This is a genomic window from Oceanobacter kriegii DSM 6294, from assembly GCF_000422845.1.
Taxonomy (GTDB): domain Bacteria; phylum Pseudomonadota; class Gammaproteobacteria; order Pseudomonadales; family Oceanobacteraceae; genus Oceanobacter; species Oceanobacter kriegii.
The window spans coordinates 1-57416 of sequence record NZ_AUGV01000016.1 but is presented as its reverse complement, the minus strand read 5'-3'; the positions used below and the strand labels follow the sequence as shown (position 1 = coordinate 57416).

Here is a 57416-nt window from a genome sequence, read left to right as displayed (position 1 = left end):
TGAACCTTCAAGCGTCGAGATACCGCCTGATTGCTGGGTTTTGAAGTAATGCAGGTTAACGATGTACTCCCCCGGCGGCCGACCACGCAGGGTCAGCACTTCCTGATTCAAGGGGTTATCGATCACGGTGCCATTGACCACCTGGGTGTCGTTAATCATGCCGCGGTCATCTCGATCAAGGTGCATCAGCCCCGACTGCGGTTGCTTGTAGTTCACCTGCATGCCGTCCGGCCCGGCCATCCAGATATCTATGTCGTTGGGATTACCATCAGGCCAACTGACGGTGATCAGAAACTCCGCCTTTGGGTCAATAATGCCGGTTTGCGCTGGCGGGTTTAGCAGCACCAGCGCAATCAGAAACAGGAAGGTGAAGGTCAGCAAGGCGTTGAACAACAGGTCGGTGAATGGGTCGATGTCCGCCTGCTGGTGACGGCGAAACAACGCCATCAGCGGCCGCTCTCGCCAGAAGGGCGTTCACCCAACTGGCCCAAACACAAGGTGTCGACCACCAGCTGATCCGCCGCCCGATCCAGCAACAAACACTGGCCACCCAACAACATACTGCAAACCAATCCCACCAGCGTGGTGTTCATCGCCACACCCATGCCGGTGGTCATTTGCTGCATCAGTTCCTTGATGTCGGAGGTATCGAGGTTTTCGAGCCCCGACACCGAACCCAGCATCAGGATGAACCCGACAACCGTGCCCAATAATCCTAATTTGACCAGCACCCCGGCCAGAAACCAGGCGGTTTGATGACTGCCCTTGGCCCGCTCCGCCAGCACTTCGGCAGCGATGGCGTTTTCAGCATCGTCCGGCCCCAATACCTGCAAGTAATCACTGCCGAGCCGTCCAGGCTGCGACGCCGCAGAAGACGAGCCTCTGACACGCGGCAAGGCGTCAAACTCGCGGGACAGCCACCATGCCCGGTAGCCGCAGTAAGCGCTGCTGCCGATAAACAACAGCAAAGCCACCGAACTGATGCGGGTAACGTCCTCTGCCAGCAGCTTGCCCAGCAGACCGAGGTCCAACAACAACCAGCCCGCAAAAAGCATCACTATCAGGCTTTGCAGCCAAAGCAAAAAGGTCATCAGGGATGAGTGTTGTGCCATCGTCGCTCCACCATAGCCCAGCGCTGCTGTATCAGAAGCTCATGCTAAGCGTAGAAGGAAACCAACGTCACCGGTACGTTAGCAGCAGTTGGCAGGACAACAAGGGACGACCGCGGGGGTCAAAAGTAGCAGGTGTGACGGCTGAGCAGCCGTCACAGAGGGCGTCTTATTCAGGCAATTGCAGTGCCAGAATACGGCGTTTTTCTTCTTCGCTCAGGGTCAGTTCGCCATCGTGATAGTTGGCAAAACGACGCATCGAGAAATTGAACTTGCGAGCAAACTTGCGGCTACGCGGACACAGATAACGGGTAACCCCGGTATCAATCCAGATCACCTGATCGGCATTCGGTTGGGCGAACACGTTACGCAAGTGGCAATCGGAAAAGATCACGCCGGCGTCACGCATGGTGCGCAAGTCATCAATCACCCGGTCCAGCCACTGCATGCGTTGCGCTTCGCTTACTTCGCCAGACTGGAACCAGCTCAGCATTTCCACCGCTTGCCGGGCCGCCAGGTCTTCCATCAGGTAGTAACCCAGGTAACGATACTTGTAGCCCGGCACCAGGCCGATGCCCACTTCGTGAATACGCGCGACTTCAATGCCCAAACCGGCCAGCAGCTGATTGCCTTTTACTTCCTTGAACAAGCGGCTGCGAGCCCAGAAGGTTTTGAAGTATTCATGCCAGCTACGGGCCTTGATGAACTTCAATACACTGCGGCCATCGTCCGCCATCAGTACCGTCGAAGGCGTGTGGTCGATAATCAAGGGGCCGGTAGACCGAACATGCTGACGACCACTGGTCGGCTGTTCGGCCTGAACCGTCAGAAAGGTCTGGAATATGCCCACACCCGGGAGGGAAAACTGCGTTAAATTCATACTGGTTGCACCTGACCCATCCATGGGCATTGTCATTCGGATATTTCATCAAATTGTAATAAGGCCGAATGGGGCAACAAAATTAAAATCCGGGAACATTTATTCCCAATATAAACAACAATTACATCGCTAAAAAACGCTCAATTTCCTTGCTATTAAACTGGGCGCCTGTACATCAAGGCTGTATATCCATCAGAAAAGTCACCGGCCCGTCGTTCAGCAGCGACACCTTCATATCGGCACCAAAACGGCCATTGGCGACGGTAACCGACTTGGAAGCCTCAGCAGAAAAATACTCGTACAAACGCTCGGCATGATCCGGCTTGGCGGCGGTCGAGAACCCCGGTCGCATGCCCTTGCGAGTATCGGCAGCGAGGGTGAATTGCGAGACCACCAACAATTCACCGGCAATGTCCTTCAGACTCAGATTCATACGGCCATCGGCATCCGAAAAAATCCGGTAGCCCAACACCTTGTGCAGCATTTTATCGGCAACGGCTTCGGTGTCTTCCGGCTCAACCCCTAACAGCAACATAATGCCCTGGCCAATTTCTCCAACGGTTTCACCATCCACCACCACGTTGGCATGCGCCACCCGCTGAATCACACCTTTCATTGGTTATTCCTCACAATTTCAATCATCCAAACACCGCTCCCTTGCTATTTACCGTTAAGGGAACAAAGATGGTCTACAGCAGACACATTTACTCATCAGAGACCTTCTGCAGGAGCTAACATGACACGCTTTCTACTGCTTTTTCTAACACTGGTTAGCTTTAATGCCATCGCCACAACCCAGGTGTATGTGACCCGCGATGCCGAAGGCAATCTGATCTTCAGCGACCGCCCCAGTGCCGACGCCGAAACCCACGAAGTGGAAGCGCTGCCCACGGTGCCAGCCTTCAAGGTGAAAAAGCAACAGGGAGAAACAGAGCCCGTCGACCTGGAGCCTGAAAACTTCTACACCAATGTTCAAATCCTCAGCCCCAACAACGAAGCCAACATTCCCCACGGGCTGGCATCCGAACTCAGTGCCGTGATAGACGTGCAACCAGCCTTGCGGCCCGATGACGAAATCATCCTGACGGTCGATGGCAACACCGCTGGTCGTGGCACCAGCAACAGCTACCCACTGAAAAACCTGAGCCGCGGCAAACACATCCTGGAAGCCCGCATTGTCGATGACCGTAATCGCACCCTGTTGAAAAGCCGCACCATCAATATCTACATTCAGCAGCCATCCTTGCTAAACCGTCGCTCAGCCAATGACTAGCACCCGATAGATGAGGCAACTGCACAGAGCGGCTCAGAGTCATTCAAAGTCATCCTGAACAAGAGTGCAGTTTTGCTCTATTGAAAGGCATTCAGATCCAATACCGAACACCGGTCGCACCAAAAAAGAACACAAAAGAACTATAAAGTCTTGTTTTGGTGCAGATAAAAAAGCCCGCTTTCGGTAACTTATTCCGGTACGCCACATCCTAATGCGCGACAAGCGCTAATGTTGTGCATTCAACAACTGTGGCTCGCTTCTTGCAAAAACGTGCTGCAAAAGGGAGACAATACCGTATGCGTGCCAGTCCACTGCTCTCACAGCGACTAATGGAAAACCTGAACACAGGTGTTCTGTTGCTGGATGCCGAGCTCACCATCATCTACATGAATCCATCAGCCGAAGCGCTGCTGGAAGTCAGCGGCAAACGCGGTATCGGTGCTCCCTACTACGAAGTGGTCAAAGAAGATGACGACGACATCGAAGCCATGCGCGATGCCGTTATCACCGGTCATTCCTACACCCGTCGCGAAGCACACATCGTGCTGCACAATCAGCAAACCCTGACACTGGATTACAGCATCAGCCCGGTTTCCCACCCGGAAACCCGTATGCCGACGCTGTTGATGGAGTTGCAGGGCCGCGACCGTCTGATGCGCATCAGCCGTGAAGAACAATTAATCGCCAAGCAGGAAACCACCCGTTCCCTGGTGCGTGGCCTGGCCCATGAAATCAAGAACCCGCTGGGCGGGATTCGAGGTTCGGCACAGCTGCTGGAACGTGAGCTGCCCAGCGAAGACCTGAAGGAATACACCAACATCATCATCGAAGAAGCCGATCGCCTGCGCGATCTGGTCGATCGACTGTTAGGCCCTCGTAACCTGCCACAAACCGAAGAATTCAGTTTGCACGAAGTCACCGAACGGGTGTGCCAATTGATTGAGGTGGAAAGTAACAACGTGGTGCAAATTCACCGCGACTACGACCCATCCATTCCGGAAATCGTGGCCGACCGTAATCAGCTGATTCAGGCGTTCCTGAATATCTGCCGCAATGCCATGCAGGCAATGCTGGAAAACCCGAACCAACAACAACCGCCAAGCCTCACCATCAAGACCCGTACCGTGCGCCAGTTCACCATTGGCCAGCACCGTCACCGCTTGGTGGCCCATATTGATGTGGTCGACAACGGCCCCGGCATCCCCAAAGACCTGCGCGACGACCTGTTCTACCCCATGGTCAGTGGCCGTGCCGATGGCTCCGGGCTTGGCTTGTCTATATCCCAGTCGTTGATCAACCAGGTTAACGGCATCATCGAATTCACCAGTGTACCTGGCTGCACTGTGTTCTCTATCTACATACCTTTGGAATCGCTATGAGTACTGTCTGGATCATCGACGACGACAAATCCATCCGCTGGGTACTGGAAAAAGCACTGGCTCAGGCCAACATCCAGACGCGCGTCTACGAACAAGCTGAACCAGCCCTGAACCAGCTCAAGCGCGAGCGCCCGGACGCCATCATTTCCGACGTGCGCATGCCAGGTATGGACGGCCTCAGCTTCCTCGATCAGGTGCATGAAAGCTGGCCCAACCTGCCAGTGATTATCATGACTGCGCACTCCGACCTGGAAAGCGCCGTATCCTCCTATCGCCGCGGCGCGTTTGAATACCTGCCAAAGCCATTCGACGTTGACGAAGCCGTGTCGCTGATCCAGCGCGCCATTGCCCACTACGAAGAAATTTCTGCCGCAGCAGAACCAGTGGAAGAAGAGGAAGAGCAGCAGGAAATCATCGGTGAAGCACCGGCCATGCAGGAAGTTTTCCGCGCCATCGGCCGCCTGTCGCAATCCCACATTACCGTGCTGATCAACGGCGAGTCCGGTACCGGTAAAGAACTGGTTGCTCATGCTCTGCACAAGCACAGCCCGCGTTCAGCCGAGCCATTCATTGCCCTGAACATGGCCGCCATTCCGCGCGACCTGATTGAATCCGAACTGTTTGGCCACGAAAAAGGCTCGTTCACCGGTGCTGGCGGCATGCGTCGCGGTCGCTTCGAACAAGCCAACGGCGGCACCCTGTTCCTCGATGAAATCGGTGACATGCCTGCCGAAACCCAAACCCGTTTGCTGCGGGTACTGGCCGACGGCGAATTTTACCGTGTTGGTGGTACCACCCCTATCAACGTCAACGTGCGCATCATCGCGGCAACTCACCAGAACCTCGAAGGGCTGGTGAAAGAAGGCCGTTTCCGGGAAGACTTGTTCCACCGTCTGAACGTGATCCGCATTCACATTCCGCGTCTGTCTGATCGTCGTGAAGACATTCCCAAGCTGCTGAGCCACTTCCTCAAACGCGCCGCCGAAGAACTCGGCGTGGAAGCCAAAACCCTGCGCCCGGAAACCGAGGAATTCCTCAGCTCACTGGACTGGCCGGGTAACGTGCGTCAGCTGGAAAACACCTGCCGCTGGATCACCGTTATGGCCTCCGGCCGCGAAGTGCTGATCAACGACCTGCCGCCAGAATTGATGGAACAAGGCAGCACCGCGCAGACTTCTGGCAACTGGGAACAAAACCTGCGCTTCTGGGCCGACCAGCAACTGACCCATGGCGCGGTCAACCTGCTGGACACCGCCGTACCGATCTTCGAACGTATCATGATCGAAACCGCCCTCAAGCACACCGCTGGCCGCCGCCGTGACGCCGCCAACCTGCTGGGCTGGGGCCGCAACACCCTGACCCGCAAGATCAAGGAACTGGGCATGGAAACCGGTTCTGACGACGACGGCGAATCCGAAGAGTAAACCGGTCGAGGCATGCCTCGACCCTACAATTTATAAACGAATTAGCGTTATTTTGTAGGGATAGGGCATGCCCTATCCGTCCGGCAAAGCCGGATGTTTATGTAAGCCGTAGGTGGGATAAACGAGCGCAGCGAGTGCTATCCAACATGGCCGTGCCAGATGACTTCAAACACCACGCTCATTCGTTTTTGTAGGTTGGGCTCCGCCCAACATTCGCAGGCAAGCCTGCTCCTACGCAATGACATTGCGGACAGGCCGCTAATTCACAATCGGCAGCAAGCTGCCTCCCACAAACATGCCTCCACAAGCATGCCTCGCCCCTAGACAGCTACCGCACTGGATCACGCCAGTAGATGATGCGGTCGTGGCCGCGGTATTGGCCAAACTGGATAATTGACGTGGGTGTATCGGCGTAGTCGCCGTCGTCGTCCCATTCGCCGCGCAGCCAATCGGGGACGTTGTAGGTGAACTCCACGCTGCCGTCGTTGCCGACGCCCGGGGCAGAGTATTGCAGGATGCCGGTGCCGTTGGTGGTTTGTTGTGCCACCGATGCGGTGATGTCACCCGAGTCGAGGTTACCGCTCCAGTTGGATGCTGTAAGCGTTGCACTATCGGCCGTTAGCACGGTGCAGTTGTCGTCGGTGTTTATACGCCACAGGCCGCCGTCGCTGTCCCAGTACACCATGTTCACTTGCTGTTGCAGGGTTTCGGTTTCTGGTCCAAAGGCGCTTTCCAGTCGCATGACGCCGTAGCGCACATCGACTTCCCCTAACTGCTGTGAGGTACAGGCACCCGAGGCAATACAGTCGCCAGTGGTTGCCGGGTTCATGTCCATGCCATCCAGTATGCTCAAGCCGCCATCGTTGTCGTTGATGCCAAGTGCAATCGACAGGTTGTTGTATGGTCCATCCGGGCTGCTGGCGCGGCTGAAGGTCAATGATTCTGCCCGGTTTTGCACACCGCCACTCCAGGTTCCCGCATCGCTGCTGTTGCTGGCAATGCGGGACGACAGGTCAATGCCATCGTCCGAATCTTCCGCTTCCCAGTAGCGCGTGGCACTGGCAAACGCACCTTCGTAGTTGGTGACGATGTAACCATCACTGTTGCGCGCCACCAATCGGTACGACACATCGATGCCGTACTGATCCATATAGGTAAAACCACCCGAGCAACTTTGAGTGAGCGTGGATACCGGCATATCGAAGTAATCCGGGTAAAAACGACCGATGTTGGCCAGCGTATTGGTGCTGAGAGCCGTGCCAAAGTAGTTGGCATCGGCGGTCAGTGAATACACGCCAATGTTGTCGACCGACTGCTGGAAATCCACCGAGCCATTGCTGGAAATAGCCACGGAAGACGTACCGACAATGGCATTGTCGCCATCTGCTGGAGCCACCAGCAGGCTGTCGAGGCTGATGGTGCCAATAAAGTCGGAGGCAATGCCGCCGCCGGTACATTGGGCCTGTGCCGTCATATCAAAGCCGGAGCCGGCGCTGACAAAGGGGCTGCAACTGGCATCAGCACTACTGCAACTGGCGGCGGCAGCGGCCACGCTCAGCACTATCTGCTCCGGCCTGGCAACAATGGAAGAGGTAGCGAGCGTCAGCTCGTCGATACCCACCGCACCAGCATCCGGTGTGCCGGAGTACGGTGCGTCATCGTGTACCAGGTGGATAGCTTGCAGCTCCGCCGCATTGGCATAGGCCACGTTGATGTCGGCGACGCCATCAGTAAAGGTCAGGTTGAAATTGTTATTGTCAGGCCGCGCCTGATCGAGAATGGCCGTGCCGTTGAGCACCAGCGGTGTTGAGACCGTGGTGGTGCTGGCCGCCGCTGGAGGCTGATACAGGTTGGCGTTGAACCAGGCTTTCATGCCTTTGCTGCCGGTGAAACCGGTCAGCTGCTGGCAGGCCGCACCGGATTCATCGTCACCAATGGCCACCAGCTGCATGTTGGTGGTTGCGCCACACACAAAGTCAGTCGGGGCCGTCAGCAAAGCAAAACCCTCGGTGCGTACATCGGTGCCCGCCGCCGCTGTTGAGCCAATGCCACTGTCACGATCTGTGGCCGTGATCTGAAGGTCCGGGTTTTCGTTTTGATGAAACAGGTACACCGTGGTTTCACCGGCATCGGCTTCCGACATGGTGACGCTGGTGATCTGGCTGCCACCACTGGCGGCATCGTAAAACAGGGAGTTGGCGTTCTCGCTTGAGGTCAGGTCAAAAGTGCCGGTATAGTCGTCCTTAACCGTGCTGCCGTCAGAGCACATCGCCTGAATGGAGACTTCGCCAAGGCTGAACGAACAGGCAAGCGCATAAGCTGGCTGGGTGATACTGAAACTGCCGAAATCACAGCTACCAATACAGATGCCCGAGTAATCGGCATTTTCGGCTGCATCCGGGTCGTAACGAATGTAGTTTTGTACGTCGTTACTGCCGCCAGAAAGGGTCACATTGGCAGCGTTGACGGCACCGTTGATGGTGGAACCAAATCCAAAACTTGCGTCGTTTTCTGCATAAACCAAGCCGGAAATAGATGCAGCGCTGTCGGTAGTCACGTTGCCGTAAGAGTAAATAATCAACTGGCTTGCATCACCAAAGCTGCCCAGCCCATTGGCATTGAGATATACGTCACGTCCCATGGTTATTCCATTTCTGACGTATAACCGGGTGGTTCCTGTACCCGTAAGTTGAATTTGCGAAAAGCGCCCCATCGACAGGGACTCAAAATAGAAATCCCCGGGCGGTAAGTACAAGATACCGCCAAACTCAATCGACACATTGCGAAAGGAGTAGGCACTGAAAGTATCCCGAATACGAAGTGTGTAACGACGGCCATTCTGAGCGCTTCGGATGGTCAAATCCCGATATTCATCGGTCGTCGCGTTTAACTGGTAGTTACCCGGATCCCCCGGAAAAACATATAAATCCTGGGTGCTGGCACTGCTGACAAACACCGGTTGCTCCAATCCACCCGCAGCGGAACCAGACGCCACACAGTCCGCAGTTAAGCAGGTTGGCGTTACCGAGCTGGAATTACTCGCAACCGAGCCCGCCTCCAGAGTCGTGGTCGGGTTGTTATCCAAATAGCTGTTGTAACCAAAACTGATCTGCCCGCCGGTATGGCTGGCAGCGGCGCCAGAGAACACGGTCGAACAGGTGAAGCTGCTGTTGCTGGTGCTACAGGGGTGGGTTAGCTCCATCAATGCGCTGATTTCGCTGGCGCTGACTTCGTGGTTGTACATCGCCACTTCGTCGATATCGCCACGAAATTCACGTCCATTGATAAAGTCGAAACCAATCTGAAACACATCGGTATTGGTTTGCAGATCACCGTTGTAAGCCCTTGTTTGATCCAGCACGCCGTTCAGATAAATACGCTGACGACCGCGTGTGTAGGTAATGGTGATATGGGTCCAGGTATTCAGCGGTACCACAGAATTGGAGGTGAATGCGTCGAACATCCACCACCAGTACACCCGACCATCACGATCAAGGTGGAATTCGTAGTTGGTGTCCTTCGACAGAATAGAGGCCAGGTCGGCATTGTAGGCAGTAGGGCGTACCCACACGCCGATGGAAAACTCTTCCCTAAAGCTCATGCGCTCATCATGAGGCACTTCTATGTAGCCACCACTGCCATTGAAACTGGCATACCGACAGGTACCCGGGTCGCCCTCCAACACCCGGTCACCGTCACCGGCTGTTACGCCGTTTCTGGCAGTACCGTTCATGCCTGATTGGCTATCAATCACCTCGCCGGTGGTGGCCGTGTAGGCATCATTATCCAAATGATACAGCGCCACCAAACCCGCTGTTGCCAGCGGAGAAACAACCATCAGGCAGGCAACCGCCAGCCATTGCAGGTACGTTCGTATCATTTCACCCTTACCTCCAGCGTCCGTGTGCCATTCCCCCCATCACAGCTGGCAGCACTGCTGAGATCGCAATAGGTTTGCCCTTCGGCAACAAAGCTGGAGCAACTGACCACCGCCTGACAGCTGTTCAAACCCGCCACCGCCCAGGTCACCGTAGTATTGGCCGCTGCACACTGACAGGTGTCCGCCGCCAATGTATCAACCAGCTGTTGTTGGATCGCGCTGTACGCCATCAAGTAGGCCTGCTGGGCGGCAATGTTGCTGCTGTAGTTCTGGCTGCTGGTGTCGGCCAGTCGATTTACGGCCAACCCGACGATGCTAAGAATCAGGATAATAAACAACGCCATCGGCAGACCCATGCCTTGCTGGCGAGCCAAAGCCCTCGGTTTACCGGGTATTCTTGAGGGCTTGGCTACGTGTCTGGTAACGCGTTTGTTTGCGTATATGAGTCGCTTCAGGTCAGGGCACATTGAGCAGTTGCACCTCCCTGTTGATGATCATTTGCTCGCCACCGTTACCATCGGTATTACCGTCCCGGCGCGCACGCAAGGTACGAAACTCCAGGTGCACAATGGCGTTGCGCTGTAACTGTGCGGCGGCTACTTCAAACCGTAAGGAACCGGGCAGCAGGTTGTCGACCAGCAAGCTGGCATCGGTGGTGGGCAACAACGCCGCACTGTTCAAAGCAAAGCCGTAATTGGCGTATCGCCACAGCCTGCCGGCACCGTCTTCGCACCAGGCGATGGGGGTATCGACCAAATACAGTCGCCGAGCAGGCGAGTGATAGGGAAAGGATTCCAGCGAGGAGAACGTCAATGTTTGGGTATTGTTGCTGACCGCACCAAGCACTGCGGTGGCGTCCGACACTGAAGGTCCACTGCCAGATGCGCCGTACACCGCTGCAATGGATGTTGGGTACACGGCGACATACGCCGAGTCGCCCACGCCCATGCCTTGCACCACCACGACGTCGGCTTCGGTTGAAGACTCGCCCACTGGCAACGATAAATAATCCGCCATGGCCCGAATCGGCACCAGCTCCAGGCAGGCATTGCCGCCGTCATTGAAAGCCCGCACGCTGTTGGGCAAAGCGCGGCGAATATCCCGCGACATCTGCTCACTGGCAACATATGCCGCACTCGACAAGGTCGCCCGGGCACCGGTGTCGACCCATCCTTGCACATACAAGCCGACGAATCGCATGCTGATCAAACTGATGATGCCGAGGATCACAATCACCATGATCATCTCGATCAGGGTGAAGCCCCTTTGAGCGGTCACAATGCGCGGTTGGGCTGTCATCAGAAATCCCCCCGCATGGCCGACATCACCAGCGTCTCGCCGACGCTGCCCGTCATGGTGATGCTGATCACCTTGGTGAAGCCATTGGTCGACCCCACAGTGACAGACAGGCACTGAACCGAAACAGAGATTTGATACTGGGAACCCGGGCCTGCGCCGGTATCCAGAAACTGTCCCTGCTCTACCAGACCGTCGTAGTCGTCAACGTCATCGTAGTCGCCGCGACCCGACTCCCCCGCTTCCGGCCCGGCAACCGTGCAGCTGCCGACCGCACCACCACCCGGTGGGGTTTCGTCCTGAAAGCGTAACGCCAATATGTCATCGAAGTAGGATTGCATCATTTGCACAGCACGGGCTTGCCACAACGGATCGGCGCCGCGCCGGACCGACAGGTCCATGCTGCTGGTCACCGCCGTCAGGGCAACGGCAATCACCATAATGGTGATCACGGTTTCAACCAGACTGAAGCCCCCGGCGGTTAATCGCCCGAGACGGTTTGAACGCTTGTTAGAGGCAGCTGCCAACATAGGCGTAACCAGAAGCGCTGACACACACCTCCAACCGGGAAGGCACACAGATGCGGTAATTTTGGCCGGATGTCAGGCCACCATCGCCATCGAAGCCTATTTGCAAAGGCAGGCTTGGCAAAGATGAGCAGGCGGCTGCCATATCAGTGCCGCCATGCAAGGAAAAGGTATGCCGATCCATTGACTGAGTGTGCACTGTGCCTCCTTGTGCGGAAATCCGGCCCAACCATTCAGAGCCACTGTTGCTGAGCTGCAATTGGGCGACGTTGTCGGTTGAGCGCGCCAACGCCGTTTGCTGGGCCTGACGCACCGCTGAAACCACAAAATCAGCGACTATGCGCTGATCATAATTGTCGCGGGTGGCAAACAGACTGGCCGCGAACGACGAAAGGATTCCCACCAGCACCAGCACCATGACCAGTTCAACCAGTGTGAATCCTTTCGGTTTTTGCTTCATGGCAAGCCGTTAGCAGCCAGTAACCGCAACCGTTGGCGTTGAGCCAGCCGCGGCTTCGGTGTAGGTCACAGTACAGTCACCCACGGTCCAGTCAGCGGTAGATTGACCGCCCGACACTTCAACCTCGTTCGCATTACCGTAACCATCTGCGGTAATGGCATCTTCGATGGTCAGGTAATCCGGGTAGCCGTTGACAATGGTGATGCTGTTTCCTTCCAGCGTGATCGGCGTAGTGCTACCACCGGACAGGAAGGTCGCATGAGCAATGTTTGCAGCGGAGCGCAGGGAACCTGCCAACGCCTCAGCACTGGCCTGCTCTGCATCGCCACTCAAGTCCGCAAAACGCGGCAGAGCAAACGCAGACAAGACCCCGAGAATCACAATCACCATGATCAATTCGATCAGGGTAAAGCCAGAATTACGTTTCATATCCAACTCCTGAAAAACACCTGGTGGTGGGGTCACTCACCGTGCCGAGCACCCAGCATTTGCGAGGTAACCGTTAGGTTTGTAACCGTTAATCAATGTCTCTTAAACATAGACCACCGGCATGCCTCTGCCCGGCTTATTACTAAAATTCACAGAAAGTCTACAGAGCCCGCCAAAACGGCTGATATTTGACGCAAGTTATTGGTTTAGAAGATCAATTCCCGTCGACATCGACACCGAAACCCTGGCCGATACCTGAGCCGCGCCCAACCCAAGCCCCATGACACAGAGTGTTGTCTGAACCATTCCGCTCGAAGAACTCTCTACCCCACAGCAACGGCGACCATGTCGACACTCTTCACCCAAAGTCGATAACGACGGCCGAATCACCTTGCTATAGTCAGATCACTGCCATAGGAGGCTGAAAAATGAACAATCTGCATATTCTTGTTACAGGTGGGGCCAGCGGTATCGGTCTTGGTATTGCGGAAACCCTGGGCAAACAGGGCGCTCGCATTATGGTGTCGGATATATCTCAGGAAGCCATTGATAGCGCGGTCAGCTCATTGAAAGAGCAAGGCATTGATGCCAACGGCGTCGCCGCCGATATATCCGACGTCAACGCCATTGACGCCATGGCGGCCAAACTGGCCGACGATCCGGTCAATGTGGTGGTCAATAACGCCGGCCTGCAATACGTATCGAAACTGGAAGACTTCCCCGCCGACCGCTGGAAACTGCTGATTGATGTAATGCTGGTGGGGCCTGCGATGCTGACCCGCGCTCTGCTGCCATCGATGCGTGAAGGGGGCTACGGCCGCATTATCAATATTGGTTCGATCCACAGCCTGGTGGCGTCGCCGTATAAATCCGCCTATGTCGCCGCTAAGCACGGCTTGATTGGCTTTGCCAAAACTGTGGCATTGGAAACCGGCGATACCGACATCACCATCAACACCATCTGCCCGTCGTATGTGAAAACGCCGCTGGTGGAAAAGCAGATTGCCAACCAAGCCAAGGAAAACGGCATTTCTGAAGAAGACGTGATCAACAAGATCATGTTGGAACCGATGCCGAAAAAGCAGTTTATTGATATCAGCGAAATTGCCGAAACCGTGGCATTTTTGGCCAGCCCGGCAGCGAAGAACATCACTGGCCAAACCATGGTGCTCGACGGCGGCTGGGTGGCTCGTTGAGCTGAGGTCGGGAGTCGGGAGTCGGCGAATCTAGCACCATGTAGGGTGCGCGCTGCGCACCGCTTCTCCCTGTCGGATCATTCGCATGCAAGCCTGCTCCTACGAAGTGGGCTGTATCGGTTAGCGGGCGAGCCGCCCGCGCTCCCGGATTCTACAAGGCGTGGGGGAAACGTAGGTGGGATAAGCGAGCGCAGCGAGTGCCATCCAACATGGTGACGTCAGATGGCAGCCGCTACGCGTCTTTATCTGACCTACATGAACGAGTAAGCCAGGCTGTACCTACGTTGTTAGGTGAAACACTTAACCCCGTGCGGCGGCGCCGAGTTCCCAGATTGGCAGGAAGACGCCCAGTGCCAGTATCAGGACCAGTACGGCCATAAATCCAAGCATCAGGGGTTCGATGGCGTCGGCGAGGAATTTCAGTTCGTAGTCGACTTCTTCTTCATAGAAATCAGCAACGTCGTTCATCAGCCGGTCGATGGAGCCGGTTTCTTCCCCCACCGACATCATTTGCAACACCAGCGGTGTGAACAGCCCTGTGTTAGCGGCGGTTTGGGTCAGTCGTTCTCCCCTCTCGACGCCGGTTTGCATACGCCGGACGGCAGCGCCAATGTACTTGTTACCCACGGTGTCGGATACGATGGCGAGGCTTCTGAGGATGGGAACCCCAGCGTCGATCATCATCGACAACGAGCGGGAAAAGCGTCCAAGGGCAATCCGCTCGAACAGGGAGCCAAACACCGGCAGGCGCAGTTTCAGGCGATCCCATTGCAGTCCACCGCCCGGCGTCTGGATGTATTTCCAGAGCAGCAAGCCAGCCACTATCAGGGCAACGGCAATCCCTGCACCGTTGTTTACCGCAAATTCAGAGGTCGCCATCAGCGCTCGGGTTGCCCACGGCAGTTCGGCATCCATGCTGGCAAACACCGGAGCAAAGTTCGGTATCACATACAGGGTGACGATGGTCATGGCGGCCACCATAGAAAAAATCACCAGGGTCGGGTAGCGCATGGCGGTGGATACCCGTCGGATGGTTTCACGTTCCATTTCCAGGTGATTGATCAATGCTTGCAAGGCCTCTGACAGCCGTCCGGTTGTTTCGCCCACTTGCACCATGCTGATGTAAATGGGCGAGAACACCTTCGGATGCTGCCGGAATGCCGTGGTGAGGTCGCCACCGGCTGTCAGCGTGCGGGCCATTTCCCCTAACACCCGCTTGATTTCAGGGTTGGGGGATGACTCCGACAAGCCCGTCAGCGCGCGTATGATCGGCACACCAGATCGCGTCAGCGCGTATAGCTGGCGGGTCATCAAAATCTTTTCGTCCATTTTGATGTTACGGCGTTTGAACAGATCCCGACTGTCGCCGCTGGCTTTGGCGTCTTTTTGTTTCTCTTCCAGCCCCAACAGCATCACGCCCTGACGCTGCAACACACGGGAGGCAGTGCCCTGGTCCTGCGACACCATCTGACCTTGTACCGGCCGCCCCTCGCTGTCTTTACCGCGATACAGATAAACAGGCATCAGCCGTCCCCTTCATCCAGAGTGGCGGCAACGCGGAAGATTTCCTCAACCGAGGTGACGCCGTGGCGGGCGTAGTCCAGCGCGCCCAAAGCCAATGAACGGAATTCCGGTTGGCGAGCTGCTTCCAGCGCAAACTGGTTAGGGTTGTTATCGCGCAGGGCGGTAACCAACGGCGCTGTCATTTCCAGCAGTTCGTAAATACCAATACGCCCCTGGTAACCGGTGTTGTGGCACTGGTGACAGCCACGGCCAATCAGATAGGTTCGTTCACCCGCGCCCTGCTCAAGATTGTTGAGCCAGACTTTTTCCTGGGCATTGGGTTGATGTGCTTGTTTGCAGTGTGGGCACAGACGTTTGATCAGACGCTGCGCCACCACCGCCCGCAACGATGAGGCCACCAGATAGGAATCCACCCCCATGTCCAGCAAGCGCATGGCGCTGGAGGCGGCATCGTTGGTGTGCAAGGTCGACAACACCATGTGGCCGGTCATGGCAGCGCGCAGGCCAATTTCGGCGGTTTCCTGATCACGCATTTCCCCCACCAGCACCACGTCCGGGTCCTGACGCAAGGCGGCTCGCAGCACAGTGGCAAACTCCAGCCCAACCTTGGGATTCACCTGCACCTGATTGATACGCGGCAGACGGTATTCGATCGGGTCTTCGGCGGTGATGATTTTCTTTTCTGGCGTATTCAGCTGATTGAGCGAGGCGTACAAGGTGGTGGTTTTACCCGAGCCGGTTGGGCCGGTAACCAGAATCAGGCCGTGAGGACGACGAATCAGGTGCAGGTAACGTTTTCGCAGTACCTCGGGCATGCCGAGTTTTTCGATATCGAGCAAGCCGGCCGACTGGTCGAGCAAACGCATCACCACCGATTCACCAAAGGGCACCGGCATGGTCGACAGACGCACGTCGATGTTCTTGTTCATCACCCGGATGTTAAAACGGCCGTCTTGCGGCAGGCGTTTTTCGGAAATATCCAGACCGGACATAATCTTCAGACGCGACACCAGCGCCGAGGCCACCCGCCGTTCTTTCATGATCTGTTCCTGCAATTCGCCATCGATTCGCAGGCGAATACGCAGCAGGTTTTCTTCCGGTTCAATGTGAATATCGGAGGCTTTCACCTGTACGGCATCTTCAAGAATGTTTTGCAGCAGCCGCACCACCGGCGCCTCACCGGCTTCGGAGTCCAACGCCATCTGGTCGATGTCGAAGTCGCTGGCTTGCAGTTCGCCTTCCAGCTCACCGGCGATGGAGGCAATTTGCTCCTGTCGGCGGTACTGGGTATCCAGCAACGCCAGCAGTTCCTGTTCTTTTACGAAGGCTGGCAACACGGTTTTGCCCAGCGTGCGCTGGATTTCGTCCACCAGCATCAGATCGGTCGGGTCGGCCATGCCAACCCGGTAGCCGCCGGGTTCTTCGCTCAGCACCAGCGCCCGGTATCGGCGTGCCTGGCTTTCGGGCAAACGCTGCACCAGGCGGGAGTCCAGACGAAAACGGGAAAGATCGATAAAGGGGTAGTCGAAGTATTCGGCCAGCGCACTCAGCAACTGCTCCTCGGGCAGGAAGCCGAGATCGGTAATGGCACGACCCAGTTTTTTGCCCGAGCGTTTCTGTTCAGCCAACGCCTGCTGCAACTGGGTATCTGTAATCAGGTTGCGTTCCAGCAACAAATCGCCAATGCGTACCCGTTTTGTCATCCCTCGCCCTACTCCTGCTGTGTGTTACCGGCTGTTGGCCGAATGCCCGAACGCCGCCACGGATGCATGAGGCGTGGGGGCAACAACCCGGTTACTGAGATCCACTTCGGTCATTACTGGTGCCTCGACCGGATGGGGTTCGATCGGTTTGACGGCCTTATTCACCACCTTTTCCAGGGTTTCTGCCACAGGCACGACCGGATCTGGCCTGCGCACTGTCGGCAGCGGTCGCTGGTGACGCTCCAGCAAACCGTGTTCATTGATGCCGGTCAGATGCAACAGCCAACTGGTGACCATCACGGTGGCAAAAAAGATACCCGCCAAACCAAACACCAGCGCGGCCGGGGCGGGCCAGCTCTCCTGACCGGACGTTGCCCCGCTGCGGTCGCTGGCGGTGTTACTGTTGATATCGGCGTCAGTTCGCCAGGCTTGATTCATGGTTTTGGCCCTCCGGGGTACGAGCCGCTGGCGCTATCGTCGAAAATCGACGATTGATGGCCTCAATCTCCCGTACCGGCGTGGCGCCGTCGACGATGTGAGGCTGAATCAGAATCACCAGCTCACTTTGTATGTTTTGTTGCCGCTCCTGGCGGAATAACCAGCCAAGGATCGGAATGCTGCCTAACACCGGCACACTGGCTTCGGTGGTTTCGACGCGGTTTTGCATCAAACCACCAATCACCACCACCTGACCGGACTGTGCCCGGATGATGGAGTCGGTTTCACGCACTGTGCTGTACGCCAATGGCAGGTTGAATTCTTCGCTGCCCAGTTCAACCGTCTTCACCCGTTCTTCCACTTCCGTCACCGTTGGGTGAACGTGCAGAATCACCTCTTCGTCGCTGCTGACCTGTGGCGTAACATCCAGCGCAATACCGCTGAAAAACGGTGTCAGCTCAATATCCGGAGACTGGGTTGAGCCGGTCGTCGAGGTGGTTGTAGTGGTACTCACCTCGGTCACAAAGAACTCATCCGAGCCAACCTTGATCACGGCTTTCTGGTTGTTGACCGTGGCAATCCGCGGGCTCGACAGCACCCGCACATCGCCCTGGGTTTCCAGCAACTCCACCGCACTGGTGAAGTCGCCAATGTTGAATCCCATCGAGAAAATGCCACCAATACGGTCGGCATTCTCCAACGCCACCGCCCCTTGCCCGGCGGTGATGGAGCCGCGGCTGTTGCTGGCCACCAGCGCCGCCCAGTCGATGCCCTGCTGATAGCCATCATTGAGAGACACTTCGAGGATCTTGGTTTCAATCAATACCTGTTTTTGCACACTGATTTCAGCCCGGTGCAAATAGGTGGAGATCGCTTTCTGCGTCGCAGGCTTGGCTTGCACAATGACAATACCGGCGTGAGCGTCCACCACCACGCTGGCGTTTTCTTCATCCTGCACCAACAGTTGCAGCGTCGAGCGCAGCTGCTGCCAGAAATCAGCCTGGGATTCGGTTTCAACCTCGCTGGAATTGATCGTCTGGGTACTGGTTACATTAGACGAGCTATTGCTGTCCGAGCTACTGAGATCCTGTTGACTGACCTGACCACTGCTGACTTGCATGCCAGAACGACCTTTACGGGTAACGTTCAGGTAGTTGACCGGATACATGCGGGTCTGCTGTTTGGCGGGCATGATCTGCACACCGTAGTTGGTGACGCTGAAGTCGTAGCCGTAGATATCGCGCAGGGCTTCCAGCACCTCCGGCAAGGTGACATGACGCAGGGTAAGGGTGATGTTGCCGCTGACTTCCGGGTGCAACAGCAGGTTTACCCCGGTGCCTTCCACCAGACTGTTAAAGAACGCGGTCGCCGGGGTGTTGTCGGCCACCACATCAAAGTACTCCACCTTGTCCATCGCCAGCGATTGCTGATGCTGATCCAGTGCCGGAATACTGTCTCCAGCCGCCCGGTTACGCTGTCGGTCGGCAGCAGGCGGGATTTCAATTGGCAAAATATCGCTGGCAACCCGGGTGTTGGTCGGCTGGGTGCTGCAACTGGCCAACCCCATCAGGCAAATGGCCAACAAGGCCTGTGGCAACCGGCGAACAGACGTCGCAGGCCCCGCAAGTTGGTTAAACCACGGCTTGTTCATCGATTTCCGTATTGCTGTCATTGAACATCACCTTCTGTTGCTGCCTTGCCGGACTCTGCTTGATTGGCAGGCAGACGATAAATCTTCGGAGTCGGGCCGTCGGCGGCCGGACGTTTAACACTGGCAACGGCCAGCACCAGAGTGCGTTTACGGTTGCCTTTACGAGCAATCACCCGATCACTGACGATGCGCTCGACCAGCCAGCCATCGACCTTGTTACCGGCCGATACCGCCTGACCATTGATCACCGCGACCGGCGTTGCACCGTGCAAAATCTGGCTCAGTTCCAGCTTCGCTGGTGCTGCTCGCTGCACACTTGGAGCAGGCGCTGCTCCCGCCCAGGACGGCGGTTTGGTGGGGTCGTCGGCCTGCGCTCGGCCTGTGACCAAGAGCAGCAGTGCAGCGCACATAAGCAATGTCCTGAATTTCAAAGAGCCACCAGGGGCCCTCTGAATAACTCTGCACAGCTCTGCGCGAGTCCTGCAGGTTGTCAGAACAAGGCGGCGAACGCAGCGAAATGACGAGTCCTTTTCAAGTTCGCCAACGCCGTTCTGGCGAGCTGAAGGCCGCGCCCGAAGGGGATGACAGGGCATCGCTAACTCTGTGTCGCTGCTTTTTGACTTGACCCGCCAGGCCTGCAAATCAGCTTTGGGACTCAGCTTCGCCCTGTCATCCAGAGCGGGCACCGAGTTATTCAGAGGGTCCCTAGACACCGATGACCTCCTTACGGGTACTCAGGGTGAATACTTCCAACTCCAGCTCGCCCCAAGGGTAGCTTCCCAACTGGTAATCCAGCGCCTGCCAGAACAGCGTGTGTTCGCTGCTCTCCAGTGCTTTCAGGTAATTCACCGTGCCCGCCCAGGTGGCTTTCATCCGAATGCGAAAACGGTGCTGCCAGAACAGCGGCGCATTGGCCATCGCGTCGTCGGCGTCACTATCCGCCACCTTGGCCTGATTCGGTCGAATAGCCATCGACGGCAGGTTCTCCAGCGACACTAACTTCAGGCCCTTGGTGTCTTTCAATACCCGCTTCAGCAGAGCGGCCATTTGATGCGGTTGCAGAATGTCGCGCGACAACGCCGCCGTTTGCTGCACCAGAACGCCTTGCTGTTGCTGCAACTGCTGTAACTGCTGTTGCAACACATCGTTAGGGTCGACCATGACCTGCGCCGACAGACTGGCGAGGGATTGCTGCAAGGCTCGCTGTTTGTGTTCCAGTTCGTTGGCCAAATTGGCTGCTCGATTGGCGTTGCTCCACAACGGCTCGACCAGTACCAAACCAATCACCGACAGCGACATAAGCAGCGTGATACGTAACAGCCGGAATTCACGGGGTTCCAGCCCCATCAGGTAATCGACCAGGCGAGTCAGCAAGAGGGTTTCACGATTACTCATAGCCGCCTCCATCGGTCATAACGGCACTGGCGTCCAAACCTTGACGACGTAAAGCCGATGCCGCACTGCCTTCCGGCGGCCGCTGTCGGGTATCGAGCCTGAAGCTGTACCCACGGCCTTGTTCATTAACGTCCAGCTGCTGGAACACCACGCCCTGCCAGGACGGCAGCTTTCTGAGTTCGTCCAGATAGCTGGAAACCGCATCCGGCGTTTGCAGCAAACCCGCCAGTACCACGTGGTCGCCCCGTTGACTCAGGCGCGTTTCCGACAGCCAAACACTGCTGAGGCGTACCTCGCCCAGTTGGCTCATCAGGGACAGGAAATCGCCGCGATTACTTCCTGCGCCCGCTTGGCCGAGCTGACCTTTGCCACGGCTGCTTTGCAGGTAGTTCAACTGCTGGGTGGCGTGAAATACCGATTTTTCCGCAGCGATCACCTGCTGCTGCAAGCGACTGTCCATCGCGGGCACCACCAGCCGTTGTTGTTCTTTGTTAATGGCAATATCCAGCTGCGCCAGCCGCTGTTCGGCGTCACCGACCCGATGTTTTTGATACACATCCGCCACCACGCCACCAACAGCCACCACACCCAGAAACAGCACAATCAGCCCCGACTCGATCAGCAGTTTGCGCACGGGCACAGGCAGACGGGTAGGACGAAACTCCTCGGTGAAGAAGTTGACGCGCTGGCGGACTTTCCAGGTCATGAAATATCCTCCGACTCACTCACCACTTCATGGCTGATTCCGAGTGCTGCCCCCAGGGCGCAGGAGGTGGCATGGTTCCAGTCTGATTCCGTATCATTCAGCCAGGTACGCAAGGAAAACCGTCGACACGGCAGGTTAAGTTGCTGTTCCAGCGCTTCCAGCAGGCTGTCTTCCAACGGACTGCCCGATGTCACCAGCCACAATTGCCCCACCACGCCCATCGCCAATTGGCTGTCGAAGTAGTCAAGCGAGCGTTGGATTTCGAGGGTCAGACGGTCCAGTTCAGGGTGATTAACCAGAGGCTTATTGAGCGCAAAGTCGTCACTCAGGGTCAGTTCACTGGCAGTAAGACCTTCGACAATGCCGTCTGGCTGCTCGTCGCTGCTACCCATGTCGTCTTGTGATGGATCACTGGCCGATACAGGCTCAGGCTCGGGGGCAGCCTTGGGTTTGAGGGTTTCCAGTTCACTGGCCACGGTTTGATAACCGACGTTGAAGTCACGCCGCAAATACAGGGCACCGTTGCTGTACAGCAGGGTTTTGCCCGAGGTATCGTCCAGCTGCAGCAACGCGATGCTGGCTTCCGGCTCCACTTCAGCCACCAGATCCAGCAACGCCATCTCGCCAATGGTGATGTGCTCCAGACGCAAATCCTGCTCACGGCAGCCCTGCACCTGTTGGAACACCGCCGACTGCTCGGCAAAGGCCACAAAGGCCATGCTCTGACGGCCGCGATAGGCATCTGGCGGTAACCGGAATGCCTGTACCTGCAGTTTCTCCAAAGGTGTCGTGGTGAGTTCGCCCAGCCGGAAGCGCATGGCATCCGCCAGCTCATGATCCTCAACGTCAGGTGCCGGAAGCATTTGCAGCTGATAATCCTGATACGGCAGTACCAGTGTGCTTTGAAAGCGTTTCCAGCCCAGCTGTTTCACCCACTGCCCCAGGTGCGACCAGTCGATGTGGTCGAGTGACAGCATGGAAACCACCAGGTTGTTTTGCATCGCAACCGCGGCCATGGCTCCGGATTTGTGCATTGCAATCCCAACAGAGCCATGTCCGTGATTGGTATTTCGTTGCCAGGGCCAGCGCATGTTAGTCATGTCCAATTTGTGATTACTGTCAGTGTAGACAGGTTTTATGATTCTGCTGGGCAGGCCAAAGCGAGCCGTCAATTTTTACAGTTCACAAATGAAGAGAATTTGGAGCGCATCCTTGGGCACGGTATTCTGTGCGGCCGTTTGTTCCGAGCCGTCACCGCGCCATGTTTCATATCGTTTTGTTTGAACCTGAGATTCCACCCAACACCGGCAACATCATCCGTTTGTGTGCCAATACCGGTTGTCAGCTGCATTTGATTGAGCCGCTGGGTTTCAATATGGAAGAGAAGGCCTTGCGCCGGGCCGGGCTGGACTATCACGAATTTGCCAACGTCAAAACCTACGCCGACTTCGCTGCTTTCATTGAAGAAGCCAAGCCCGAGCGGCTGTTTCCGTTTACCACCAAAGGCTCCACGGTGCCTTCCAGCGCAGAATTAAAAGACGGCGACTACTTTTTGTTTGGCCCGGAAACCCGCGGCTTGCCAGCAGAAGTGCTGCAAACCTTCCCGGCACAGCACTGGATGCGGCTGCCGATGCTGCCCGACAGCCGCAGTCTGAACCTGTCCAATACCGTAGCGATTGTGGTGTACGAAGCGTGGCGCCAGAATGGCTTTGGCGGCGCCAGATTTGAAGGACCCGGAATGGGCTGAGAGGACGGAAGTTGGGCGGGGCGCGTAGCCTCTGAGGTCTGAGGTCTGGGTCGGGAAGCTAACAGGACTGTGGGAGAGAGCTTGCTCTCGATCTCCACCGCCCTGCAAATACTTGATGTACCCGGCAAATGATCAGAACGGCGACAATTCCAGCACCAGTTTGTTGTCCTGCACCGTCACCGACTTCAGCACCGCTTTGGCCAGTTTCTGTTTCAGGTCTTCATCGTCCAGCGTATACACCGGCTTGCGCTCCAGGTATTTGCTGGCCAGCGGTTCAATCACGGATTTCACCTGCGCCTGATTTCCTACCGAGATATGACTGGAATCCATGCTGAGGATTTTCGGTTTCTTCAGATAAAAGGTGCCGCGATCCGCGTTGTAAACAAGCTCACCGGCAATCTTCACTTTTACGTCACCGCCCAGGTCTCCAGGCGCTTCAACCGTCATCAGCGCGCCAAAACCCAGTAAGCCATCGCCCAGAGTCAGATCCAGTTCCGGCTTGTCGAGGGTCACCTTCATGAAATACCGATCACGATGCATCGGCATCATGCTTTCCAGCCGCTGCTGCAGCTCGGCTTCAGTCAGTTCAATGGTGTAGGCGGAGGCCAGGCTGCTGGTCAGTGCCAGTAACAGAGCCAGTCCCAGCGTGCGAATAGAAGTAAAGATACGAGCAGACATGCGATAAATCCTGAAAACCCAATCGGCGGAGGCGTTCGACCATAAAAAACGCCCGGCGTTGCCGGGCGTTTGAAAGGAAACAGCAAACCGGTTCTTATTGAACGGTTTCCTGACCTTCTTCAGCAGCCTGAGCGGCTTCTTGCTGCATACGCTGCTGGTACAGGGCGTCAAAGTTGATTGGCGCCAGCATCAGAGCCGGGAAACCACCTTTAACCACCAGGCTGTCTACCGACTCACGCAGGTAAGGGAACAGGATGTTCGGGCACATGGCGCCCAGCATTGGCTTCAGCTGTTCTTCCGGAATGTTGTCCGCCAGGAACAGGCCAGCTTGCATCACTTCAACCAGGAAGGCGGTGTCGTCGCCCAGCTTGGCGGTCACGGTGGCCTTGATGTTCACTTCGTAGTGCTTGTCGTCAACGCGACGAGCGCCAGAGTTCAGGTCCAGTTTGATTTCAGGCTTCCACTCTTTGGTGAAAATAACCGGTGCACCAGGTACTTCGATAGAAGCGTCCTTGATGTAAACACGCTGCAGGGCAAATTGTGGTTGTTGGTTCTCAGACATAAGTATTTCCTGGTTTTATTTACGAACGACCGGAAGGTTCTGTGCATTCCATTCCATCATGCCACCCGCCAGACGGACGGCGTTAAAGCCTTTTTCCTTCAGCATTTTGGAAGCCATGGACACGGTGTTACCGGTTTTGCATACCAGTACAACCGGCTTGCCCTTGTGAGGCTCCAATTCGCCCAGGCGCTTGGCCAGATCCCCGAACGGGATGTTGATCGCGCCGGACATATGGCCGGATTTGAAGTCTTTCTTGTCACGGATATCGACCACAACAGCACCTTCACGGTTGATCAGGCTGGTCGCCTGTGAAGGTGATACCGAAAGACCGCTACGGCTGCGGTTGTCCAGCAGCAGAGCAATCATGAAACCCGCCCAGATAGCTACCAGCCACCAGTAGTTGCCGATGAATTCGAAGATCTGATTCATAGTTCTCGTCATTGCCAGATGAAAATCAGCGCAGGAGTATAACCACACACAAGGCTGCTGTCCTGTGGAGAGCCGCGATTTAATCCGATCACCCACAACAGCTTGGGACCCTCTGAATAATTCTGCACAGCTCTCGGCTCTGGCTTCCTGCTTCGCCCTACCTCCTGCATCCATGCAGTCGTGCGCGAGTCCTGCAGGTTGTCAGAACAAGGCGGCGAATGCAGCGGAATGACCAGTCCTTCCCAAATTCGCCAACACCGTTCTGGTGGCCTGCAGACCGCGCCCGAAGGGGATGGCAGGGCATTGCTGACTCTGTGTCGCTGATTTTTGACTTGACCCGTCAGGCCTGCAAATCAGCTTCGTGACTCAGCGTCGCCCTGTCATCCAGAGCGGGCACCGAGTTATTCAGAGGGTCCCTTGCCTTCCGGAAGCGCGCCAGACTAATTGGCAAAAAATACGTTTTTATGACATTCGTGTCAGTAAGTGTCTGGCATTAGAGCAGCCTGACAGCGACAAAAACAACCATGACTATAAAAACCCACTGGCCAATAGCCATAAACTGTTAGAGCTATTCAGAATTCGCTGTCGTATCGGATCAACATCGTTACGTACTGGGATCAGCCCCGCCGTTTAAGTACAATCAATTGCAATAACGAATTCGATACACGGGAAAACCTTATGACTCAGCGACCAGCACCAGTTGCTCTTATCATCCTTGATGGTTGGGGCTTCCGCGAAGAAACGGACAACAACGCCATTGCCAACGCCAACACCCCAACCTGGGACCGTTTGCTGGACGCCTTCCCGAACACGCTGATTCAAACCTCCGGTTCTGCGGTGGGCTTGCCGGATGGCCAGATGGGCAACTCCGAAGTGGGCCATATGAACCTCGGCGCTGGTCGCATCGTGTACCAGAACTACACCCGCATTAACAAAGCCATTGCCGATGGCGAACTGGCCACCAATGCAGCATTGGTTGCTGCTATGGACAAGGCCAAGGCCGCTGGCGGTGCCGTGCACTTCACCGGTTTGATGTCTCCGGGCGGTGTTCACTCCCACGAAGATCACCTGATCGCGCTGCTGGAAATGGCCAAGGCCAAGGGCATCGAGCAAGTGACCATTACCGGTATTCTGGATGGCCGCGACATGCCGCCTCGCTCTGCCGAAGACTCCATTGCCAAAATCGAAGCCAAGTGTGCCGAACTGGGCAACGCCCGCCTGACCGGTATTGTTGGCCGTTACTTTGCTATGGACCGCGACAACCGTTGGGATCGTGTGCAAGCAGCCTACGACCTGATGACCGAAGGCAAAGCCGAATACAGCGCGCCTAACGGCGTTGAAGGCCTGAAAGCCGCTTATGAGCGTGATGAAAACGACGAATTCGTCAAAGCTACCCTGCTGGGGGACGCTGCACCGGTAAAAGACGGCGATGCCATCATCTTCTACAACTTCCGTCCTGACCGTGCCCGTGAGCTGACCCGCGCCTTTGTTGAAGACGATTTCAGCGGTTTCGAGCGCGCCCAGCGTCCACAGTTGTCCGACTTCGTGATGCTGACCGAATACGCTGCCGACATCGACGCCAGCTGCGCCTTCCCGCCAGAAGCGCTCAGCAACAGCCTGGGTGAGTACGTGTCCAACCTGGGCATGAAGCAGCTGCGCATTGCGGAAACCGAAAAATACGCACACGTGACCTTCTTCTTCTCTGGCGGTCGCGAGAAAAAATACGACGGTGAAACCCGTATTCTGGTGAACTCCCCGGACGTGGCCACTTACGACCTGCAACCGGAAATGTCCGCTCCGGAAGTGACCGACAAGCTGGTCGATGCCATCAAGAACGGCGGCTATGACCTGATCGTGTGTAACTACGCCAACGGCGACATGGTGGGTCACACCGGTAAATTCGACGCCGCGGTGAAAGCGGCCGAAGCCATCGACGATGCGCTGGCCAAGGTGACTGAAGCCATTCTGGAAGTGGGTGGCGAATGCCTGATCACCGCCGACCACGGCAACGCCGAGCAAATGCTCGACAGCCAGGGCCGTCCAATGACCCAGCACACCACCGGCCCGGTAAACCTGATTTATGTGAACGAACGCCCACAAGGCACTCTGAACGCCGGTCGTTTGTGTGACATTGCCCCAACCCTGTTGTCTATGATGGGTATTGAACAGCCAGCAGAAATGACTGGCGTTTCGCTGGTAGACTACAGCTGATTCAACGCTCGACAGCACCCGGCAGGCATTGCCCCGGGTGCTGACCGACATTCACAGGCTTGCAAGGAATTTGGCTGGACCATGAAACGCACTACCGTGGTCAGTATCGCACTGGCTGGTTTGATGGCTGCAACGCTGGCATTGGCCCCTCATCGCGCCTTCGCCAACGACAGTGACGAAGCCAAACTGAAAGCCTTGAAGGCCGAAATCAGCAAGCTGCAACAATGGCTCGACGAAGCCAACACCGAACAATCCCGCCTTTCCAAATCGCTGCAAAAAACCGACAAAGACATTGGCGCAACTGCCCGCGAAGTCGAAAAGATTCGCCAACAATTGCAGCAGGAGCAAAACCGCCTAAAAAAGCTCCAACAGGATCAGGCGCAGCTGGATGAGCTGCGCAGCAGCCATACCCGTCGTTTACGTGAACAATTGCAAGCGGCCCAGAAACTGGGTTCCGACGGCCCCATCAAGGCATTGCTGAACCAGACCGATCCGCAAGAGGCCCAGCGCATGATGAAATACTTTGGCTATTTCAATCAGGCTCGGGTGGAACAGATCCACACCACCATCGCCGAACTGCAACGGCTGTCGCGCATTGAAGAAGAAATTCTCGCCCAGCAGCGCCAACTGCAACAAACCCAGAGCACGCTCGACCAGCGCAGCGCCACCCTGGCAGACCAGAAACGTCAGCAGCAGCAACTGCTGGCCAAGCTGCAAACCCAGGTAAGCTCAGAGAAGCAGCGCTTGCAGCAGAAACAGGCCGACCGCAAACGGCTGGAAGCGCTGTTGGATGAAGTGCAAACCCTGGTGGAAAAAAGCCCACGCAAGAACGACGCCCGCCCCTTCAAAAGCCTCAAGCGCAAGCTGCCACAACCGTTGGCTGGCCGCGTCGTCGCCGCGTTTGGCAACCCCAACAGCAGTGGTGCGGGCAACTGGGAAGGCTGGCTGATTGCCGCTCCCGAAGGCCAGCCGATCCGTGCCGTGCATCATGGCCGGGTGGTCTACTCCAACTGGCTGCGTGGCTTTGGTTTGCTAATGATCATCGACCATGGCGATGGCTACATGACCCTCTATGCCCACAATCAGACCCTGATGTACGACGTCGGCGACTGGGTCAATTCCGGCGATATCATTGGCGCCGTGGGCCGCAGTGGTGGTCTGACAGAACCGCGGTTGTACTTTGAAATTCGCTATCAGGGCCGCCCACAAGATCCCGCCGCCTGGCTGGCACGGAAATAGGCAGCCGCTCAGCAACAGACCGATGAATCGCAAAATTTAACTGCCCCTGTTTTTTGTGCCATGCTAATTGGGTACACCACCAATCGGATCTTTTATGACGCTATCCAGGTCTGCGCTTTTTTCCTTGTTACTGACCGCTGTTGCCCTGGGTGGAGCCACCCTGCCACTTCGTAGTCAGGCAGACAGCAACGACGCAGCGGCAAGCGCTGCGCAAACCGACTCAGCACAACCGGTAGAAGCTTCAGCCCCAGCCCCGCAGCGCGGCCAACTGCCACTGGAAGAACTGCGTAATTTCGCCGAAGTGTTTGAGCGTATTCGTGGTGCCTACGTTGAAGAAGTCGACGACGAAACCCTGTTTGGCTATGCCATCAACGGCATGCTGACGTCGTTAGACCCACATTCCATGTACCTGCAACCGGATGATTTCAGCCACCTGCGAGAGTCTACCTCAGGCAAGTTCGGCGGTCTGGGCCTTGAAGTGGGTCAGGAAGAAGGCCTGATTCGGGTCATCAGCCCGATCGACGACACCCCCGCAGAACGTGCCGGTATTCAGGCCGGAGACCTTATTGTGACGCTGGATGGCGAAGCCGTGATGGGCATGTCGCTGAGCGATGCCATTGAGAAAATGCGCGGCGAACCCGGTAGCGAAATCACGCTGGAGATTCGTCGCAACAAAGACCCGGAGTTGCTCAGCTACACGCTGACGCGTGACGAAATCAAAAGCCGCAGCGTGCGCGCCAAACTGCTCAGCGATGCCATTGGCTACGTCCGCATCACCCAGTTTCAGGACCAAACCGGCAACGAGCTGAACAAGGCCCTGCAAGACTGGCAAGGCGAAGCGCTCAATGGCGTGATTCTCGACCTGCGCAACAACCCCGGTGGCGTACTAAACGCTGCCGTGGATGTCTCCAATGCCTTTTTGAACGACGGCCTGATTGTGTATACCGAAGGCCGTGATCCGTCTTCCGAGCTGAAATTCAGCGCCACTAGCCAAACCCGAATGCCGGATATGCCATTGATCGTTCTGATCAACGGCGGCTCGGCGTCAGCATCAGAAATTGTTGCCGGAGCCTTGCAGGATCATCACCGGGCGGTTGTGGTCGGCACCCAATCGTTTGGCAAAGGCTCGGTGCAGACCATCCTGCCACTGGCCAACGACAAGGCAATTAAATTAACCACCGCACGCTACTTCACCCCGAACGGCCGTTCGATTCAGGCCAAGGGCATCACCCCGGACATTCGGGTCGAGCAGAGCGACGTGACACCTATTGCCAGCCGCCGCACCTTCAAGGAAGCCGACTTGCGCGGCCACCTCAGCAACCCATCGAAACAGGCCAACCCATCAGCGGATACAAAAACGCCGACAGAGTCCTCGACGGCTGCAACTGAAAATAGCAATACTGGTCCTACTACCAACGACTTGTTGGAACGGGACTTCCAGCTGTACGAGGCTCACACCCTGTTACGCGGCATGAGCATTCTGGGAGCTCGTAAGCACAACACGGCCCAGACCAACGAGTCCTGATGAACTTGCTGCTGCGGCAGCCAACAACGAAGTGTGCATGACCATAAAACACTGGCTGCCTGCCACGGCAGCACTCACCCTGGCGCTGTTATTCAACGGTAACACGGCCTGCGCCGGTGAACTGATTATTGTGATTGACGACGTCGGCAACAACCGCGCCCTGGGCGAGCAAGCCGTCAGCCTGCCCGCCCCCGTCAATCTGGCTTTCCTGCCCGAAACCCCCTACGCCAAACGACTGGCCGAACAAGCCTGGCAACAAGGCCATAACGTGATGCTGCATGCGCCAATGGCCAATACCGCGGGCGTGCCGTTGGGTGCCGGTGGCCTGTATCCGGACATGACCGAACAGCAGTTCAAGCAAACGCTGAATCACAGCCTGGATGTTATCCCGCACGTCAGCGGCTTCAATAACCACATGGGCAGTCTGCTGACCCAGGACTGCGAGAAAATGCGCTGGGCCATGGAAGTCGCGCAACAGCGCCAGCTGTTCTTTGTCGACAGCCGTACCATTGCCAACAGTTGTGCCGCCCGACAAGCCAAAGCGGCGGGCATTGCGGTGCTGTCGCGGGATGTATTTCTGGACAACGACCGCAGCTATCAGGCGTTGGAAGCCCAGTTCAACAAAGCCGTTGCCATTGCGGAAAAACGCGGCCGCGCGATTCTGATTGGTCATCCCTACAAAGAAAGCATGGCGTACCTGCACGCCAAACTGTCCGGCGAAATCAGCATCACCCAAACCGAAGCCGCCCCGGTAGAGCACAACCATGAGCTGCCAGCGCCAGCCGCACTGACCACCCCGAACCCCAACCCCGAGGCTGCTACCAGGAACCATATTCAGCCAACTATTCAGAAAACCAGTCATCCGCAAACCCGTCAGCAGACGGTGACTTTGGCGCCGCTACCAGCAGGCTTAACACTCAAAAAACTGGATACCCTGCTACCGTTTGATGCCCACCGGGTCCAGCTGGCTCAGCAAACCCGAGCCAAAGCCATTGAGCTGGAGCAAGCCAAACAACGCCGCAAGGCTCAGGCCAAAACCCGACAAGCCATAGCCAAGCTGAAGGCACAGGGAGGCGGCTTACTGCTGGCGCAGCATCAGTCTGAAGACAACAAGCGATCTGCCAATGCGTCGATGCTGACGGTGGAATTGCCGAATGGCGAACAGAAGAACCTGACGCTGATTCCCTGAGCCGGGCCGTCTGGCGTCTGGCGTCTGGCGTCTGGCGGAATAGAGTAGCGTTAGAAGAAAAAGAAGGCGTCAGCCAGCCGCTGGCTGACGCAATCAATCAATACATCAGAACTGGTAGCCCATGCCCAGATAGAAGCCATCGGTGTTACCCGCGTCTTCGTTCTGCAGCTGGTAGCTGGCTTTGAACACCACATCGGAAATCGGGTAATAATTCACACCCATATCCGTCTGGCTAGCATCCACGCCCTGCTCCACCGACCAATAGGTCTGACGACCGAACACACCCAGAGCTTCGAGCGGCTTCCAGGACACTTCAGCCTGCATGCCGTCCTGCACGTCCTTACCTGCTTCCTTGGCCGCGTCGCCAGCCAGATCCCAACGCACGTACATAAACTTGCCGGTTACGCTGTTGAACTGATACACCGCGTGGCCACCCAGCATGGTGGCAGAGTCGGCGTATGACTCTTCAGCACTCTGATCCAGGTCTGGCTGGTACTGGGCATAAGCCGCCAGTTCCAGACCGGCGATGCCGGTGTATTTGATGCGCGCCGTGGTGGCCAGATCAAACATGTTGGCGTAGTGGGTTTTCTGCTTGCCGGACTTGATGTCGAATGGATCGGCTTCAGAATCCGTGGTTGGGTCATCGGTCTGCAAGCCTTCCGACAGAAACACGTCATAGCTCAAACCATTGCTGAACTGCTGAGAGTACATCACACCACCGGCAAACCAGGTGGTTGGAATCAACGTAGTTTCCAGTACCGGGCGCTCAACGCCATAGTAGGTTACCGGCTCATGGGTTTCGCTGATGATGCCCACCGGCATCAACTGAATACCGGTTTTCAGCTGCTTGTCGTCAGCCAGTTTGAATTCCAGATACGCCTGCTCCAGCTCAACCGCGCCGGTACCGTCAGAGGCCGGTACTACCGTGTGCTCTACTTCAAACTCGGAGTGGAAGCTGACCCAGTTGTTGAACTCATAGCCCACAAACAGCACCCAACGGCGGAAGTCCATTTCGCGAACGTCTTCACCGTCAACATCCAGGTTGCTGTAGTTCAGCTCGCCGTAGCCGCCAAAATGTACGCGACTGGCGATGGAATCCTGCTGCTGGCGCTCAATCGCGTCGGCCAGAAAATCAACGCGTTCATCCAGCGTTTCTTCCAGTTGCTGAATACGCGCTTCCAGTTGGCGAATGGTTTCCGCCTGGTCTTCCTGGGTGGCGGCACTGGCAGGCAGTGCAAAAACAGTGGCGACCGCAATCGCCAGAGGTGCCAAAGTAAATTTCATGGTTCGTTCCTGAATAAAGAAATCGGATTCCAGCCCACTCAAACCTGAGCAGGCGCTGTCGAACAGGTTCTCTGTGTTCGCTGAACACTGCGCTGGCGATCAGTCGCCATCGCTGAAATTAATGCCCAGACTGACATCCAGCCCGTCGGGGATTTCACGTTTGAAGTTGCCATCCAGCTCGGCCGCCAGACTATTGAAGTCGGTGGTGTTTTCACTGGCAATCGCAACCCGCGCGGCATCGATATTGGCCTGCACCGTGTCCACGTCGGCGCTGTTACCGCCTGCGGTCATCAGTCCAAACAGTGTAATGGTGGAGTTTTCTGTGCCCGCCAGCGTTGCTTCAATGCTGGCAATAGACGCGCTCATTTGGGCCCAGCTGGTGCCCGCAATCTGAGCCACGTTAGCCACCGTGTTGCGCTGTTGCAGGTAATCCAGATAGCTCTGCACCGCGCTGATCATTTCGGTCAGTGGCTCTGCGCCATCAATGGTTTCGCCCGCCAGAAACAGGTCGCGGTACGGTGTGCCGGACGACTGCGAATCCAGCGTCCAGCCATTCACCACGTAGTCAGCGCGGTTCTGCAAACTGCCCGCCAGCCCCGTCAGAATGCCGCAGCGGCGATCCGACGCCTGATATTCTGCCAATACCGTCGCCGCATCGGTGCGGTTGTCGTCGGTCACACCGTCTGCCAGTGCTTCGTAGCTGGCTACTTCCAGCGCCAGCAAACCCACATATTGAAAGGTACGCGCGTCGAAGTAACTGCTGCTTAACTCGGTATCACCATTGATCAGGCCAGACTGATTGGTGCGTACCGTGGCGGTGTAATCCGTACCACGAACCCGATAGGAATCGATGTATTGGTACTGTGGGAAAACCGTATCGTCAAACAGCGGGCCAAAGTTGAACGGCACCAGTCCGTACCAGGCCAGCGCCATGGCGTTCCAGCTGCTTTGCAGATTGCTTAACCCGGTTGCATCCGGGCTGGCGCAGAAGCTGCTGGCCGCACTGTTGAAGGCGCTCACCTGAGACTGAAAAGCCTGGGCCGATGGAATGACGGTATTGTCGATGATCTGCTCCAGCGCCAGGTCCACAGACCCGGCACTGAGCGCGGCTTCGTCGTTGGCGCGTTCACCGCCGCAGCCACTCAACAGCAATCCTGCTGCTGTGGCCGCCAGCACGGCGCGAGCGCCACCTGATGTGATTGATTTCATCCGTTTTAAACTGCCTGATCCGGGAGGGTGATGGTAAACATATGATTGTCCCAGTGCTTGCCTGCAAAGCTGAGACGGTGCGAGCGATCTTCCTTCATACTGAGGGCATCCAGCAGGCGGATATCCCCTTTTGAATTGCTCATCACAAAATACTGTTGGTCGCGGGTGACGGTCAGGCCGCAGACATCATGAAACGGGTGATAGCCCACCAGCTCCCCCCGATCCATGTGCCAGAACGCGGCAATGTCGCCACGAGGGCTGGTAAAACCGGCGACCCGCTCTTTTTCATTGATGGCAACGCTGCCCATGTAATCGTTGAAGGCAACGGTCAGGGATTCGGGGCATTGCAGCAGCTGCATTTCAGCACCGGGCTTGTGAATGGCACCCAGTGGCACCAACCGGTTGTCCGTCATTGCCGGGCGTTGCAGCTGGGTCGCCACGGCGACCGTGCCGTCATTGGCAACGGCCAAATGGCGAATACTGGCTTTGCTTTCCGGCAAGCGATGCTGACTGATCAGCTCACCGTTATACAGCGACAGGTACACCAGCGATGGGTCCATGGTGTCGAGATTCAGCACCTTACGACCGCTATCCGGGTGGGTCAGCAAACCGCCGTTGGCCACCACCAGGGTTTTCTGGTCTGGCATCAGATGAACGTCATGGGGGCCAATGCCGTGAGTCAGGAACTCGCCTTCGACTTGCCAGCTACGCGTGTTGCGGATCACCAGTTTGCCGACGCCGGTCTGGTAATTGGATTCGGTGGTGAACAGCAGCTCACCGGTTTGATCAAAGCAGCCATGGCCGTGCATATGGTGATGTTCAGCACATTCAATGCGCTGTTCAACTTCGCCCGTCAGCATGTTCACCACCAGGGCGTGAGTCCCCGGGCGACGAGCAAACATCACCAGCAACTCTGGCCGACCGGAGTGCTGGGCCAACGCATGACCGCGAAAGCCGCTGGCTGCGGATTGCACCAATGGCTGATATTCGCCATCGGTGATCCAACTGGCAAAGTAGCCAGTATCGGCGTTGCCCTGGGCACTGATCCAGGTTTCGGTGCCAGCAATGGCAGCGTCCTGATTCTTACCTGCAGCCCACACCGAAGAAGGTAGTAGCGCACTGCCACCCGCTATCGCCGTTCCGGCGATAGCGGTTGCTTTCAACAATTGACGACGACTGATAGCCGCACTGTTGTTCTGCTTGTTCACACCCAAGTCCTTCTGCTTGCCAGCTCCCCGCTGTTTCAGAGCGAGCCGACAAATTTCAGTAATTGCTGACGCTGCTGCTGTGACAGGTTCACGAACCTGCCCTGTGCTGCAGCGGCTTCGCCACCGTGCCAGAGGATGGCTTCCTCCAGCGTTCGGGCACGGCCATCGTGCAAGTACGCTGCCGCGCCATTCACCTGTTGCAGCAAGCCTGCCCCCCACAGCGGCGGTGTACGCCACTCGGAGCCGCTGGCGGCAAAGTCCGGACGGCCATCGGCCAACGCAGGCCCCATATCGTGCAGCAACAAGTCGGTGTATGGCCAAATGGTTTGGCCACCGAGATGAGATTGTGGCTCGTCAATACCAGCCACCCGATCCTCGGTGACAAACGACGGCTGATGGCACTGATGACAGCCAGCCTGATAGAACAGGCTACGGCCTGCTTTTACATCGCTATTGTCCATGTCACGACGGATCGGAACACCCAGATTACGATTGAAATTCGTGACCAGGCGCAAAAGGTTATCAGGTAATTCAAAACCCTGACGATTATTTCCATTTCTTTGCGCGTTGCACAGCGTCTGCTGCGGGCTGCACGGCTGGTTTGGGAACATCGGATTGCTGATGCCAATGTCATTGGCAAACGCCGAGCCGACGATCATATCCAGGTTCGGGCGATTGGCCTTGTGACCAAAGCGACCTGGCTGAAACGACTGAGTGCGGGAGTCCCAAACCTGATTTTGTCGACCCGAAATGCCATCGCCATTCAGGTCATCCGGGTCAGCCAGCGCCGCCAGTGCCTGTTGGGGAATGCGCTCCAACAGTCCCATGCCATGAATAGCAGGTGCGTTTCGCAAGCTGAAACGGGTGTTCGGATCGAAGTCACCGTAGGCCGCGTGCTTCAGATTCAACAGCGGTTTACGCAACTCAACAACATGACCATCCGGATAGGTGTAGGAAGAGGCTTCCCAATCCAGATAGGCGTAGGCTTCAGGCGGCACATCGCCCGATTCGGCTATTTCCAGTGGCGTGGCTTTATGCAGTTGGTGCAGCAATGCAATGGATTGGGTTTGCAGTTGATCGCCGTACACCGGATCAGGAATCACCCCATCCACCGATTGCGCAGCCGTTTGCATGGCGGACGCATCGTCCAGCACCACGCTCATTCGGACCAGTGGTCCAAACAGAGGCGCATCCGGGCGCGTCGGCAACAAACTCTTGCCACCTTTGATATGGCACGCCAAACAGCCGCGAGCGTTGTAAATTGGCCCCAAGCCATCACGGGCGTCGGTGATGGTGGGCGCTTTTACCCATGGCTGCCGCGCCAATGCACGACCGGAATAGAAATGCGGTTTTTCGCGCTCTGGCAGATTGGGCACCACCTTTTCCATGCTGGCAAAAGGCGAAATCGACACCGTCGCGCTACCACCGGGATAGCGTTCAGTTTCACTGACAGGCGTCACAACAAACGGCCCTGCCGACAACTTGAGACCGGCACAGTACACACCGGCCAGCAACGCCAACAACAGCATCGTCAGAACGGCAAAAAGCCGGGACATGCCCGGCTTTTGCGAAGTCAGGGGCTGACTCATCGTGCCGCCCCCGGCTTCTGCTGTTGCAGCGCCAAAAGGCCTGAAATCAGGCCTGATGCGTGTTTCATACCATTAGCACTCGGTCAGAGGGTCAGTGGTATCACACTCGGATGCATCAACGTCAACCACGGTATCAGCATCAATTTCCAGTGCTTCGGCAACGTCAGCAATCACGCCAGACTGGGCGTTCAGAGCAACAATCGTCGCGTAGGCAGCCGCATCTGTCGTTTGATTCTCGTCCTGGATTTGAACATCGAACGGAGTACCAGCACGCGCCAGTGTATCGATTTCAGTGTAGGCCGTAGCGGTCGCAGTCAGAGCGGTTTCCATCTGGGTTGCCAGTGCAGACAGCTCTACTTCAGCCAGGTAGTCATCGATACCGTAGCCAGAAACAGCATTGGTGGTTACGTCATCGGTACCATCCAGATCGCTGTCGTAACCGGCGTACTCACCATAGTAGCTGTTGGAAACACCTTCGGCGTTCAGCCAGATGTCACGGTGGGTGTTGTCGGAGAAGCAGGAGTGCTCGTCTTCCTGAGAATTGGCAGAGAATGCAATCTGCATACGCTCACCGGCCAGCTCACCTTCAGACAGGGTACCCATACCGGTCAGGATTTCAGCCAGCTTCTGCTTGGCTTCGTCTTCGGTAGAAATGGTGGTGAATGCAGTGCGGTAGTCAGCGCCTTCAGCCCAGCCATCGCGTACGTCGGTCAGGTCGTCGATCAGCTTCTGAACAGCCACTTCCAGGTACTTGTGACGACGCTGGCTCAGGCTGGTGCTGTCGTATGGGGACTCGGAGCTGTAGCCCTCAGCCAGGTCAGACAGTGGACGGTCACCGCCTTCGGCGTAGTTCATAGCACCTTCGGTCTTAACGGCGTATTCACGATCGGTGCCGTCAGTTACTTCAGCAGAATCGTTCAGATCCTGACCCCACAGCAAAAATTCGATCGCGTGGTAACCCGCAATGACGTCGTGCTCGTCTTCAGCAGTGGCGGTGTTGGACAGCAGGTCTGCATCAATGGTGATTGAGGTGTCGCCGATAATGTTGTTGCTGTTATCTGCAGCCGCATCTTCCGCTGTCAGCGCACCATTGTCGTTGATGCCGGCCATGTTAGCGGTAACACCCACTTGGTCCGTGCCAAAATCGGTGTCGTTTACAGACACGTAGTCGATCAGGGCTTCACCCAGAGGCCATGCATTGATATCGCCTTCCGGACCGTCTTCAGAGCTGTAGTCGGTGGAATCAATCGGGCTGTTACGGAAACGGTAAACCTCAGTTTGACCATATGGTTCACGAGCCACCAGCCAGGCTTCTTTGGCAGCAACGAAGTTGGTTTCGGTTGGGTTTTCACGGAAAGTTTGCAGAGCAGTTTGCAGTGCAACGGCAGTCGTTACGGCATCTGAATAGGCGGCGTAAGCGATATCGGCGTTGGTTTCCAGAACCTGGGAAACCTTGTCTACCTGAATAACCGCAACATCATCAGAACTGGAAGAAGAACTACCGCCACAGGCAGTCAACAGGGAAGCAGTGGCAACAGCGGCTGCCAAGTGGGCCAATTTCATGTGCAAAACTCTCCATTCATGGGGTCTAGGGTCACAACATCCGGTGACCTGGTCTGAATTTTTATACATTCCCGTGAGATTAACTGTTCACGAGTTGGCCAGATCATAGGCTTAATGCGAATGGTTTACAAACATACTCGTATCTTTAATTACAGTAGATAATGACTATGGTCATGGTAGAATTTTTAAACTCTTATACAATGCTATACACGACAGCCAGCCCGCTAAGGGCGGAGCGACCTGAATCAAATAGCGGAAAGCAACGTGAAAAAATTAGCGGTAATCAGTCTAGCCATGATGCTGGCAGCTTGCGGGGGATCAGGGTCTTCAGGCAGCGATGAGCCAGCTTTTAGCAGCAAGGAAGCTCTTGGGGAAAATCTGTTCAGCGACGTGAATCTGTCGATGAACCGCACACAATCCTGCGCTACCTGCCATGATCCCGACAAAGCCTTCACCGACAGCGCTACCAATACCGATGGCTCTACCGTCGCCGTATCGACGGGCGACGACGGGGTATCACTGGGCGACCGCAACGCGCCTTCTGCGCTTTACGCCATGTTTGCACCGGCCTTTCAAAATGGCAGTCGAAACCGCTTCAATAGCCAACAAGACGACTACTCTGGCTGGATGGGTGGCCAATTCCACGATGGCCGTGCTGCAGGTTTAGCGGCACAGGCCGGTGGGCCACCACTGAATCCTATTGAAATGGGCATGGCCGACAGAGCCAGCGTGGTCGACCGTCTGCTAGAAAATCAGGACTACGTAGAAGCCTTCGAACGCCTGTATGGCAGCGATGTGTTCAACGACACCGACACCGCATACAGCGCCATGACAAACGCCATTGCCGCGTTTGAAAACACCGATGAGTTCGCTCCGTTCGACTCCAAATACGACCGCTCCCTGCTGGATAGCGACGACCCGAACTATTACAACTACGGCGTTATCTCCAAAGTGGCTTCTGGCAAAGCGCTGTTCTTTTCACAGCAATTCACCAACTGTGCCACCTGCCACCAGCTAAACCGTCAGGGCAGCAGCACCGAAACCTTCACCGGCTACGAATTCCACAACATTGGTGTACCGGTCAATACCGCCGTTCGCACAGCCAATGGCCTTGGCGATGAATTTATCGACACCGGCTTGCAAGGCAACAACGACACCGTGGGCGACGACGCGACACAAACGGGCAAATTCAAAACCCCGACACTGCGCAACGTCGCCGTCACAGAACCGTACATGCACAATGGCGTGTTTAATGAACTGGCAACGGTGCTGAAATTCTACGACCATTTCAAAACTGGCTCCGCCTTTACCATTAACCCGGAAACCGGCGTTGAATGGGCAGAACCGGAAGTGGCCGAGAACTTTGCCGAAGCAGAAATGCTGGATGGTCGACTGTTCCGCACCACAGACAGCGATGGCAGTGGCGAATCCGACGAGATCGAAGCCATGGTTTGCTTCCTGATGACGCTGACCGACGCCCGCTATGAGCATTTGATTTCCGATGAGGAGTGGGAAACCTGTGAAGCTGAGTAAGTACCTGCTAACGGCCAGTTTTTCGTTATTAATGGTTATGGGGGCCACCTCGGCAAAGGCCGAGGAATACCTGAGCCAGGCGGATTTTCTGAAACAGGCGTTCGGTGAGCAGCAGCCGAAAGTCAAAACCCTGTGGCTGAAGAAAGACATCAAGCCACAAGTGGCTGATATTCTAGGCCATCCTTACGCGGGGCTGCGGGTACGCTACTGGTACCAGGGCAACCAATCGGCATGGATTCTGGAAGAAATTGGTAAAGAACGCCCCATTACCATTGGTGTGATTCTGGATGCCGACCAAATCCGCAGTGTGAACATTCTGGCTTTCCGGGAGTCCCGTGGCTGGGAAGTGAAATACCCTTTCTTCACCGATCAGTTCAAAGGCCTGACGCTGACCGACGACCAGCAACTGTCCGACCATATTGATGGCGTCACCGGCGCGACCCTGTCCGTTCGAGCGGTAACCAAAGTCGCCCGACTGGCGTTGTTTTTTGCCCATAAAGAAGGACTTGCTGGCGCCTCCCCTGTCGCCGACAATGGCTGACCACGCCAGAGTAACAGAGATTTAACCCGTGAGTTTGGTAGCCCGACTGATTCAATGGCATCGCCGCGGCGGTCTGATTGTCATTCCCATTGTGTTGATGCTGTCGGTCACCGGCATCCTCATTAATCACAGCCAAACCCTCGGCTTTGCCAAGCAACCCGTCTATGCCAGCTGGATTGGCTGGCTTTACGGCGTTGAACCCAAACTGATAATCCAGGGCTTCAACGCCAATGGTCACTGGGTTAGCCAACGCGACCAACAACTGCTGCTGAACCAGCAGCCACTGCAAGACTGCAAAACTCCCGCTCTGGGTGCCGTTTACTGGCAAGAGACCATCGCCGTTCTATGCGATAACCGCATCAGCCTGTTTCTGGAAGATGGCCAACTGGTAGAGCAACTGCCCACCCTGCCCATACAAGCCACCAGCATCGGCCTACTGGAAAATGACAACGGCCCGCAACTGGCGTTGGCCGCGCCACTGATGGTGCTGGATGACCTCAGCTGGAGTTGGCAAGCAATAGAAACCGACAGCTCGGCTCAGTGGGCCAGCCCGGAGGTTCTGCCCGTCGAACTGGCTGCCGAACTAAACCGCGATTTGCCGTTACCAGGAATCAATACCGAACGCCTGTTACTGGATTTGCACAGTGGCCGACTGTTTGGTGATATAGGCGTGTACGTGGTCGATGCCGCCAGTCTGGTGTTTATCTTCCTGTGCCTGAGTGGCTTCTACACCTGGCTGAAGCGCACACTCAAATCCCGTTCAAAACAAAAGCGTAAGTAACAGCGACTGTCTGTTGGGTGCGCTCAACCGACAAATGGATTCCCCATGGAATGGCTTACGCCCGCCAACCTTGACCTGCTGACCTCTGTATTTCTGATTCTGGCCGCCGGCTTTACCTCGTTTATGACTGCGGCTCTGGGGATTGGTGGCGGACTCCTGCTACTGGCACTGATGGCATCCACCATTCCCGTCGCCGCACTGATTCCGGTACACGGACTGGTACAATTAGGCTCCAACGGCAACCGCGCCCTGATGACCCGCCAGCACATTGACTGGAGCATGATCAAACTGTTCAGCATCGGCGCTTTGATTGGTGCTGCCATAGGCTCGGTGGTGGTGGTGCAGCTACCGCTGTATTTGATTCAGTTTGCCGTCGCGGTGTTTATTCTGTTTCTGGTGTGGGGCAACAAACCCGGCAAACAGGAACTCAGCAAACCCGGCCGTATATTCGCCGGCGCTTTCACCACCTTCCTTACCCTGTTTGTCGGCGCTACCGGCCCGCTCGTTGCCGGATTTGTGCACCGCAACAACTACAGCAAACTGCAACTGACCAGCACCTTCGCCAGCTGCATGACGCTTCAGCACATACTGAAAGCCGTGGTGTTTACCTTCGTCGGATTCGCGTTTTTTGAATGGCTACCACTGGTCATCCTGATGGTGGCCAGCGGCGCATTGGGAACATGGATCGGCCTGAAATTACTGAACAAAATACCCGCCGACCGCTTCAAGCAGATATTCAAAATCATCATCACCCTGTTGGCGCTGCGACTGATTTGGCAGGGCATTCAGACGTTGGTGTAACTTTGACAGCAAACTGCTCGCGAACTCAATCGCGAGCAAGCTCGCTCCCACCTTCATGCTGAACATCGCCGAGCACCTGCGCCATCCGACGCAAACTCACCGATGTGCCATTACACCAATTTGGCGTGCATGGCTTTCAGCAGGTTTTCGGTTTGCTCCCAGCCGATGCACGGATCGGTAATGGATTGGCCGTAGACCAACTTGCCGCCCATTTTCTGGTTGCCTTCATTAATGAAGCTTTCCAGCATCACGCCCATGATGTTGCGATTACCCGCAACACGCTGCTCAACCACGTTGAGGGCGATCGGCACCTGGCGGCGGTGCTGTTTGCAGGCGTTGGCGTGGCTGCAATCCACCATCACACCGACATGACAGTCGGCATCGTGCAGTTGGCTTTGAGCATCGGCGATGCTGTGTTCATCGTAGTTGGTCAGGTTGTTGCCGCCACGCAGAACAATATGGGTGTCCGGGTTGCCCGGGGTGGTCAGCATGGCCATTTGGCCGTTGCCGTCCATGCCCAGGGTATGGTGGCTGTGACGCGCTGCAACCATGGCGTTTACGGCGGTGGTCATGGAACCGTCGGTGCCATTTTTGATGCCGGTTGGCATGCCCAGATGGCTGACCATTTCACGGTGAATCTGGCTTTCTGCGGTACGGGCGCCAATAGCCGTCCAGCTGATCAAGTCGTCCAGGTACATCATAACCGCCGGGTTCAGTGCTTCGGTCGCCAACGGCAGGCCCATACGAATCAGCTCCAGCATCACTTTGCGGCTGCGCTCAATGCCCTGAGCCATGTCGCCTTTGCCATTACGATCCGGATCGTAGGCGAGACCTTTCCAGCCGATGTTGGTACGTGGCTTTTCAACGTAGGCACGCATCACAATCAGCAAACGGTCACCAAGCTGTTCGTTCAGGGCCACCAGTCGCTGGCCGTAGTCGAGGGCGGCCTCTTCATCGTGAATCGAGCACGGACCGGTAATCACCAACAAACGACTGTCTTCGCCATTGAGAATATTGCGAATCTGCTGGCGCTGGCTTTCAACCTGCACCCGGTGTTTTTCCGGCAACGCCAAGCGCTGCTTGATGGCCGCTGGCGATTCAATCGGCTGAATGGCCGGGTCGTTGCTGTTGGCCACACGACTGGTGATGGTCGTAGGCATCGGGATGTTCTGGCTGTTGTTGATCTGGCTGTTTTGAGCGTTCGGGTTCATGGCTAAGTACCTTTTAAATTTTTCTGCAACTGAAGTGTTTGTGTCGTTCGCTTTGTTTTTCTGTGCCTGGGTTATCGGTGCCGTCAGGCCCAATAACAGGCCCGAACGTCACCGCAGCTAAATCGCCATCGCCAGTAATGCTGCTGTTTCTGTTGCAAGGTGCTCATCACAACCTCTCCGTTTCCAATGCTGTTGGACTTTATTGCGCCCATAAAAAAACCCCGGTTGGCAGACTGCCAACCGGGGTTTTCCGTGGCAGTCTGGCTTGAAGCCAAACTGCCGGGTGTAAGATTCACACTACAGGCAGCTTGGCTCCTGGCTAAAATAGCCATAACCAAAATACCAATAGGCCACAGACGCAGACTCAACCTGTGCAACCGCTTTCACACCCGCCAGACGAACGTCTGCCGCTGCGGCGATCGCAGTTGCCAGAGTCTGGTTGTTGGTGGTCAGTGCAGTCATGTGTTTGTCCATGTATGCGTTTAAGTGATGTTTTCATCCTAAACAGGAATAAAAGGATTGCAAGTATCTATTTGCAAATTGAAGGCTGTAGTGCCTATTCACCGTATGAATAATTGTCCGTCCTCCCCTTCACATCCAGGCTCACTTTCTGCCCACTCGTTCAACGACATCCGCTGCCACTTCCGGCACTATTGGTTGTCATAACCCTCGTTTTTAACGTCGACTCAGCAGGCCGCTTCGTTATCGCGGCAACTGCGCCAGCAAGGACCGCCAATGCCCACGAACTCGCAGCCCAGCAAGCCTCACAGCCAATTTTCCTTGCTTACCAAGCGCCGTTTTTTACCCTATTTCCTGACTCAGGCCTTGGGGGCATTCAACGACAACCTGTACAAAAACGCCTTGCTGTTGATGATTGCGTTTGGCGGAATCGCCAGCGCCGAAGACAGCGCGTTGTTGACCAACCTGGCCGCAGGTATTTTTATTCTGCCGTTCTTTTTGTTCTCGCCTATTTCCGGGCAGCTGGCGGACAAACTGGAAAAATCGCAGCTGATGCGATGGGCCAAACTGCTGGAACTGGCGATTATGTGCCTGGCCGCCCTGGCCATGCTGCTACCGCTGTTTGAGGGCAGCAGCGGCTGGATTCTGATGGCGCTGTTGTTTCTGATGGGATTACAGTCGGCCCTGTTCGGCCCGGTAAAGTTTGCCCTGCTGCCCCAGCATCTGCATAAGGACGAACTGGTGGGCGGCAACGCACTGGTCGAAATGGGCACCTTCATCGCCATTTTGGGCGGCACCATTTGCGCAGGCGTATTGTTTGGTTTGCAAGATGCACCGGCATGGATAGCCGCAGGCATCGTGGGTTTTGCCCTGTTGGGCGTATTCAGCAGCCGCTTTATTCCCGCTGCCGCCGCCAATGACCCGGAACTGAACGTCAACTGGAACCCTTTCACCGCCGTGCTCAGCACCATCGCCAAGGCACGGGAAGACCGCGGGGTATTTCTGTCGATTGTGGCCATCAGCTGGTTCTGGTTTATGGGTGCCAGTTACCTGACCCAATTCCCGAATTTTGCCCGCGATGTGCTGGGCGGCTCCAGCGAGTTGGTAACGGTTTTGCTGACGTTGTTTTCCCTTGGCGTCGCGACGGGTTCCTTGCTGTGTGAAAGGCTATCAAACCACAAGGTTGAGCTGGGCATTGTGCCCATCGGCTCCATTGGCATGAGCGTATTTGGCATCGACCTCTGGTTTGCCATTTCGGGCCTGAATGTTCCAGACGGCATCAGCGCCTGGGCCTTTATCAGCAACAGTGACCACTGGCGTTTGATGGCTGATATTGCTCTCGTAAGTGCCTTTGGCGGCTTGTTTGTGGTGCCGCTGCAAGCCTTGATTCAACAACGCAGCGACGAGAAAAAACGCGCCCAGATCATTGCCGCCAACAACGTGATGAACGCGCTGTTTATGGTCGGCAGCGCGGCGCTGGGCATTGTGCTGCTGGCCGTGATGAAACTGTCGATTGGCGACTACTTTCTGGTACTGGCCATTATGAATCTGGTGGTCGCGGCCTATGTATACAGCCAGGTACCGGAGTTTGTGTTGCGATTTGGCATCTGGATGCTCAGCCATACCCTGTACCGGGTACGAGATAACGGCTTGCAACACATTCCGGAAGAAGGCCCGGCGGTACTGGTGTGCAACCACGTCAGCTACGTCGACGCCCTGCTGATTGCAGGCACCTGCCAACGCCCGATTCGGTTTGTGATGGCCAAAGCCATCGCTGAAATGCCGCTGCTGAAATACTTCTTCAGACTGGCAAAAACCATCCCTATCTGCTCACCAAGAGCCGACCGTGCCATGTACGACAACGCCTTCAAACGCATCAAGGCCGAGCTGGAAGCCGGCAATCTGGTGTGTATTTTCCCGGAAGGCAAGCTGACCACCAACGGCGAAGTCGACACCTTCAAGAAAGGCATAGAACGCATCATTGAAGAGACACCGGTGCCTGTTGTGCCCATGGCGCTGGATGGCTTATGGGGTAGCTTTTTCTCCCACAAGGATGGCCACGCGCTCACTACCCGGCCGAAACGCTTCTGGTCAAAAGTATCACTCAGCGTCGGTGAACCAGTGGCTCCGGAGCATGCCAGCGCCGATGCCTTGAAAGACAAGGTTCTGGCGTTGCTCGGAAAAGACTAAGCGCTTGTTATCCGTGCCATCAGGCCGTACTGTCTCGCCCATTCTCTTTTTGGAATCAGAACCATGAACCTGACTGAGCTGGGCGAGATCACCGCCTCTGAATACAACAAGGAACACACCTGCGCGGCCAACAGCTACCCGCAATGTGATCGACTGGTGCACTGCACTTCCCAGTACGAACAGCCGATGGACAGCTGGCAACTGCACAACCTGCATTTTGCTGACGCCGAAGAAGTCGCCTTGGGCGATGCCGAAGAAGTCGGCGAACTGACCTACCACAGCATGATCGTGGTGAATTTCTGCCCATTTTGCGGTGAGAAATTGCAGTAAGGTTTGAGTAACGCGCAAGGTTATTGGTGGGCAGGGCCCACCCTACGAGCTTTGTAATTGGCTTATTGCCTGCCCAAAACAATAAAACCCCGTTCGGTTGCCCGAACGGGGTTTTATTTTACCCAATCAATCCGCCACGGCTTGGCAGCCGTGCGAATCACACATGATGGGCAATCAGCCCTGTTCGTTTTCCGGAATCAGCAGCTGCACACCAACGGCGGTGTTGGAGATCGGCGAGACGTAGTTACGCAGGCGCTCTTCCACCGGGCCTTCGATACAGCCACGCATGGCCAGCCACATGGCGATTTCGACCATCTGGGCGCCGCCTTTTTCGATCAGGTCAACGTTGCTGTACTGGGTGATGGCTTCCGGGTCGGTAACCATTTTATCCATACACCAGTTGTCGAAGTCGGCGTTCAGAATGCCCGCACGCTGACCGTCCAGCTGGTGAGACAAGCCGCCAGTACCCAGAACCACCACTTTCTGGTCTTTATTCCAGCAGCGAATGGCTTCACCAATGGCTTTACCAAACGCGTAGCTGCGGCTTGGTTTTGGCATTGGGTGACGTTCACAGTTGATGGAAACCGGAATCACCTTGATGCCCTGGTAGGTGAAGTTTGGCCACAACAGCGTCAGTGGTACCGTCGCACCGTGGTCGACTTTGATGTCCTGACACACGGTCGGGTCGAAGTCGTTTTCGATCAGGTGGTTAACGATGTGCCAGCTCAGCTCGGTTTCACCGGTTACTGGTGGAATCGGCTTGATGCCCCAACCTTCGTCGGCGTTTTCGTACTCAGGCGCTGCACCAATCGCGAACGTCGGCTTTTTGTCGAGCCACATTTCCAGACCGTGGTCGTTGTAGAACAACACCGCGATGTCCGGCTTTTCTTCGGTCAACCAGTCACGAATAGGCGGGTAGATGGCAAACAGATCCTTGAAGTAATCGGTTTCTTCAAGGCCCTTGTCCATGGCAACGCCGATGGCCGGAATGTGAGAGGTGGTAATACCACCGATGATCTTAGCCATTGGTTGTTTTCCCCCTGCCCTGACTTTCCAGGTATGCGATGAATTCTTCAGTGCTGCGGCCAGATTGCATGCCGCCAATCACCTGCATATTCCAACCGAAAATGCCTGCGAATTTGGCCATGTAGTAGATACTGCCACCCAGCTCCAGCATGCGGTTGATGTCGTGATCACGCACGGCCTGCTTTTGCTCTTCAGTCAGCTTGTATTTGGTCATGTAGGCTTCGGCATCGTCACGAAACGCCTGACGGTTTTCTTCGCTGTTGAAGGAGTAACACATCTTGTTGAAATGGAAGCCCTTGGTCGCGGCTTCGCCATCGAAGTGGTACGTCCCTTCAACAGCTTTCATCTTGTAATCGGTCATTCGTTTACCCTCGGGTTCAGGTCGGACGTCTGAAGTCAGATGTCGGACGCTAATGTGATTTGCCAGGCGGTAATGGATTACACCTGAGGCAAGCAGCCCCCGCGATATTTCTTATCGCATCAGGGCTGGAGGCCTTCATCGCGTCAGACTTCCAGCTTCAGACGTCAGACGAGCGTTCTCAGCGCGCCCAGTACAAACGCATTGGATTATCCACCAACAACTTCTGCTGCAGCTCTTCGGTCACGGCAATCTGTGGAATCACGTCGACCAGTTTACCGTCATCCGGAGTGTGAGACTTCATGTTCGGGTGCGGCCAGTCGGTGCCCCACAGACAACGGTCCGGGAATTTCTCGACCAGGGTCTTCATGAATGGCACCACGTCGCTGTAGTCTGGCGGAGTCAGGGTCAGACGCTCTGGACAGGTGGTTTTCACCCAGATTTTCTCGTTGTCTTCCATCAGCTTGATGAAGCGCTGGAAGTCTTCGTGATCCACACCGTTGGCAACGTCAGGACGGCCCATGTGGTCAACCACAATGGTGGTGTCCAGTTCGTTCAGGAACGGGATCAGTTCGGCCAGGTCCGGGGCTTCGAAGTAAACCACAATGTGCCAGCCCAGCGGCTTGATCTTTTCAGCAATCGACAGGAACACTTCTTTTGGCGTGGAGTCGACCAGACGCTTAACGAAGTTGAAACGAACGCCGCGCACACCGGCTTTGTCCATCGCTTCCAGTTCTTCAACCGTGATCGCAGGATCAACCACAGCGATACCGCGAGCCAGTTCACCGGCGGTTTCCAGCGCGTCTATCAGAGCCGCGTTGTCGGTACCGTGACAGGACGCCTGTACGATGACATTGCGGGAAAAGCCCAGGTGATCGCGCAGGTCGAACAGCTGCTGCTTGGAGGCATCACAAGGGGTGTATTTACGCTTCGGGTGGTACGGGAATTGATCCGCTGGACCAAATACGTGGCAGTGGGCATCAACCGCGCCAGCAGGAGCCTTGAATTCTGGCTTGCTTGGGTTGGCATGAAACGGCAGGTAATCTGGGTCCATCATTCTCTTATACCAATGTTGTTATTTGTGTGGGCAGAATCGTTATCGATTCCACAATGAACAAAGGCGCGGCGACGTTTCTTTCGAACCATCGGCTGCGCCTTGTCAGACTGCGTTGGCTGAAAATCAGCCGAACACCAGTCCATCAAACAGTTTGCGTGCAGTACGCAGCAGCGCAGCTGAACCAACCTGACCTTGCTCATCCATGTTGAGGATGACGGTCATTTCACCGATTGGATGTTCCACAGACAGCGTTTTCTGAGCACCTTCCGGAACCACCGCAACTTCCGCCGCTGGCGAACCTTGCAGCGCTGCCGCAGTGGCCACGCTGACCGCGCCCAATACGCCAATCGAGGCGTGACAACGATGCGGAATAAAGGTGCGGGTAGAAATAGAACCGCCGTTAGTGGCAGCGCTGACCATGCTCATTTTCGGCACGGACTTCTCTTTCACATCACCCAGGTTCATCAACGGACCTGCTTGCAAGCGAATGGATTCCAGCTTGGCGCGCAGAGCGTCGTTGGCTTCCAGTTCTTCGCGGCTTTCAGTGCCGGTAATGCCCATGTCAGCAGCACGCATCACGACCACCGGCATGCCATTGTCGATCAGGGTGACTTCAACACCGTCGATCACATCCACTGCATTGCCGGTTGGCAACAGTGAACCGCAACTTGAACCTGCGGTATCGAGGAAGGTGATTGGTACCGCAGAAGCGGTTCCCGGTACGCCGTCAATTTTGGCGTCACCGCTGTAGGTCACCTTGCCTTCGGGGGTCGGCACATTGGCAATCGCCACCTGACCGGTATTTTTCATAAAAATACGCACGTCAGTGGTGTCGCCAGTGGCGTCTACCAGACCACGTTCAATCGCAAACGGGCCAACACCCGCAAGGATGTTGCCGCAGTTCTGGGCATCAGTAACGATGGCCTGATCCACGAACACCTGCAGGAACAGGTACTCAACATCGGCATCGTCACGATCAGATTTGGAGACCACCGCCACCTTGGACGTCAACGGGTCGGCAGCGCCCAGACCGTCGATCTGGCGCGGGTCAGGAGAACCCATGACCCGCAACAGAAACGCATCACGTTCGGCCGTGTCGGCCGGCAGATCCTGCGCCAGGAAGTAGCCCCCTTTTGAGGTGCCACCTCGCATCCACATGCAGCGGACGCCCTCTTCCAGGGCGGTCTGCCCAGAGCGGTCGTCTGAGAGAGTGGCCTCAGACATACTTCAAACCTTTCTCTTCCAGACGGCCACGCATATTGTAAATGTCGAGACCCAGCTCGCCATTCGCCATGCGAACACGCTTTTCTTCTTCCAGCGCCATACGAGCTTCCGCCTTGGCCAGAACCTCAGCAGCTTTCTCGCGGCGAACAACCACAACACCGTCGTCGTCAGCCACAATGACGTCGCCCGGGTTAACCAGCTCATCGGCACATACCAGTGGTACGTTCACGGAACCCACGGTTTCCTTGATGGTGCCTTCAGCGAATACCGCCTTGGACCATACGTGGAAACCCATCTGACGCAGGTCGCGAGTATCACGAACACCGCCGTCGATGATCAGGCCAATCACGCCGCGCGCCTGGGCAGAAGTGGCCAGCAGGTCACCGAAGAAACCGTGGTTGGAAGGAGACGTTGGTGCGAACACCATGATGTCGCCTTTCTGACACTGTTCGATGGCCACGTGCATCATCCAGTTGTCACCCGCAGCGCCGGAAATAGTCACAGCGGAACCTGCAACAGCAACGTCTTGCTGGATAGGACGCATGTAGTGCGCCAGCAGACCCACACGGCCCTGAGCTTCATGAACAGTAGCCACGCCACACTTGGCCAGACCGTCGATAACTGCCTGATCAGCGCGTTCGATGTTTTGTACTACAACTGTTTCTTTCATGTTTCTAACTCCTGTTAGCTTCTGATCAGTAAATCAAGCAGTCTTCAGACGGCTGAATACACGACGGATGTTGTGTTCGAAGATGTCCTGCTTGGCAGCATCGTCGATCTTGGTGGTCGCATCGATGTACTTCTTGGTGTCGTCGAAGTAGTGACCGGTTTCAGGGTCGATACCACGAACCGCACCAATCATTTCGGAAGCGAACAGGATGTTCTTGGTCGGGATTACATCCAGCAGACAGTCGATGCCTTTCTGGTGGTAAACACAGGTGTCGAAGAAGACGTTGTTCAGTACGCGTTCTTCCAGTTCAAAGCCCTTGTCCAGCGCCATACCGCGGAAACGACCCCAGTGGTAAGGCACCGCACCGCCACCGTGAGGGATGATCACTTTCAGCTCTGGGAAGTCCTTGAACACGTCAGACATCATCAGCTGTTGGAAGCCAGTGGTGTCAGCGCCCAGGTAGTGGGAACCCGTGGTGTCGAAGCAATCGTTACAGGCTGCGGATACGTGAATCATGGCTGGAATATCGTACTCGACCATTTTTTCGTAGATCGGGTAGAAATCACGAGCCCCCAGACGGCTGCCGTTCCAGAAACCACCGGATGGGTCCGGGTTCAGGTTGATGCCGATGAAGCCCATTTCTTCAACCGTACGCTTGATTTCGTCAACGCACTTGGCTGGGTCAACACCCGGAGACTGTGGCAGCTGGGCAACCGGTACAAAGTTTTCAGGGAACAGGTCACACACACGACGGATCAGGTCGTTCTGGTTCTGGGTCCAGAATTTGGAGGTGTGCTCGTTACCCACATGGTGGGCCATCCAGCTGGCGCGAGGAGAGAAGATGGTCAGGTCCGTGCCACGTTCCTGCTGCAGTTTCAGCTGGTTGTTAACGATGGACTCACGGATTTCGTCGTCAGTAACACCGAAATCGCCTTTTTCGCCAACAAAGTCAGGGTTTTTGGCAACTTCTGCTTTCTGGGCATCGCGCCATGCGCCAACGCCAGGAGGAGTAGTGGTGTAGTGTCCATGACAATCGATGATCATTATTCTTCTCGCTTTTTTTGAGAGCTTGCCAAACGGGTCAGCAAGCCAGAATTCATTCGAAGCTGTAACCGACGCGCCGCCACTGCGACTGCCGTACTGAGTTATCTGCAACGGCGGATCAAAACGATCAGAAACGCAGCAGACGATATCAGCATGGTAGGAATTGGTACTTGTGACTGGCTATTTCAATTTCACTGATACATTATTGAATTTTGATATAGAGCTGTTCACAAGGGAGTTCCGCTGACCATGGAGTTCACCGTTCCCAACCTGCGCCACCTCAGGGTTTTCCTTGAAGTGACGGAACAAAAAAGTATAAGCAAGGCAGCCCCCCGCGTGTTTCTTTCCCAGCCGGCCATCACTCAGGCGCTGGCCCGGCTTGAAGAAATGTTGCAAACCGAGCTGTTTGAACGCCGCGCCGAAGGCATGTACCCCACCGAGTCTGGCGAGGTCTGGTACAACCGGGTAGAACGCTGCGTAAACTACCTGATGCAAGGCATTCGGGACGCCCTGCGCTCCGGTGCTGCCAACAGCCGCAACCAATCCGCACAGCAAATGGTGTCGTTGCTGACCACCACCCAGCTGCGAGCCTTGGTCGCCGTGACCGAAGCCCAGAACTTCAGCATTGCCAGCCGCGCCGTCGGCGTTTCGCAGTCGTCGCTGCACCGCGCCGCCCGTGAACTGGAGCACCTGCTACAAGTACCGCTGTTTGAAAAAACCAGCACGGGCATCAGCGCCACCAAAGCCGCACAGGCATTGGCCCGCGCCACCAAGCTGGCCTTTTCGGAGCTGTATCAGGGTTACTCGGAAGTCAGCGCCCTGCAATTCCGCGAAGTGGGTAAGATCATTGTTGGCAGTATGCCGCTGGCACGTACTTCCATCCTGCCCGAGGCGATTATCCGCTTCAGCGAAAGCCACCCGGATATTGATATTCAGGTGGTCGATGCGCCCTACAACGACCTGCTGCATCACCTGCGCCACGGCGAACTCGACTTCCTGATTGGCGCCTTGCGCTTCCCGCCGCCGGTTGACGACGTGATTCAGGAAGAGCTGCTGTCGCCGCCGCTGGCCGTCATCTGCCGCCCCGGCCACCCGTTAATGGAGGTTAAAAACCCCGGCGTCGCCGACCTGGCCAAATACGCTTGGGTGGTACCGCGCCAGGGCACCCCAACGCGCAAAGCCTTCGAGGCACTGTTTGAAGACCAGCCCGAGTTACGCCCGCAACGCTTGGTAGAAACCAGCTCGCAAATTCTGATCCGCGAACTGCTGCGTGGCAGCGACCGCCTGACGCTGATTTCCACTCACCAGATCGAATTGGAACTCAGCATTGGCATTTTGTCGGTGCTGCCGGTATCGCTGGAGCACACGCGCCGCGCCATTGGCCTGACCTTGCGCCACAACTGGCAGGCCACGCCCAGCCAAATGAAATTCCTCGATATCCTGCGCAGCCAGGCAGAAGTTCTGCGCGACATGTAAGCCTCTGAGCTATTGCAGACACTAAAGCAGCCGAACAGCTGCTTTGGTGTCTCGCCCCCTGCTTGACCAGAAATCTCCTTTGATTCAGATCGCCATATCAAATACTGATACCCAACCAGCCGCCTGAATGCCATCAATTGAAGCCCCCAAAAAGTCGCAGAACGTCACTTTTTCTGCATCATTTCGAGCCAAACCAGCCTAAAACCTCTGAAATCCGCTATTTTCAGGTACTTTTTCTTCAGTCGGCTTTTACTTTTTTTCCATATTGAATTCGACATGCTGCAAACTGGCTTTTTCATAAAACCAAATGCCATTATCAATTTTGAATAGCCTGACTGGTTATTCAATTGTTCAAGCCCGACAAGGGCGGATAGATTGGAGTTCTCGAACTTGGTCGTTTTGAGTTTTGTGTTGTTGCCCGCGGTGCTATTCGGGAACTCTTCCTGGAGAACCCATCGAAGAATACGCCGCGGGAATTTTTCTTACTCAACGTCTGGTTCGGCCATCACACAGTATTGTTACGACCTGCTCAGCGCTAACACTGGCTCCTCTCTCTTATGGGCGTTAGCGATGGTCAGGTCGTAACCATATTTTGTTCAAACTCACTCTGAAGGCACCTGTAGAGTGCCCAACGACCGATCAGGAGAAGAATAATGAGACTTTGTGTTGCTGGCGCTGCGGGCGCTTTCGGCCAAAAACACTTGGATGCTGTAGCCAACATTGAAGGCGCAGAAGTGGTATCCGTTGTTGGTACCCGTCCTGACGTGATCAAGCAGGTTGCTGAAGAGCGTGGCATTCCACACTACTGCACCGACCTGGCCGAAGCCCTGGCTCGCGACGACGTAGACGGCGTTCTGCTGGCTACCCCAACCTCCATGCACGCCTCCCAGGCCATCCAGTGTCTGGAAGCTGGCAAGCACGTGATGGTTGAAATCCCGATGGCCGACAACATCGAAGATTCCCGCAAGCTGGTTGAAGTACAAAAGCGTACCGGTCTGGTGGCCATGTCTGGTCAGACCCGTCGTTTCAACCCGTCTCACCAGTGGATTCACAACAAGATCAAGGCTGGCGAACTGAACATCCAACAGATGGACGTTCAAACCTACTTCTTCCGTCGTACCAACACCAACGCCAAGGGTCAGGCCCGTTCCTGGACCGACCATCTGCTGTGGCACCACGCTTGTCACACCGTTGACCTGTTCCAATACCAGACTGGCGAAACCTGCTCCAAGGTTCAGGCCCTGCAAGGCCCTATCCACCCGGATCTGGGCATCGCCATGGACATGTCCATCGGCATGAAAGTACCAAGCGGTGCTATCTGTACCCTGAGCCTGTCTTTCAACAACGACGGTCCATTCGGCACCTTCTTCCGTTACATCTGTGACGAAGGCACCTTCATCGCTCGTTACGACGACCTGGTAGACGGCCACGAAAACCCGATCGACCTGTCCGGCGTTGCGGTTTCCAACAACGGTATCGAACTGCAAGACCGTGAGTTCATCGCCGCTGTTAAAGAAGGCCGTGAGCCAAACTCTTCCGTTGCTCAGGTACTGCCTGCAATGGAGACTTTGGATCAGCTGGAGAAACTGCTGGAAGCAGAATAATCAGTCTGGAGTTGGGAGTCAGGAGTCGGGTGCGTTATCCACGACTCCAGACACCCGACGCCCAGCTCCCGACTTATTTAAAAAACCGGCACTGCCGGTTTTGTTGTTTCCAGGATTTCTAAAAAGAGGAGAAACACATGTCTCTGAAAACCGAATTCAATAACCCGGGCATTGGCCTGGGCTGCATGAACCTGTCTCATGCCTACGGCGTGCCGGTGTCTGAAGAAGACGGCATCAAGGCGCTGCATCAGGCGTTCGAGATGGGTTACCGCCACTTCGACACTGCTACCCTGTACGGCGGTGGCAAGAACGAGCTGCTGGTTGGTAAGGCACTGAAAGAACTGCGTAACAAGCTGTTCCTGGCCTCCAAGTGCGGCATGGCGATTAACCCGGAGCTGGGTAAGAAAGAAATCAACGGCACGCCGGAAAACCTGCGCAGCCAAATCGAAAACTCCCTGCGTCGCTTGCAGGTTGAGCACATCGACCTGTACTACCTGCACCGTCTGGACCCGAACACGCCGATTGAAGAATCCGTTAGCGCACTGGCCGACATGGTGAAAGAAGGCAAGATCGGCGCAATCGGCCTGTCTGAAGTATCCGCCGAAACCCTGCGCAAAGCCCACGCCGTTCACCCGATTGCCGCACTGCAAACCGAATACTCGCTGTGGAGCCGCAACGCTGAAATCGCCGTGCTGGAAGCCACCAAAGAACTCGGCACCGCCTTTGTTGCTTTCTCTCCGGTGGCTCGTGGTTTCCTTGCCAACGGCCTGCCGTCCATGGAAGAGCTGGAAGCACTGGAAGCGAAGGACATCCGTCGCAACATGCCGCGCTTCTACCCGGAAAACTTCAGCCAAAACCTGCCACTGCTGCAAAAGTTTGTGCAAATTGCCGACCGCATTGGCTGCACGCCAGCACAGCTGTCTCTGGCCTGGGTATGCGCTCAGGGCGACCACATTGTGCCAATCCCGGGCACCCGCTCCGTCGCTCATATGGAAGAAAACCTGAAAGCGGCCGACATCAAGCTGGGCGCAGATGTGGTCACGGAACTGAACGACCTGATCAATCAGAACACCGTTACCGGCACACGCTACAGCCCTGCCCAACAGCAGGAAATCGATACCGAAGAGTTCGCCTGAACGCTTTGATCGACTCTGGCGGGTTGATCCCGCCAGAGATCAGTCGCCAGAACAACAAGAATATCGACGATGAAAACACAGCAGCATCCCCACTCAGCGCCCGACAGCACCGGGTCTGAACCGACAATGCCATCCGCCGAGCAAAGCTTGCTGTCGCGGGTGATTGCCCCTGAACAGCCCTCAGGCCAGGGCATATCGCGTTACACCCTCTACAGCGAAGCGCCGTCCGAGCGGGACCCTGAGTTCGTTCATATCGAAGATATTCCCAGCCGTGCCCGGCTGTTCAATTGGGAAATTAACGTACACACCCACCCGAACATGTTCCAGGTGGTGTTTGTGCAAAGCGGACAGGTCCGCATCCTGATTGATGGCCGCGAAGAAACCCGCTACGGCCCGGTGATGATCAGCGTACCGCCCGGCGTGGTACACGGTTTCGAATTTGAACGGGAAGCCACCGTTGGCTGGGTAATTACCGTCTCGCAGCTGCTGATGATGGACGACCAGCTCAGCCGTCAGTTTGCGTTCAGCCAACCGTTACTGGAAAAACCCAACATCACCTCGCTGCCACAAGACCAACAACTGGAATTCATCAACCAGACCGTGGCGCAACTGGAACACGAATACCACAGCGACGCCGTCGGCAAACAATCCATGTTTGTATGGCTGCTGTTCAGCCTGCTAACCCGGCTGGGGCGCGTGATCCAACAGATTCCCGACAGCGCACCACAAGACCTGCACACCGAACGCTTCCGACGCCTTAACCAGCTGATTGACGAGCACTACCGCCAACACCACCCGGTGGAATTCTACGCCGACCTGCTGCTGACCACCCCTGCCAGCCTCAGCCGCACCTGCAAACAGGTAGCCGGTAAAAACATCACCGACCTGATCTACGACCGCATGATCCTCGAAGCCCAGCGGCTGCTGATCTATTCATCGGTACCGGTATCACTGATTGGCTACGAACTGGGCTTTAACGACCCGGCATACTTCTCGCGCTTCTTCCGCCGCCGGGTGGGTTTATCGCCATCTGAATTCCGCGAACAGCGGGAGCGGAAGTAGCCGCCGAAAATGCGCTACTTATAGGATGGGCACTTGTGCCCATCGAAACCAGCTTACCAACACACAGGGCATTTCACGCCAGCAATCCAATTTCCAAAGTTTTTATGTGATAAATCCCGCACTGTAATGACCAACTAAAAATACTTCTGGTCGAGAGGCTCCGCCATGCCGTTAACAGCGCCCTGCAAGACAATTGATTTCCGCACCACCGACATCTACAACGAGCCGGTTGATTTGCGCAAATACCGCGGCCGCAAGGTGCTACTGGCCTTCTTCCGAGACGCCGCCTGCCCTTTCTGTAACCTCAGGCTCTACGAACTCACCCGTGACCATGAAGCATTGCAGGCCGCCGGACTGGAAGTGATTGCAGTATTCAGCTCAACCAAAGAAGAAGTGAAGCAATTTGTGGCGCGCCACCCACGCCCCTTCACCATGCTGGCCGACCCCAATCTGGAACTCTACCAACGCTACGGCATTCAGCATTCCGGCTTTGCCATGCTGAAAGCCATGCTGCTGCACCCACTGCGAATTATTCGCGGCATGCTCAAGGGCGGCACCGGCGATATGAACAACCCACACGTCAAACTGGTACCGGCCGACTTCCTGATTGCCGAAAACGGCGAAATCCGCCTGGCCTGGTATGGCCGCAATACCAGCGACCATATTCCGATGAAGGTGATTAAACAGTTTGCGGGCAAGCCGTTGTTTAAAGCGGCTGTTGGGTGAGGAATGGGGCGTGGTGCGCCACGTCATTGTTGCTGCCGGAATTATTTGAAGGAGAAGTGGTCGAGAGAGGCTTATCTAAGGAGCCTCTGAAAAATAGGCTCCCTAAGATCAATATGATTCGAGGCATAATCTCAAATCTTTGAAAAATATAACGCTATGCTAAGGGGCCGAAAAAGCGAAGCTTTTGAGGTCCAACTGAGCGCAGCGAATGATCCTCACCCGCTTTTCCGGACACATTGCAGTTATCCATTTATCGCCTCGTACTCTAACGGACTCATGTATCCCAAGCCAGAGTGCAGGCGAGTTCTGTTGTAGAAGCGATCAATATACTGTTTGAGCGCCGATTTTAACCCTGAGTATGTTTTCCAAATATTGCCGGTTAACTTTTCTGCTTTCAGGCTGTGGAAGAAAGACTCCATAGCGCCATTGTCAGTACACTTTCCCGGTCGGTTCATGCTCGCAATCATTCCGTGACTCCCAAGCA

At 55.9% G+C, this 57416-nt stretch carries 55 protein-coding genes (1 of these 55 running past the window's edge); 20 read left to right on the top strand and 35 right to left on the bottom strand.

Going from position 1 to position 57416, the window contains the following annotated elements; genetic code table 11:
- From G516_RS0108915 to dtd, 4 genes are all read right to left on the bottom strand, one after another.
- Positions 1–447, bottom strand: the 5' portion of a protein-coding gene (locus G516_RS0108915; RefSeq protein WP_028293360.1) for a hypothetical protein. Its footprint begins 201 nt before the window's first position; only the first 447 of its 648 coding nucleotides appear in the window; it begins with the start codon at positions 445–447; its stop codon lies off the left edge, out of view.
- A complete protein-coding gene (locus G516_RS0108910; protein ID WP_028293359.1) occupies positions 447–1112 on the bottom strand; it encodes a MotA/TolQ/ExbB proton channel family protein in 666 nt (221 codons plus the stop codon). The genes G516_RS0108915 and G516_RS0108910 overlap by 1 nt, the downstream gene beginning before the upstream one ends.
- A gap of 166 nt (positions 1113–1278) precedes the next feature.
- Entirely contained in the window at positions 1279–1989 is a 711-nt protein-coding gene (locus G516_RS0108905) for a protein kinase family protein (protein WP_028293358.1), read from the bottom strand.
- Between the two features lie 175 nt (positions 1990–2164).
- Positions 2165–2605 (bottom strand): D-aminoacyl-tRNA deacylase, encoded by a 441-nt coding sequence (gene dtd / locus G516_RS0108900; RefSeq protein WP_028293357.1) that lies wholly within the window; start codon positions 2603–2605, stop codon positions 2165–2167.
- Between the two features lie 120 nt (positions 2606–2725).
- Here dtd and G516_RS0108895 point away from each other — a divergent pair, with 120 nt between their 5' ends.
- The 3 genes from G516_RS0108895 to ntrC all read left to right on the top strand — a co-directional run bounded on the left by G516_RS0108895 (position 2726) and on the right by ntrC (position 6065).
- Positions 2726–3262 (top strand): DUF4124 domain-containing protein, encoded by a 537-nt coding sequence (locus tag G516_RS0108895; RefSeq protein ID WP_028293356.1) that lies wholly within the window; start codon positions 2726–2728, stop codon positions 3260–3262.
- A gap of 296 nt (positions 3263–3558) precedes the next feature.
- Positions 3559–4641, top strand: a complete 1083-nt coding sequence (gene glnL / locus G516_RS0108890; RefSeq protein WP_028293355.1) for a nitrogen regulation protein NR(II) — start codon at positions 3559–3561, stop codon at positions 4639–4641.
- Positions 4638–6065, top strand: a complete 1428-nt coding sequence (gene ntrC, locus G516_RS0108885) for a nitrogen regulation protein NR(I) (RefSeq protein ID WP_028293354.1) — start codon at positions 4638–4640, stop codon at positions 6063–6065. Before glnL ends, ntrC begins: the two co-directional genes overlap by 4 nt.
- 328 nt (positions 6066–6393) lie before the next feature.
- On the opposite strand, the gene G516_RS0108880 is transcribed toward ntrC, so the two are convergent.
- From G516_RS0108880 to G516_RS21735, 6 genes are all read right to left on the bottom strand, one after another.
- A complete protein-coding gene (locus G516_RS0108880) occupies positions 6394–9945 on the bottom strand; it encodes a LamG domain-containing protein (protein WP_028293353.1) in 3552 nt (1183 codons plus the stop codon).
- Positions 9942–10319 carry a hypothetical protein gene (locus G516_RS0108875; RefSeq protein ID WP_156878995.1) on the bottom strand — a complete coding sequence of 126 codons (378 nt, stop codon included), beginning with the start codon at positions 10317–10319 and terminating at the stop codon, positions 9942–9944. The genes G516_RS0108880 and G516_RS0108875 overlap by 4 nt, the downstream gene beginning before the upstream one ends.
- Before the next feature lie 82 nt (positions 10320–10401).
- Positions 10402–11244: a type II secretion system protein gene (locus G516_RS21750; RefSeq protein ID WP_051219148.1), complete on the bottom strand. Its 843-nt coding sequence runs from the start codon at positions 11242–11244 to the stop codon at positions 10402–10404.
- Positions 11244–11771: a type IV pilus modification PilV family protein gene (locus G516_RS23845; RefSeq protein ID WP_051219147.1), complete on the bottom strand. Its 528-nt coding sequence runs from the start codon at positions 11769–11771 to the stop codon at positions 11244–11246. Before G516_RS23845 ends, G516_RS21750 begins: the two co-directional genes overlap by 1 nt.
- Complete coding sequence (locus tag G516_RS23840; RefSeq protein ID WP_051219145.1) at positions 11752–12228, bottom strand: prepilin-type N-terminal cleavage/methylation domain-containing protein; 477 nt, start codon at positions 12226–12228, stop codon at positions 11752–11754. Before G516_RS23840 ends, G516_RS23845 begins: the two co-directional genes overlap by 20 nt.
- A gap of 9 nt (positions 12229–12237) precedes the next feature.
- On the bottom strand, positions 12238–12657 hold the full coding sequence (locus tag G516_RS21735; RefSeq protein ID WP_036535505.1) for a type II secretion system protein: 420 nt from the start codon (positions 12655–12657) through the stop codon (positions 12238–12240).
- A 428-nt stretch (positions 12658–13085) separates the two neighbouring features.
- On the opposite strand from G516_RS21735, the gene G516_RS0108850 reads away from it, so the two are divergent.
- Positions 13086–13853: a 3-hydroxybutyrate dehydrogenase gene (locus G516_RS0108850; RefSeq protein WP_028293351.1), complete on the top strand. Its 768-nt coding sequence runs from the start codon at positions 13086–13088 to the stop codon at positions 13851–13853.
- A gap of 300 nt (positions 13854–14153) precedes the next feature.
- Here G516_RS0108850 and G516_RS0108845 read toward each other — a convergent pair whose 3' ends face one another.
- The 8 genes from G516_RS0108845 to G516_RS0108810 form a co-directional block, all read right to left on the bottom strand.
- A complete protein-coding gene (locus G516_RS0108845) occupies positions 14154–15377 on the bottom strand; it encodes a type II secretion system F family protein (protein WP_028293350.1) in 1224 nt (407 codons plus the stop codon).
- Positions 15377–17080 carry a GspE/PulE family protein gene (locus G516_RS0108840; protein ID WP_028293349.1) on the bottom strand — a complete coding sequence of 568 codons (1704 nt, stop codon included), beginning with the start codon at positions 17078–17080 and terminating at the stop codon, positions 15377–15379. Before G516_RS0108840 ends, G516_RS0108845 begins: the two co-directional genes overlap by 1 nt.
- Positions 17081–17104: 24 nt before the next feature.
- Positions 17105–17518: a hypothetical protein gene (locus G516_RS0108835; RefSeq protein WP_028293348.1), complete on the bottom strand. Its 414-nt coding sequence runs from the start codon at positions 17516–17518 to the stop codon at positions 17105–17107.
- Positions 17496–19190: a pilus (MSHA type) biogenesis protein MshL gene (gene mshL / locus G516_RS21730; RefSeq protein WP_084644964.1), complete on the bottom strand. Its 1695-nt coding sequence runs from the start codon at positions 19188–19190 to the stop codon at positions 17496–17498. Before mshL ends, G516_RS0108835 begins: the two co-directional genes overlap by 23 nt.
- Positions 19187–19579, bottom strand: coding sequence for a hypothetical protein (locus G516_RS0108825; protein ID WP_028293347.1), 393 nt, complete (start codon positions 19577–19579; stop codon positions 19187–19189). Before G516_RS0108825 ends, mshL begins: the two co-directional genes overlap by 4 nt.
- Positions 19580–19874: 295 nt before the next feature.
- The gene (locus G516_RS0108820; RefSeq protein WP_028293346.1) at positions 19875–20564 is read right to left on the bottom strand and encodes a hypothetical protein; all 690 of its coding nucleotides are present in this window, start codon (positions 20562–20564) and stop codon (positions 19875–19877) included.
- Positions 20557–21270, bottom strand: a complete 714-nt coding sequence (locus G516_RS0108815) for a PilN domain-containing protein (RefSeq protein WP_028293345.1) — start codon at positions 21268–21270, stop codon at positions 20557–20559. Before G516_RS0108815 ends, G516_RS0108820 begins: the two co-directional genes overlap by 8 nt.
- Positions 21267–22304 (bottom strand): type IV pilus biogenesis protein PilM, encoded by a 1038-nt coding sequence (locus tag G516_RS0108810; protein ID WP_156878994.1) that lies wholly within the window; start codon positions 22302–22304, stop codon positions 21267–21269. Before G516_RS0108810 ends, G516_RS0108815 begins: the two co-directional genes overlap by 4 nt.
- Positions 22305–22531: 227 nt before the next feature.
- On the opposite strand from G516_RS0108810, the gene trmL reads away from it, so the two are divergent.
- Complete coding sequence (gene trmL, locus G516_RS0108805; protein ID WP_028293343.1) at positions 22532–23017, top strand: tRNA (uridine(34)/cytosine(34)/5-carboxymethylaminomethyluridine(34)-2'-O)-methyltransferase TrmL; 486 nt, start codon at positions 22532–22534, stop codon at positions 23015–23017.
- Positions 23018–23149: 132 nt separating this feature from the next.
- Here trmL and G516_RS0108800 read toward each other — a convergent pair whose 3' ends face one another.
- The 3 genes from G516_RS0108800 to G516_RS0108790 form a co-directional block, all read right to left on the bottom strand.
- The gene (locus tag G516_RS0108800) at positions 23150–23695 is read right to left on the bottom strand and encodes a DUF1439 domain-containing protein (RefSeq protein ID WP_028293342.1); all 546 of its coding nucleotides are present in this window, start codon (positions 23693–23695) and stop codon (positions 23150–23152) included.
- Between the two features lie 94 nt (positions 23696–23789).
- Positions 23790–24257: a protein-export chaperone SecB gene (gene secB, locus G516_RS0108795; protein ID WP_028293341.1), complete on the bottom strand. Its 468-nt coding sequence runs from the start codon at positions 24255–24257 to the stop codon at positions 23790–23792.
- Positions 24258–24272: 15 nt separating this feature from the next.
- Positions 24273–24686, bottom strand: a complete 414-nt coding sequence (locus tag G516_RS0108790; RefSeq protein ID WP_028293340.1) for a rhodanese-like domain-containing protein — start codon at positions 24684–24686, stop codon at positions 24273–24275.
- A gap of 678 nt (positions 24687–25364) precedes the next feature.
- On the opposite strand from G516_RS0108790, the gene gpmI reads away from it, so the two are divergent.
- The 4 genes from gpmI to G516_RS23835 all read left to right on the top strand — a co-directional run bounded on the left by gpmI (position 25365) and on the right by G516_RS23835 (position 30850).
- Positions 25365–26897, top strand: coding sequence for a 2,3-bisphosphoglycerate-independent phosphoglycerate mutase (gene gpmI, locus G516_RS0108785; protein WP_028293339.1), 1533 nt, complete (start codon positions 25365–25367; stop codon positions 26895–26897).
- Positions 26898–26978: 81 nt separating this feature from the next.
- Entirely contained in the window at positions 26979–28136 is a 1158-nt protein-coding gene (locus G516_RS0108780; RefSeq protein ID WP_028293338.1) for a murein hydrolase activator EnvC family protein, read from the top strand.
- Between the two features lie 94 nt (positions 28137–28230).
- Entirely contained in the window at positions 28231–29661 is a 1431-nt protein-coding gene (locus G516_RS21725; protein ID WP_036535495.1) for a S41 family peptidase, read from the top strand.
- Positions 29662–29698: 37 nt separating this feature from the next.
- Positions 29699–30850, top strand: a complete 1152-nt coding sequence (locus tag G516_RS23835; protein WP_051219142.1) for a divergent polysaccharide deacetylase family protein — start codon at positions 29699–29701, stop codon at positions 30848–30850.
- Between the two features lie 105 nt (positions 30851–30955).
- On the opposite strand, the gene G516_RS0108765 is transcribed toward G516_RS23835, so the two are convergent.
- The 5 genes from G516_RS0108765 to G516_RS21715 all read right to left on the bottom strand — a co-directional run bounded on the left by G516_RS0108765 (position 30956) and on the right by G516_RS21715 (position 37703).
- Positions 30956–32134, bottom strand: coding sequence for a porin (locus tag G516_RS0108765; protein ID WP_036535492.1), 1179 nt, complete (start codon positions 32132–32134; stop codon positions 30956–30958).
- Positions 32135–32233: 99 nt separating this feature from the next.
- The gene (locus G516_RS0108760) at positions 32234–33343 is read right to left on the bottom strand and encodes an imelysin family protein (protein ID WP_051219141.1); all 1110 of its coding nucleotides are present in this window, start codon (positions 33341–33343) and stop codon (positions 32234–32236) included.
- Between the two features lie 5 nt (positions 33344–33348).
- Positions 33349–34551, bottom strand: coding sequence for a DUF1513 domain-containing protein (locus tag G516_RS0108755; RefSeq protein WP_169449512.1), 1203 nt, complete (start codon positions 34549–34551; stop codon positions 33349–33351).
- A gap of 35 nt (positions 34552–34586) precedes the next feature.
- Complete coding sequence (locus G516_RS0108750) at positions 34587–36140, bottom strand: di-heme oxidoreductase family protein (RefSeq protein WP_156878992.1); 1554 nt, start codon at positions 36138–36140, stop codon at positions 34587–34589.
- A gap of 72 nt (positions 36141–36212) precedes the next feature.
- Positions 36213–37703, bottom strand: coding sequence for an imelysin family protein (locus tag G516_RS21715; RefSeq protein ID WP_051219137.1), 1491 nt, complete (start codon positions 37701–37703; stop codon positions 36213–36215).
- Between the two features lie 294 nt (positions 37704–37997).
- Between G516_RS21715 and G516_RS0108740 the strand changes: the two genes are divergently transcribed.
- The 4 genes from G516_RS0108740 to G516_RS0108725 are packed head-to-tail and all read left to right on the top strand — an operon-like array spanning position 37998 to position 41359.
- On the top strand, positions 37998–39236 hold the full coding sequence (locus tag G516_RS0108740) for a cytochrome-c peroxidase (RefSeq protein WP_036535489.1): 1239 nt from the start codon (positions 37998–38000) through the stop codon (positions 39234–39236).
- Complete coding sequence (locus tag G516_RS21710) at positions 39223–39777, top strand: FMN-binding protein (RefSeq protein ID WP_211225087.1); 555 nt, start codon at positions 39223–39225, stop codon at positions 39775–39777. The genes G516_RS0108740 and G516_RS21710 overlap by 14 nt, the downstream gene beginning before the upstream one ends.
- Positions 39778–39805: 28 nt before the next feature.
- On the top strand, positions 39806–40558 hold the full coding sequence (locus G516_RS0108730; protein ID WP_028293332.1) for a PepSY domain-containing protein: 753 nt from the start codon (positions 39806–39808) through the stop codon (positions 40556–40558).
- A 45-nt stretch (positions 40559–40603) separates the two neighbouring features.
- Positions 40604–41359, top strand: a complete 756-nt coding sequence (locus G516_RS0108725; protein ID WP_028293331.1) for a sulfite exporter TauE/SafE family protein — start codon at positions 40604–40606, stop codon at positions 41357–41359.
- A gap of 110 nt (positions 41360–41469) precedes the next feature.
- On the opposite strand, the gene G516_RS0108720 is transcribed toward G516_RS0108725, so the two are convergent.
- Together G516_RS0108720 and G516_RS24650 are read right to left on the bottom strand one after the other, a co-directional pair.
- Entirely contained in the window at positions 41470–42570 is a 1101-nt protein-coding gene (locus tag G516_RS0108720) for a 3-deoxy-7-phosphoheptulonate synthase (protein ID WP_051219136.1), read from the bottom strand.
- A 297-nt stretch (positions 42571–42867) separates the two neighbouring features.
- The gene (locus tag G516_RS24650) at positions 42868–43032 is read right to left on the bottom strand and encodes a hypothetical protein (protein WP_156878991.1); all 165 of its coding nucleotides are present in this window, start codon (positions 43030–43032) and stop codon (positions 42868–42870) included.
- Positions 43033–43305: 273 nt separating this feature from the next.
- Here G516_RS24650 and G516_RS0108710 point away from each other — a divergent pair, with 273 nt between their 5' ends.
- Positions 43306–45219 (top strand): MFS transporter, encoded by a 1914-nt coding sequence (locus G516_RS0108710; RefSeq protein ID WP_036535485.1) that lies wholly within the window; start codon positions 43306–43308, stop codon positions 45217–45219.
- A 63-nt stretch (positions 45220–45282) separates the two neighbouring features.
- Complete coding sequence (locus tag G516_RS0108705; protein ID WP_028293328.1) at positions 45283–45549, top strand: hypothetical protein; 267 nt, start codon at positions 45283–45285, stop codon at positions 45547–45549.
- Positions 45550–45723: 174 nt separating this feature from the next.
- Here the strand turns inward: G516_RS0108705 and G516_RS0108700 are convergent, their stop codons facing one another.
- From G516_RS0108700 to G516_RS0108675, 6 genes are all read right to left on the bottom strand, one after another.
- On the bottom strand, positions 45724–46575 hold the full coding sequence (locus G516_RS0108700) for a class III extradiol dioxygenase family protein (protein WP_028293327.1): 852 nt from the start codon (positions 46573–46575) through the stop codon (positions 45724–45726).
- A complete protein-coding gene (locus G516_RS0108695) occupies positions 46568–46936 on the bottom strand; it encodes a protocatechuate 3,4-dioxygenase (protein ID WP_028293326.1) in 369 nt (122 codons plus the stop codon). The genes G516_RS0108700 and G516_RS0108695 overlap by 8 nt, the downstream gene beginning before the upstream one ends.
- A 178-nt stretch (positions 46937–47114) precedes the next feature.
- Entirely contained in the window at positions 47115–47990 is an 876-nt protein-coding gene (locus tag G516_RS0108690) for an amidohydrolase family protein (protein WP_211225086.1), read from the bottom strand.
- Positions 47991–48113: 123 nt separating this feature from the next.
- On the bottom strand, positions 48114–49214 hold the full coding sequence (locus G516_RS0108685; RefSeq protein ID WP_281168014.1) for a 4-oxalomesaconate tautomerase: 1101 nt from the start codon (positions 49212–49214) through the stop codon (positions 48114–48116).
- Positions 49207–49884 (bottom strand): 4-carboxy-4-hydroxy-2-oxoadipate aldolase/oxaloacetate decarboxylase, encoded by a 678-nt coding sequence (locus tag G516_RS0108680; protein WP_028293323.1) that lies wholly within the window; start codon positions 49882–49884, stop codon positions 49207–49209. Before G516_RS0108680 ends, G516_RS0108685 begins: the two co-directional genes overlap by 8 nt.
- Before the next feature lie 33 nt (positions 49885–49917).
- On the bottom strand, positions 49918–50928 hold the full coding sequence (locus tag G516_RS0108675) for an amidohydrolase family protein (RefSeq protein WP_028293322.1): 1011 nt from the start codon (positions 50926–50928) through the stop codon (positions 49918–49920).
- Between the two features lie 249 nt (positions 50929–51177).
- Here G516_RS0108675 and G516_RS0108670 point away from each other — a divergent pair, with 249 nt between their 5' ends.
- From G516_RS0108670 to G516_RS0108645, 5 genes are all read left to right on the top strand, one after another.
- On the top strand, positions 51178–52404 hold the full coding sequence (locus tag G516_RS0108670; protein ID WP_028293321.1) for a LysR family transcriptional regulator: 1227 nt from the start codon (positions 51178–51180) through the stop codon (positions 52402–52404).
- 653 nt (positions 52405–53057) lie between these two features.
- A complete protein-coding gene (locus G516_RS0108660) occupies positions 53058–54008 on the top strand; it encodes a Gfo/Idh/MocA family oxidoreductase (protein WP_028293320.1) in 951 nt (316 codons plus the stop codon).
- Positions 54009–54145: 137 nt separating this feature from the next.
- Entirely contained in the window at positions 54146–55144 is a 999-nt protein-coding gene (locus G516_RS0108655; RefSeq protein ID WP_028293319.1) for an aldo/keto reductase, read from the top strand.
- Positions 55145–55213: 69 nt separating this feature from the next.
- A complete protein-coding gene (locus G516_RS0108650) occupies positions 55214–56206 on the top strand; it encodes a helix-turn-helix domain-containing protein (protein WP_084644961.1) in 993 nt (330 codons plus the stop codon).
- Between the two features lie 165 nt (positions 56207–56371).
- Positions 56372–56932 carry a peroxiredoxin family protein gene (locus G516_RS0108645; RefSeq protein ID WP_036535481.1) on the top strand — a complete coding sequence of 187 codons (561 nt, stop codon included), beginning with the start codon at positions 56372–56374 and terminating at the stop codon, positions 56930–56932.
- Positions 56933–57174: 242 nt separating this feature from the next.
- On the opposite strand, the gene G516_RS0108640 is transcribed toward G516_RS0108645, so the two are convergent.
- Positions 57175–57416 (bottom strand): integrase core domain-containing protein (locus G516_RS0108640; protein ID WP_028293316.1); only part of this gene is annotated, 242 nt, incomplete at its 5' end.

What these genes read in the sequence shown, in the direction of transcription:
- G516_RS21725 (WP_036535495.1), top strand. Translation starts at nt 28,231, where the DNA reads ATGACGCTATCCAGGTCTGCGCTTTTTTCCTTGTTACTGACCGCTGTT.
- G516_RS0108705 (WP_028293328.1), top strand. Translation starts at nt 45,283, where the DNA reads ATGAACCTGACTGAGCTGGGCGAGATCACCGCCTCTGAATACAACAAG.
- G516_RS23845 (WP_051219147.1), bottom strand. Translation starts at nt 11,771, where the DNA reads ATGTTGGCAGCTGCCTCTAACAAGCGTTCAAACCGTCTCGGGCGATTA.
- G516_RS0108690 (WP_211225086.1), bottom strand. Translation starts at nt 47,990, where the DNA reads ATGATGGACCCAGATTACCTGCCGTTTCATGCCAACCCAAGCAAGCCA.
- G516_RS0108905 (WP_028293358.1), bottom strand. Translation starts at nt 1,989, where the DNA reads ATGAATTTAACGCAGTTTTCCCTCCCGGGTGTGGGCATATTCCAGACC.
- G516_RS0108820 (WP_028293346.1), bottom strand. Translation starts at nt 20,564, where the DNA reads ATGAGTAATCGTGAAACCCTCTTGCTGACTCGCCTGGTCGATTACCTG.
- G516_RS0108750 (WP_156878992.1), bottom strand. Translation starts at nt 36,140, where the DNA reads ATGAGTCAGCCCCTGACTTCGCAAAAGCCGGGCATGTCCCGGCTTTTT.
- G516_RS0108740 (WP_036535489.1), top strand. Translation starts at nt 37,998, where the DNA reads ATGATGCTGGCAGCTTGCGGGGGATCAGGGTCTTCAGGCAGCGATGAG.
- G516_RS0108680 (WP_028293323.1), bottom strand. Translation starts at nt 49,884, where the DNA reads ATGAAAGAAACAGTTGTAGTACAAAACATCGAACGCGCTGATCAGGCA.
- trmL (WP_028293343.1), top strand. Translation starts at nt 22,532, where the DNA reads ATGTTTCATATCGTTTTGTTTGAACCTGAGATTCCACCCAACACCGGC.
- G516_RS0108655 (WP_028293319.1), top strand. Translation starts at nt 54,146, where the DNA reads ATGTCTCTGAAAACCGAATTCAATAACCCGGGCATTGGCCTGGGCTGC.
- G516_RS23840 (WP_051219145.1), bottom strand. Translation starts at nt 12,228, where the DNA reads ATGAAGCAAAAACCGAAAGGATTCACACTGGTTGAACTGGTCATGGTG.
- G516_RS0108910 (WP_028293359.1), bottom strand. Translation starts at nt 1,112, where the DNA reads ATGGCACAACACTCATCCCTGATGACCTTTTTGCTTTGGCTGCAAAGC.
- G516_RS0108815 (WP_028293345.1), bottom strand. Translation starts at nt 21,270, where the DNA reads ATGACCTGGAAAGTCCGCCAGCGCGTCAACTTCTTCACCGAGGAGTTT.
- secB (WP_028293341.1), bottom strand. Translation starts at nt 24,257, where the DNA reads ATGTCTGAGAACCAACAACCACAATTTGCCCTGCAGCGTGTTTACATC.
- mshL (WP_084644964.1), bottom strand. Translation starts at nt 19,190, where the DNA reads ATGACAGCAATACGGAAATCGATGAACAAGCCGTGGTTTAACCAACTT.
- G516_RS0108720 (WP_051219136.1), bottom strand. Translation starts at nt 42,570, where the DNA reads ATGAACCCGAACGCTCAAAACAGCCAGATCAACAACAGCCAGAACATC.
- G516_RS0108685 (WP_281168014.1), bottom strand. Translation starts at nt 49,214, where the DNA reads ATGTCTGAGGCCACTCTCTCAGACGACCGCTCTGGGCAGACCGCCCTG.
- G516_RS0108800 (WP_028293342.1), bottom strand. Translation starts at nt 23,695, where the DNA reads ATGTCTGCTCGTATCTTTACTTCTATTCGCACGCTGGGACTGGCTCTG.
- G516_RS21750 (WP_051219148.1), bottom strand. Translation starts at nt 11,244, where the DNA reads ATGACAGCCCAACCGCGCATTGTGACCGCTCAAAGGGGCTTCACCCTG.
- G516_RS0108695 (WP_028293326.1), bottom strand. Translation starts at nt 46,936, where the DNA reads ATGACCGATTACAAGATGAAAGCTGTTGAAGGGACGTACCACTTCGAT.
- G516_RS0108850 (WP_028293351.1), top strand. Translation starts at nt 13,086, where the DNA reads ATGAACAATCTGCATATTCTTGTTACAGGTGGGGCCAGCGGTATCGGT.
- G516_RS0108675 (WP_028293322.1), bottom strand. Translation starts at nt 50,928, where the DNA reads ATGATCATCGATTGTCATGGACACTACACCACTACTCCTCCTGGCGTT.
- G516_RS0108645 (WP_036535481.1), top strand. Translation starts at nt 56,372, where the DNA reads ATGCCGTTAACAGCGCCCTGCAAGACAATTGATTTCCGCACCACCGAC.
- G516_RS0108710 (WP_036535485.1), top strand. Translation starts at nt 43,306, where the DNA reads ATGCCCACGAACTCGCAGCCCAGCAAGCCTCACAGCCAATTTTCCTTG.
- G516_RS0108895 (WP_028293356.1), top strand. Translation starts at nt 2,726, where the DNA reads ATGACACGCTTTCTACTGCTTTTTCTAACACTGGTTAGCTTTAATGCC.
- G516_RS24650 (WP_156878991.1), bottom strand. Translation starts at nt 43,032, where the DNA reads ATGACTGCACTGACCACCAACAACCAGACTCTGGCAACTGCGATCGCC.
- G516_RS0108825 (WP_028293347.1), bottom strand. Translation starts at nt 19,579, where the DNA reads ATGTGCGCTGCACTGCTGCTCTTGGTCACAGGCCGAGCGCAGGCCGAC.
- G516_RS0108810 (WP_156878994.1), bottom strand. Translation starts at nt 22,304, where the DNA reads ATGCACAAATCCGGAGCCATGGCCGCGGTTGCGATGCAAAACAACCTG.
- G516_RS0108840 (WP_028293349.1), bottom strand. Translation starts at nt 17,080, where the DNA reads ATGACAAAACGGGTACGCATTGGCGATTTGTTGCTGGAACGCAACCTG.
- G516_RS0108765 (WP_036535492.1), bottom strand. Translation starts at nt 32,134, where the DNA reads ATGAAATTTACTTTGGCACCTCTGGCGATTGCGGTCGCCACTGTTTTT.
- dtd (WP_028293357.1), bottom strand. Translation starts at nt 2,605, where the DNA reads ATGAAAGGTGTGATTCAGCGGGTGGCGCATGCCAACGTGGTGGTGGAT.
- G516_RS0108780 (WP_028293338.1), top strand. Translation starts at nt 26,979, where the DNA reads ATGAAACGCACTACCGTGGTCAGTATCGCACTGGCTGGTTTGATGGCT.
- G516_RS0108760 (WP_051219141.1), bottom strand. Translation starts at nt 33,343, where the DNA reads ATGAAATCAATCACATCAGGTGGCGCTCGCGCCGTGCTGGCGGCCACA.
- gpmI (WP_028293339.1), top strand. Translation starts at nt 25,365, where the DNA reads ATGACTCAGCGACCAGCACCAGTTGCTCTTATCATCCTTGATGGTTGG.
- G516_RS23835 (WP_051219142.1), top strand. Translation starts at nt 29,699, where the DNA reads ATGACCATAAAACACTGGCTGCCTGCCACGGCAGCACTCACCCTGGCG.
- G516_RS0108650 (WP_084644961.1), top strand. Translation starts at nt 55,214, where the DNA reads ATGAAAACACAGCAGCATCCCCACTCAGCGCCCGACAGCACCGGGTCT.
- G516_RS0108790 (WP_028293340.1), bottom strand. Translation starts at nt 24,686, where the DNA reads ATGAATCAGATCTTCGAATTCATCGGCAACTACTGGTGGCTGGTAGCT.
- G516_RS21735 (WP_036535505.1), bottom strand. Translation starts at nt 12,657, where the DNA reads ATGAAACGTAATTCTGGCTTTACCCTGATCGAATTGATCATGGTGATT.
- G516_RS0108725 (WP_028293331.1), top strand. Translation starts at nt 40,604, where the DNA reads ATGGAATGGCTTACGCCCGCCAACCTTGACCTGCTGACCTCTGTATTT.
- ntrC (WP_028293354.1), top strand. Translation starts at nt 4,638, where the DNA reads ATGAGTACTGTCTGGATCATCGACGACGACAAATCCATCCGCTGGGTA.
- G516_RS21715 (WP_051219137.1), bottom strand. Translation starts at nt 37,703, where the DNA reads ATGAAATTGGCCCACTTGGCAGCCGCTGTTGCCACTGCTTCCCTGTTG.
- G516_RS0108670 (WP_028293321.1), top strand. Translation starts at nt 51,178, where the DNA reads ATGGAGTTCACCGTTCCCAACCTGCGCCACCTCAGGGTTTTCCTTGAA.
- G516_RS0108835 (WP_028293348.1), bottom strand. Translation starts at nt 17,518, where the DNA reads ATGAATCAAGCCTGGCGAACTGACGCCGATATCAACAGTAACACCGCC.
- G516_RS0108660 (WP_028293320.1), top strand. Translation starts at nt 53,058, where the DNA reads ATGAGACTTTGTGTTGCTGGCGCTGCGGGCGCTTTCGGCCAAAAACAC.
- G516_RS0108845 (WP_028293350.1), bottom strand. Translation starts at nt 15,377, where the DNA reads ATGCCTGTTTATCTGTATCGCGGTAAAGACAGCGAGGGGCGGCCGGTA.
- glnL (WP_028293355.1), top strand. Translation starts at nt 3,559, where the DNA reads ATGCGTGCCAGTCCACTGCTCTCACAGCGACTAATGGAAAACCTGAAC.
- G516_RS0108880 (WP_028293353.1), bottom strand. Translation starts at nt 9,945, where the DNA reads ATGATACGAACGTACCTGCAATGGCTGGCGGTTGCCTGCCTGATGGTT.
- G516_RS0108700 (WP_028293327.1), bottom strand. Translation starts at nt 46,575, where the DNA reads ATGGCTAAGATCATCGGTGGTATTACCACCTCTCACATTCCGGCCATC.